General features: G+C 62.1%; 61 protein-coding genes and 1 pseudogene (2 of these 62 running past the window's edge). 20 read left to right on the forward strand and 42 right to left on the reverse strand.

The features are described 5' to 3' along the window. Both EN807_RS13140 and EN807_RS13145 read left to right on the forward strand, forming a co-directional pair. On the forward strand, positions 1-233 hold the 3' end of the coding sequence (locus EN807_RS13140; RefSeq protein WP_135935862.1) for a GntR family transcriptional regulator. Its footprint begins 445 nt before the window's first position; only the last 233 of its 678 coding nucleotides appear in the window; its start codon lies beyond the left edge, outside the window; its stop codon occupies positions 231-233. An 8-nt stretch (positions 234-241) separates the two neighbouring features. Continuing rightward, positions 242-1,366 (forward strand): Gfo/Idh/MocA family oxidoreductase, encoded by a 1,125-nt coding sequence (locus tag EN807_RS13145; RefSeq protein WP_135935203.1) that lies wholly within the window; start codon positions 242-244, stop codon positions 1,364-1,366. A 194-nt stretch (positions 1,367-1,560) separates the two neighbouring features. Here EN807_RS13145 and EN807_RS13150 read toward each other — a convergent pair whose 3' ends face one another. The 7 genes from EN807_RS13150 to EN807_RS13180 form a co-directional block, all read right to left on the reverse strand. Beyond that, positions 1,561-2,619 carry a 3-carboxy-cis,cis-muconate cycloisomerase gene (locus EN807_RS13150; protein ID WP_135935204.1) on the reverse strand — a complete coding sequence of 353 codons (1,059 nt, stop codon included), beginning with the start codon at positions 2,617-2,619 and terminating at the stop codon, positions 1,561-1,563. Next, positions 2,616-3,230 (reverse strand): protocatechuate 3,4-dioxygenase subunit alpha, encoded by a 615-nt coding sequence (gene pcaG, locus EN807_RS13155; RefSeq protein WP_135935205.1) that lies wholly within the window; start codon positions 3,228-3,230, stop codon positions 2,616-2,618. The genes EN807_RS13150 and pcaG overlap by 4 nt, the downstream gene beginning before the upstream one ends. Next, positions 3,230-3,988, reverse strand: a complete 759-nt coding sequence (pcaH, locus tag EN807_RS13160) for a protocatechuate 3,4-dioxygenase subunit beta (protein WP_135935206.1) — start codon at positions 3,986-3,988, stop codon at positions 3,230-3,232. Before pcaH ends, pcaG begins: the two co-directional genes overlap by 1 nt. A 2-nt stretch (positions 3,989-3,990) precedes the next feature. Further along, a complete protein-coding gene (gene pcaC / locus EN807_RS13165; protein WP_135935207.1) occupies positions 3,991-4,389 on the reverse strand; it encodes a 4-carboxymuconolactone decarboxylase in 399 nt (132 codons plus the stop codon). Further along, complete coding sequence (gene pcaD / locus EN807_RS13170) at positions 4,386-5,186, reverse strand: 3-oxoadipate enol-lactonase (RefSeq protein ID WP_135935863.1); 801 nt, start codon at positions 5,184-5,186, stop codon at positions 4,386-4,388. Before pcaD ends, pcaC begins: the two co-directional genes overlap by 4 nt. 5 nt (positions 5,187-5,191) lie before the next feature. After that, positions 5,192-7,084, reverse strand: coding sequence for a sugar phosphate isomerase/epimerase and 4-hydroxyphenylpyruvate domain-containing protein (locus tag EN807_RS13175; RefSeq protein WP_135935208.1), 1,893 nt, complete (start codon positions 7,082-7,084; stop codon positions 5,192-5,194). A gap of 85 nt (positions 7,085-7,169) precedes the next feature. Next, positions 7,170-7,856, reverse strand: coding sequence for a TetR/AcrR family transcriptional regulator (locus EN807_RS13180; RefSeq protein WP_135935209.1), 687 nt, complete (start codon positions 7,854-7,856; stop codon positions 7,170-7,172). A 102-nt stretch (positions 7,857-7,958) separates the two neighbouring features. Between EN807_RS13180 and EN807_RS13185 the strand changes: the two genes are divergently transcribed. From EN807_RS13185 to EN807_RS13210, 6 genes are all read left to right on the forward strand, one after another. Next, a complete protein-coding gene (locus EN807_RS13185; RefSeq protein ID WP_246684076.1) occupies positions 7,959-8,942 on the forward strand; it encodes a shikimate dehydrogenase in 984 nt (327 codons plus the stop codon). Between the two features lie 48 nt (positions 8,943-8,990). Beyond that, entirely contained in the window at positions 8,991-9,977 is a 987-nt protein-coding gene (dctP, locus tag EN807_RS13190) for a TRAP transporter substrate-binding protein DctP (RefSeq protein WP_135935210.1), read from the forward strand. 73 nt (positions 9,978-10,050) lie between these two features. Beyond that, positions 10,051-10,569 (forward strand): TRAP transporter small permease subunit, encoded by a 519-nt coding sequence (locus tag EN807_RS13195; protein WP_135935211.1) that lies wholly within the window; start codon positions 10,051-10,053, stop codon positions 10,567-10,569. Continuing rightward, complete coding sequence (locus EN807_RS13200; RefSeq protein WP_135935212.1) at positions 10,566-11,867, forward strand: TRAP transporter large permease; 1,302 nt, start codon at positions 10,566-10,568, stop codon at positions 11,865-11,867. The genes EN807_RS13195 and EN807_RS13200 overlap by 4 nt, the downstream gene beginning before the upstream one ends. Before the next feature lie 4 nt (positions 11,868-11,871). Beyond that, the gene (locus EN807_RS13205; protein WP_135935213.1) at positions 11,872-12,306 is read left to right on the forward strand and encodes a type II 3-dehydroquinate dehydratase; all 435 of its coding nucleotides are present in this window, start codon (positions 11,872-11,874) and stop codon (positions 12,304-12,306) included. A 9-nt stretch (positions 12,307-12,315) separates the two neighbouring features. Further along, positions 12,316-13,152: a 3-keto-5-aminohexanoate cleavage protein gene (locus EN807_RS13210; RefSeq protein ID WP_135935214.1), complete on the forward strand. Its 837-nt coding sequence runs from the start codon at positions 12,316-12,318 to the stop codon at positions 13,150-13,152. Between the two features lie 278 nt (positions 13,153-13,430). Here EN807_RS13210 and soxR read toward each other — a convergent pair whose 3' ends face one another. Then, complete coding sequence (gene soxR, locus EN807_RS13215) at positions 13,431-13,865, reverse strand: redox-sensitive transcriptional activator SoxR (RefSeq protein WP_135935215.1); 435 nt, start codon at positions 13,863-13,865, stop codon at positions 13,431-13,433. Between the two features lie 86 nt (positions 13,866-13,951). On the opposite strand from soxR, the gene EN807_RS13220 reads away from it, so the two are divergent. Together EN807_RS13220 and EN807_RS13225 are read left to right on the forward strand one after the other, a co-directional pair. Beyond that, positions 13,952-14,674: an SDR family oxidoreductase gene (locus EN807_RS13220; protein WP_135935216.1), complete on the forward strand. Its 723-nt coding sequence runs from the start codon at positions 13,952-13,954 to the stop codon at positions 14,672-14,674. Next, complete coding sequence (locus tag EN807_RS13225) at positions 14,671-15,705, forward strand: S-adenosylmethionine:tRNA ribosyltransferase-isomerase (protein ID WP_135935217.1); 1,035 nt, start codon at positions 14,671-14,673, stop codon at positions 15,703-15,705. The genes EN807_RS13220 and EN807_RS13225 overlap by 4 nt, the downstream gene beginning before the upstream one ends. 555 nt (positions 15,706-16,260) lie before the next feature. On the opposite strand, the gene EN807_RS13230 is transcribed toward EN807_RS13225, so the two are convergent. From EN807_RS13230 to EN807_RS13240, 3 genes are all read right to left on the reverse strand, one after another. After that, positions 16,261-16,845 carry an N-acetyltransferase gene (locus tag EN807_RS13230; protein ID WP_189522403.1) on the reverse strand — a complete coding sequence of 195 codons (585 nt, stop codon included), beginning with the start codon at positions 16,843-16,845 and terminating at the stop codon, positions 16,261-16,263. A 418-nt stretch (positions 16,846-17,263) separates the two neighbouring features. Then, positions 17,264-17,680: a GFA family protein gene (locus EN807_RS13235; protein ID WP_135935218.1), complete on the reverse strand. Its 417-nt coding sequence runs from the start codon at positions 17,678-17,680 to the stop codon at positions 17,264-17,266. A gap of 24 nt (positions 17,681-17,704) precedes the next feature. Further along, on the reverse strand, positions 17,705-18,181 hold the full coding sequence (locus EN807_RS13240) for an SRPBCC family protein (protein WP_135935219.1): 477 nt from the start codon (positions 18,179-18,181) through the stop codon (positions 17,705-17,707). 106 nt (positions 18,182-18,287) lie between these two features. Here EN807_RS13240 and folP point away from each other — a divergent pair, with 106 nt between their 5' ends. Next, the gene (gene folP, locus EN807_RS13245) at positions 18,288-19,121 is read left to right on the forward strand and encodes a dihydropteroate synthase (RefSeq protein ID WP_135935220.1); all 834 of its coding nucleotides are present in this window, start codon (positions 18,288-18,290) and stop codon (positions 19,119-19,121) included. Positions 19,122-19,130: 9 nt separating this feature from the next. Here the strand turns inward: folP and pqqE are convergent, their stop codons facing one another. The 9 genes from pqqE to EN807_RS13290 form a co-directional block, all read right to left on the reverse strand. Then, complete coding sequence (gene pqqE / locus EN807_RS13250; RefSeq protein ID WP_135935221.1) at positions 19,131-20,252, reverse strand: pyrroloquinoline quinone biosynthesis protein PqqE; 1,122 nt, start codon at positions 20,250-20,252, stop codon at positions 19,131-19,133. Next, complete coding sequence (gene pqqD / locus EN807_RS13255; RefSeq protein WP_127317119.1) at positions 20,249-20,545, reverse strand: pyrroloquinoline quinone biosynthesis peptide chaperone PqqD; 297 nt, start codon at positions 20,543-20,545, stop codon at positions 20,249-20,251. The genes pqqE and pqqD overlap by 4 nt, the downstream gene beginning before the upstream one ends. Beyond that, positions 20,542-21,318 (reverse strand): pyrroloquinoline-quinone synthase PqqC, encoded by a 777-nt coding sequence (gene pqqC / locus EN807_RS13260; RefSeq protein WP_127317118.1) that lies wholly within the window; start codon positions 21,316-21,318, stop codon positions 20,542-20,544. Before pqqC ends, pqqD begins: the two co-directional genes overlap by 4 nt. Next, positions 21,315-22,253, reverse strand: coding sequence for a pyrroloquinoline quinone biosynthesis protein PqqB (gene pqqB, locus EN807_RS13265; RefSeq protein ID WP_135935222.1), 939 nt, complete (start codon positions 22,251-22,253; stop codon positions 21,315-21,317). Before pqqB ends, pqqC begins: the two co-directional genes overlap by 4 nt. Before the next feature lie 153 nt (positions 22,254-22,406). Next, on the reverse strand, positions 22,407-22,502 hold the full coding sequence (locus EN807_RS13270; RefSeq protein ID WP_101954564.1) for a pyrroloquinoline quinone precursor peptide PqqA: 96 nt from the start codon (positions 22,500-22,502) through the stop codon (positions 22,407-22,409). A 167-nt stretch (positions 22,503-22,669) separates the two neighbouring features. Next, positions 22,670-23,227, reverse strand: a complete 558-nt coding sequence (locus EN807_RS13275; protein WP_135935223.1) for a PQQ-dependent catabolism-associated CXXCW motif protein — start codon at positions 23,225-23,227, stop codon at positions 22,670-22,672. 10 nt (positions 23,228-23,237) lie between these two features. Further along, positions 23,238-24,101 (reverse strand): quinoprotein dehydrogenase-associated putative ABC transporter substrate-binding protein, encoded by an 864-nt coding sequence (locus EN807_RS13280; protein ID WP_246684078.1) that lies wholly within the window; start codon positions 24,099-24,101, stop codon positions 23,238-23,240. A gap of 1 nt (position 24,102) precedes the next feature. Beyond that, on the reverse strand, positions 24,103-24,627 hold the full coding sequence (locus EN807_RS13285; RefSeq protein WP_135935225.1) for a c-type cytochrome, methanol metabolism-related: 525 nt from the start codon (positions 24,625-24,627) through the stop codon (positions 24,103-24,105). A gap of 180 nt (positions 24,628-24,807) precedes the next feature. After that, positions 24,808-26,706 (reverse strand): methanol/ethanol family PQQ-dependent dehydrogenase, encoded by a 1,899-nt coding sequence (locus EN807_RS13290; RefSeq protein WP_135935226.1) that lies wholly within the window; start codon positions 26,704-26,706, stop codon positions 24,808-24,810. A gap of 687 nt (positions 26,707-27,393) precedes the next feature. Between EN807_RS13290 and EN807_RS13295 the strand changes: the two genes are divergently transcribed. Then, a complete protein-coding gene (locus EN807_RS13295) occupies positions 27,394-27,747 on the forward strand; it encodes a hypothetical protein (RefSeq protein ID WP_135935227.1) in 354 nt (117 codons plus the stop codon). Between the two features lie 60 nt (positions 27,748-27,807). Here the strand turns inward: EN807_RS13295 and EN807_RS13300 are convergent, their stop codons facing one another. The 6 genes from EN807_RS13300 to EN807_RS13325 form a co-directional block, all read right to left on the reverse strand. Further along, entirely contained in the window at positions 27,808-28,665 is an 858-nt protein-coding gene (locus EN807_RS13300) for a quinoprotein dehydrogenase-associated SoxYZ-like carrier (protein ID WP_135935228.1), read from the reverse strand. 117 nt (positions 28,666-28,782) lie between these two features. Next, positions 28,783-29,751 carry a quinoprotein relay system zinc metallohydrolase 2 gene (locus EN807_RS13305; RefSeq protein ID WP_135935229.1) on the reverse strand — a complete coding sequence of 323 codons (969 nt, stop codon included), beginning with the start codon at positions 29,749-29,751 and terminating at the stop codon, positions 28,783-28,785. A gap of 34 nt (positions 29,752-29,785) precedes the next feature. Further along, positions 29,786-30,526, reverse strand: a complete 741-nt coding sequence (locus EN807_RS13310; protein ID WP_135935866.1) for an ATP-binding cassette domain-containing protein — start codon at positions 30,524-30,526, stop codon at positions 29,786-29,788. Next, positions 30,495-31,322 carry an ABC transporter permease gene (locus EN807_RS13315; RefSeq protein WP_135935230.1) on the reverse strand — a complete coding sequence of 276 codons (828 nt, stop codon included), beginning with the start codon at positions 31,320-31,322 and terminating at the stop codon, positions 30,495-30,497. Before EN807_RS13315 ends, EN807_RS13310 begins: the two co-directional genes overlap by 32 nt. After that, entirely contained in the window at positions 31,319-32,305 is a 987-nt protein-coding gene (locus tag EN807_RS13320; RefSeq protein WP_135935231.1) for an ABC transporter substrate-binding protein, read from the reverse strand. The genes EN807_RS13315 and EN807_RS13320 overlap by 4 nt, the downstream gene beginning before the upstream one ends. 39 nt (positions 32,306-32,344) lie before the next feature. Beyond that, positions 32,345-32,554 carry a hypothetical protein gene (locus EN807_RS13325; protein ID WP_135935232.1) on the reverse strand — a complete coding sequence of 70 codons (210 nt, stop codon included), beginning with the start codon at positions 32,552-32,554 and terminating at the stop codon, positions 32,345-32,347. Positions 32,555-33,094: 540 nt separating this feature from the next. Between EN807_RS13325 and EN807_RS13330 the strand changes: the two genes are divergently transcribed. Continuing rightward, complete coding sequence (locus EN807_RS13330; RefSeq protein WP_135935233.1) at positions 33,095-33,475, forward strand: cytochrome c family protein; 381 nt, start codon at positions 33,095-33,097, stop codon at positions 33,473-33,475. A gap of 106 nt (positions 33,476-33,581) precedes the next feature. Here the strand turns inward: EN807_RS13330 and gph are convergent, their stop codons facing one another. From gph to EN807_RS13380, 10 genes are all read right to left on the reverse strand, one after another. Further along, complete coding sequence (gph, locus tag EN807_RS13335) at positions 33,582-34,283, reverse strand: phosphoglycolate phosphatase (protein ID WP_135935234.1); 702 nt, start codon at positions 34,281-34,283, stop codon at positions 33,582-33,584. Next, positions 34,280-34,837 carry a thioredoxin family protein gene (locus EN807_RS13340; protein WP_135935235.1) on the reverse strand — a complete coding sequence of 186 codons (558 nt, stop codon included), beginning with the start codon at positions 34,835-34,837 and terminating at the stop codon, positions 34,280-34,282. Before EN807_RS13340 ends, gph begins: the two co-directional genes overlap by 4 nt. Before the next feature lie 21 nt (positions 34,838-34,858). Beyond that, the gene (rpe, locus tag EN807_RS13345) at positions 34,859-35,545 is read right to left on the reverse strand and encodes a ribulose-phosphate 3-epimerase (protein ID WP_135935236.1); all 687 of its coding nucleotides are present in this window, start codon (positions 35,543-35,545) and stop codon (positions 34,859-34,861) included. A 62-nt stretch (positions 35,546-35,607) separates the two neighbouring features. After that, a complete protein-coding gene (gene cbbX / locus EN807_RS13350) occupies positions 35,608-36,546 on the reverse strand; it encodes a CbbX protein (RefSeq protein ID WP_135935237.1) in 939 nt (312 codons plus the stop codon). Positions 36,547-36,554: 8 nt separating this feature from the next. Beyond that, positions 36,555-36,989, reverse strand: a complete 435-nt coding sequence (locus tag EN807_RS13355) for a ribulose bisphosphate carboxylase small subunit (protein ID WP_065010919.1) — start codon at positions 36,987-36,989, stop codon at positions 36,555-36,557. A gap of 18 nt (positions 36,990-37,007) precedes the next feature. Then, positions 37,008-38,486, reverse strand: a complete 1,479-nt coding sequence (locus tag EN807_RS13360; protein ID WP_189522463.1) for a ribulose-bisphosphate carboxylase large subunit — start codon at positions 38,484-38,486, stop codon at positions 37,008-37,010. A 36-nt stretch (positions 38,487-38,522) separates the two neighbouring features. Further along, positions 38,523-39,602, reverse strand: a complete 1,080-nt coding sequence (gene fba / locus EN807_RS13365) for a class II fructose-bisphosphate aldolase (RefSeq protein ID WP_135935239.1) — start codon at positions 39,600-39,602, stop codon at positions 38,523-38,525. Between the two features lie 12 nt (positions 39,603-39,614). Beyond that, positions 39,615-41,636 carry a transketolase gene (gene tkt / locus EN807_RS13370; RefSeq protein ID WP_135935240.1) on the reverse strand — a complete coding sequence of 674 codons (2,022 nt, stop codon included), beginning with the start codon at positions 41,634-41,636 and terminating at the stop codon, positions 39,615-39,617. A gap of 10 nt (positions 41,637-41,646) precedes the next feature. Beyond that, on the reverse strand, positions 41,647-42,519 hold the full coding sequence (locus tag EN807_RS13375; RefSeq protein WP_065010922.1) for a phosphoribulokinase: 873 nt from the start codon (positions 42,517-42,519) through the stop codon (positions 41,647-41,649). Between the two features lie 5 nt (positions 42,520-42,524). Next, positions 42,525-43,571 (reverse strand): class 1 fructose-bisphosphatase, encoded by a 1,047-nt coding sequence (locus tag EN807_RS13380; RefSeq protein WP_135935241.1) that lies wholly within the window; start codon positions 43,569-43,571, stop codon positions 42,525-42,527. 123 nt (positions 43,572-43,694) lie between these two features. Here EN807_RS13380 and EN807_RS13385 point away from each other — a divergent pair, with 123 nt between their 5' ends. From EN807_RS13385 to EN807_RS13395, 3 genes and pseudogenes are all read left to right on the forward strand, one after another. Then, complete coding sequence (locus EN807_RS13385; RefSeq protein ID WP_127313877.1) at positions 43,695-44,654, forward strand: LysR family transcriptional regulator; 960 nt, start codon at positions 43,695-43,697, stop codon at positions 44,652-44,654. A 39-nt stretch (positions 44,655-44,693) separates the two neighbouring features. Then, positions 44,694-44,780, forward strand: a pseudogene (locus tag EN807_RS36505) (short-chain dehydrogenase/reductase); the annotation flags it as partial. A 272-nt stretch (positions 44,781-45,052) separates the two neighbouring features. Then, positions 45,053-45,253, forward strand: coding sequence for a hypothetical protein (locus EN807_RS13395; RefSeq protein WP_135935242.1), 201 nt, complete (start codon positions 45,053-45,055; stop codon positions 45,251-45,253). Positions 45,254-45,280: 27 nt separating this feature from the next. On the opposite strand, the gene EN807_RS13400 is transcribed toward EN807_RS13395, so the two are convergent. The 6 genes from EN807_RS13400 to EN807_RS13425 form a co-directional block, all read right to left on the reverse strand. Continuing rightward, positions 45,281-45,910 (reverse strand): hypothetical protein, encoded by a 630-nt coding sequence (locus EN807_RS13400; protein WP_135935243.1) that lies wholly within the window; start codon positions 45,908-45,910, stop codon positions 45,281-45,283. Further along, positions 45,910-46,770, reverse strand: coding sequence for an ABC transporter permease (locus EN807_RS13405; RefSeq protein ID WP_189522464.1), 861 nt, complete (start codon positions 46,768-46,770; stop codon positions 45,910-45,912). The genes EN807_RS13400 and EN807_RS13405 overlap by 1 nt, the downstream gene beginning before the upstream one ends. Positions 46,771-46,781: 11 nt before the next feature. Next, complete coding sequence (locus tag EN807_RS13410) at positions 46,782-47,534, reverse strand: ATP-binding cassette domain-containing protein (RefSeq protein WP_348640237.1); 753 nt, start codon at positions 47,532-47,534, stop codon at positions 46,782-46,784. Positions 47,535-47,669: 135 nt separating this feature from the next. Further along, positions 47,670-48,230, reverse strand: a complete 561-nt coding sequence (locus EN807_RS13415) for a hypothetical protein (RefSeq protein WP_246684079.1) — start codon at positions 48,228-48,230, stop codon at positions 47,670-47,672. Beyond that, the gene (locus EN807_RS13420; RefSeq protein ID WP_189522465.1) at positions 48,203-49,129 is read right to left on the reverse strand and encodes a YVTN family beta-propeller repeat protein; all 927 of its coding nucleotides are present in this window, start codon (positions 49,127-49,129) and stop codon (positions 48,203-48,205) included. The genes EN807_RS13415 and EN807_RS13420 overlap by 28 nt, the downstream gene beginning before the upstream one ends. Positions 49,130-49,194: 65 nt before the next feature. After that, entirely contained in the window at positions 49,195-50,445 is a 1,251-nt protein-coding gene (locus tag EN807_RS13425) for an ABC transporter substrate-binding protein (RefSeq protein ID WP_135935247.1), read from the reverse strand. Between the two features lie 225 nt (positions 50,446-50,670). Here EN807_RS13425 and EN807_RS36510 point away from each other — a divergent pair, with 225 nt between their 5' ends. The 4 genes in view from EN807_RS36510 to EN807_RS13445 are tightly spaced (at most 3 nt apart) and all read left to right on the forward strand, a layout consistent with a single transcriptional unit that may run on beyond the window. Then, positions 50,671-52,512 (forward strand): (5-formylfuran-3-yl)methyl phosphate synthase, encoded by a 1,842-nt coding sequence (locus EN807_RS36510; RefSeq protein WP_135935248.1) that lies wholly within the window; start codon positions 50,671-50,673, stop codon positions 52,510-52,512. Between the two features lie 3 nt (positions 52,513-52,515). Beyond that, positions 52,516-53,067: a flavoprotein gene (locus tag EN807_RS13435; protein WP_135935249.1), complete on the forward strand. Its 552-nt coding sequence runs from the start codon at positions 52,516-52,518 to the stop codon at positions 53,065-53,067. Beyond that, positions 53,060-54,454: a DUF6513 domain-containing protein gene (locus EN807_RS13440; RefSeq protein WP_135935250.1), complete on the forward strand. Its 1,395-nt coding sequence runs from the start codon at positions 53,060-53,062 to the stop codon at positions 54,452-54,454. The genes EN807_RS13435 and EN807_RS13440 overlap by 8 nt, the downstream gene beginning before the upstream one ends. 3 nt (positions 54,455-54,457) lie before the next feature. Next, positions 54,458-54,488 carry the 5' portion of a DUF447 domain-containing protein gene (locus EN807_RS13445; protein ID WP_135935251.1) on the forward strand. It continues 560 nt past the right edge of the window, so only the first 31 of its 591 coding nucleotides appear in the window; its start codon is at positions 54,458-54,460; its stop codon lies off the right edge, out of view.

Below are 54,488 nucleotides of genomic sequence, written 5' to 3' on the forward strand. Positions count from 1 at the left end.
ATTCGCTCTATCTCTACTACCGCAAGGCACTCGGCATCTGGATCTTGCGTGCAGAGGACCGCGTCGGGGTCGGCCAGGTGCCGGGATGGGCGCTGCCCGAATTCGGCCTCGCACCGGGCGCCGCCGCCGGCTTCATCGAGCGTACCGGCTGGATGCAGGACGGCGCCAGCGCGGAATTTTCCAGGACCTGGTTTGATCATGGCGTCGCGCGCTATGTCGCGCGGCTGCGATAGGAACTGAGATGGCGAAGCACATTTCCTACGGCATCATCGGCTGCGGCATGATGGGGCAGGAGCATCTTCGCAATATCGCGCTGCTGCCCGATGTCGGCGTCGCGGCGATCTTCGAGCCGGACGCGATGATGCGCGCACGCGCGGCCGGCTTTGCCCCGCAAGCGTCGATCGCCGGCTCGGTCGCGGAGGTGGCGGCCGATCCGCGCGTCGACTGCTTGCTGATCGCCAGTCCGAACTATGTGCATTTCGCGCAGCTCAAGGAAATCGCTGCTATCCGTGCGCTGCCCATCCTGGTCGAGAAGCCGCTTTTCACCGATCCGGTCGACGCAGCCGCGGTGAAGGCGTTCGCCGCGACCTACACCGCACCAGTCTGGGTCGCGATGGAATACCGCTATATGCCGCCGGTCGCTCGATTCATCGAGCAGGCGCAGAACGCCACCGGCGGCATCCGGATGCTGACAATCCGCGAACATCGCTACCCGTTCCTGGACAAGGTGGCCCACTGGAACCGCTTCAACCGTCGATCGGGAGGCACGTTCGTCGAAAAATGCTGCCATTTCTTCGATCTCATGCGGCTGATTCTGAAATCGGAACCGGTAAGGATCATGGCGTCGGCCGGACAGGAAGTGAACCATCTCAACCAACGTTATGATGGCGAAACACCCGATATCTGGGATTGCGGCTACGTGCTGGTCGATTTCGCCAGCGGCGCGCGCGCCATGCTGGAACTATGCATGTATGCAGAGGGCAGCCGCTATCAGGAGGAGATCAGCGCCGTCGGTGCGCGAGGTAAAGTCGAATGCCTGGTGCCGGGTCCCGGCCGCTTCTGGCCAGCTCATCTCGGCGCGGCGCCGACGCCGCAGTTGATCGTCAGCCCGCGCTTTCCGCGGGGACCGTACACCGTCGAGATCCCGGTCGACCCACAATTGTTGACGGCCGGCGATCACAACGGCTCGACTTTCTATCAGCATCAGCGGTTCTGCGCCGCCCTACGAGACGAAGGGCCGGTTGAGGTGACGTTGGATGATGGCTGGAAAGCTGTCGCCATGGGTATGGCCGCACAAGTGTCGGCAAGCCAGGGCACTGCCATTTCCAACCCGCTCGATGCCTGCGAGAGCGCTCAGTGTGGCTGATGGTAGCTCACGTGACCACTTGATCTTCTGACCAAGTGGTAGCGGAGACGGCTAAATCGCAGGATCCACGGCGTGAGCCGCCTAAAGCGCGTCGCGTTTGATCGGCCTCATGCGACGCGCTTTAGGTTGTTGTTTTTATGCATGTCGTTGTCGCAAAACCGCTGCACACTTTTGCGCGACATGCATTAGTGGGATCAGTCAACCTTGCCTCCGATTGCCGCTATGGTTCTGACCAGCCTGTCCGCGACACAGGTCGATGCTCCAGCCGCCATGAGCATCTGCGGCAGGATCAACCATTCCAGCGTCCAGGCTGCACCAGAGCGCTCTTGCTCATGGATCAGGGCATGATGCATTCCCGACAACTGGACTGCGTTGTAGCGGGCAAGCGTCACCAGCATCTCGGCGTCGATCGGATTGCGCTTGTGCGCCATGGCGGACGATGAACCGCCGCCCGCCCGTTGCAGCTCGCCGCCTGCCTGCGCCATCAGCGCGATATCCTGCCCGAACTTGCCGAGGCCGCCCGTCACAAGCGACAGCCAGTTGGCCAGCTCAGCGATGCGGTCGCGCTGGCTGTGCCATTGCGGCGCGTCGCCGAGGCTTAGCCGCCGGGCCAGCGCGGCACGGATGGCGGCGCCCTTGTCTGCGAACTTCTCGAGTGTCCCGACGGCGCCGCCGAACTGGATGACGAGAACCGATCCTCGCACCGATTGAAGCCGCTCGTGGTGGCGCACCAGCGGTTCGCGCCAGCTTGTGACGCGGTCGGCTACGGAAATCGGAATCGCTGCCTGCATTCGGGTTCGGGCCATCAGCGGGCGATCGCCAAACCGGTGGCCGAGATCGGCGAAGGCGATCACCAGGGCCGAAAGCCGTTCTTCCAACAGGTCGATACAGGCGCGAATTCTCAGGATCATGGCCGTGTCGATCACGTCCTGGCTAGTCGCACCGAAATGCACATGCTCCGAATGCGGCTCTCCCACAGCATGCCTGATCTGCCGCACGAACTCCGGCACCATGACACCGTCGCGCTTCGTTCCGTCCCTCAGGGCCTGGATTTCCGGCCGGAAATTGTCGAGGACGCGCCCGATTGCGCTTGCTGCAGCCGCCGGGACGATGCCGAGTGCAGCTTCTGCGTCGGCGAGCGCTTTCTCGAATTGCAGCATCGTCGCAAGTTCGGCCTCGACGCCGAGCAGCGTCGCCATCTTCTCATCGCCGAGAAGCCCGGACAGGAGGGGATTGTCGAATGCTGCGATCATATGTCGAAGAAGACCGTCTCGTTGATGCCCTGGAGATGAATGTCGAACTTATAGATGTCGCCATCGCGCGGCGCGACCAGCGTTGACACGCGCTCTCTTTGCTCAATGCGCATCAGGACGGGATCCTCGGCGTTGGCCGTTTCCTCGTCGCTGAAATACATGCGGGTGTGAAGGCCAATGTTGATTCCACGCGCGACGATCCAGACCGTCAAATGCGGCGCCATCTTGCGGCCGTCGAAAAAGGGCACGCGACCGGGTTTGATGGTCTCGAACATGCATTCGCCCGTCGTCATGTCGGTGGGCAGCCGGCCCCAGCCGGTAAAATTCGGGTCGGCGGAGCCGCGCAGATCCGAGGGCGAATTGTAGATGCCGGCGGCGTCCGCCTGCCAGATCTCCACAAGCGCGTCCTTCAGCGGCGAGCCGGCGCCGTCGATCACCCGGATGTTGACCCTGATGCGTTCACCCCTGGTCTTGTCGTTGACCATCGCGGTGCCAAGGTCGCGTTTATAGACGCCCGAGATACCGGCAAAGTTGGGCGTCAGCCCTATATGGACGTAGGGTCCCGCGGTCTGCGAGGCGCTTTCCTTCAGCCGACCGAGAGCCTGGACCATCAGTTGCCCTCGATGCGGTTTTCGAACAGCGTCGAGCGGCGGCCGCGCAGTACAATGTCGAATTTGTATGCCCGCGCATCCATCGGTATCGTTGCCTCCATGTCGAGCGCGGCGGTGAGGCCTTCAATAGCACGGCGGTCGTTGATGGTCCGCACGATCGGGCACCTCCAGATCATCGGGTCGCCCTCGAAATACATCTGGGTGATCAAGCGCTGCGCGAAGCCGTGCCCGAAAATCGAGAAATGGATGTGAGCTGGACGCCAGTCGTTGGGTCCGTTGGGCCAGGGATACGGCCCCGGCTGGATCGTGCGGAAACAATAGGAGCCATCCTCGCCGGTGATGGTGCGGCCGCAGCCGCCGAAGTTCGGATCGAGTGGCGCGAGATAAGTCTCCTTCTTGTGTCGATAGCGTCCGCCGGCGTTAGCCTGCCATACCTCCAGCAACGCACCGGCGACGCCGATGCCGCGCTCGTCGAGCAGGCGGCCATAGACGAGGATGCGCGGCCCGATCGCGCTTTCGCCCGGCCCGGCAAAATTGTGTATGAGGTCATTGTCCAGTTCACCGAGAATATTGTGGCCGAAGACCGGCCCCGTAAGCTCCGACAGGGTGTTGTCGAGGGAAAGAAGCGGCCGATGCGGCGAGCGCAGCACGGAAGTCTTGTAGGCTGGCGTGAAGGCCGGCGGATGCCAGTTGCGGTCGCGCTGAAAGAAGGCGCCGATTTCCGGCGTGCGGTTGGCGGGAAGGCGCGCGTTGGTCATGATTAGCCGGCTTGAGCGTCGATTTCGTCGAACGTCTTCCTGGCGATCTTCATCGCATGATTTGCCGTCGGTACCCCGGCATAGATTGCCACATGCAGCAGCGCCTCGCGTATGTCGTCGCGCGTCGCCCCGGTATTGACGCTGGCGCGGATATGCATCGCAACCTCTTCGTCCTGCTTCAGCGCGGCGAGCAACGCGATGGTGATCATGGAACGCTCGCGCTTGGTGATGTTCGGCCGCGACCAGACGTGGCTCCATGCAGCCTCCGTGATCAGTTCCTGGAAAGGAATGTCGAATTCGGTCTTGGCCACCTCTGCGCGGTCGACATGGGCGTCACCCAGCACCGAACGGCGCGTCGCCATCCCTTCGAGGTATCGGTCGCCGTGTTGTGGCTTGCTCATTTGCGCTCTCTTCGCAGGTCGTTCAGGAAGCCACGGATCAACCCGGCGAGCCTTTCCGGCTGCTCGACGCATGGGATGTGGCCCGCACCGGCGATGACCTCGAACCGTGCGGCGGGGATTGAGCGGGCCAGCGATTCCACCAGTTCAGGCGGCGTCGATCCGTCTTGATCGCCGACAATGCAGAGTGTCGGCACTTTGATCGCGGCGGTCGTCGCGGTGAAATCGGCGTCGCGGATAGCCGCGCAGGCAGCAGCGTAGCCGGCCGGATCCTGGCGCGTCAGCATCGTTTTGTAACCCGCCAGTTCCTCGCCGCGATTCTTATGGAAATCCGGCGTGAACCATTTTTGCATCACGTCGTCGGCAAAGCTGGCGATGCCCTCCGACAGGGCCGCGTTGATGCGCCCGTTCCACATCTCGGGCGTACCGATTTTCGCTGCCGTATCGCAAAGGATCAACCCCTCGATCAAATCCGATCGCGTCTTGTAAAGGCATTGCGCAATGACGCCGCCGATCGAAAGCCCGCAGATCACCGCGCGCTTTACGCCAAGATGGTCGAGCAGCCCTGCAAGGTCCGTCGCATGGGTCTCGATTGTTTGCGGCGCGCCACCGAGTTCGCTCAGGCCGTGTCCGCGCTTGTCAAACGCAACGAACGTGCAGTCGTCGGCGAGCCTTCGCTCGACCTCGTTCCAGATGCGCATATCGGTGCCGAGCGAGTTCGCGAAGACGACCGTCGGCCTGCCAGCTGCGGGACGATGCCGGTAATGGATCGTCGCGCCATTAATGCGAGCAAAGTTCATACCCGTCATACCTTTGGCATTCCTTTGGGCCGCATCAGCCGTTTTTGCGCGGCAATGCGGAATGGTGCGTTCGGCGCACCATATCCTGCATACGCGCCGCGCCGTTCAACGAACTCGATAATGAACCCCTCTCCGAATGTCGGTGCATAGAGCTGGAAAAATTCGCCGTTGTCGTCGCGGTCATAAAGGATATTGGCTGAGCGCAACCGATCGGCGACCTCCGGATCCAAACCGAAGCGCGCTTCTACGTCGTCGTAGTAGTTCATCGATATCTGAAGTGGTTCGAAGCCGTTGGCCTGCAGCTTCGCCGCCGTCGCAAAGATGTCATCCGTCGCGAGTGCCAGATGCTGGACGCCGGAACCAAAGGTTTCTGCGATGAAATGGCCAGCCAGCGTGCGGTGACTCTCGGCGCCGTTCAGCGTGAGGCGGAAGCGCTTGTCCAGACCTTCGATGACCTGGCTACGTACGAGGCCGGCCGGATCGACGATGTCGACCATGGGGGTCTTGGTCGTCCTGAAGATCGAGACATAGAACAGCAGCCAGCTCGGCATCTCCTCCTGTGCCATGGTCTGCCCGACATGATCGATACGGGTGAGGCCGACGCCATTGCCGGAACTTGCCGGCATGACCGGCGTGAACTCTATGTCCCAGACCTTCGCCAGGTCGGTCTTGGCATCGAGGAAGTAGATCAGTCCGCCGCCGACGCCGCGGATCGCCGGGATCGACAACTCGCCGGGCCCGACCCGCTGGTGAAAGATCTCCGCGCCCAGTGCCTCGGCGCGCGCGACCGTGGCGGCGGCGTCCTCGACCTTCAGGCCCATCGCATATGCCGACGTGCCATGGACAACAAAGGAAGAATGGGCAAAGCCCTGCCGCTCGGTATTGATGACAATATTGATCTCGCCCTGGCGGTAGAGCGTGACGTCCTTCGAGACGTGCCGACCGGCCTCGACAAAGCCGAGCATGCGCAACAGCGATCCAAGCTGTCCAGCGTCCTCGCGATCGGCCGCGAACTCGATGAACTCGACCCCTCCAACCGCAATGCGGTCGGGCATGGGCGGGATCGCCATGTCAAGTGCCGGTTCTTCACGCCGCACCTGATCCAACAACCAAACGAGCGAACGCCGCCCGTCGACGGAGATCGCCTTTGCCGACCCGCCACGGAACTGGTCGTTGAAAATCTCGAGCGACAGATAGCCGTCATACCCGGTTGCCGCGACCGCCTGCATGAACTGTCGCACCGGCAGATCGCCTTCGCCTGGCATGTTGCGGAAGTGCCGGCTCCAATAGAGCAAGTCCATTTCGATCAGAGGCGCGTCGGCGAGTTGGACAATGAAGATCTTGTCCGCGGGTATCGAACGGATGGAGCCGAGTTCAATCCTGCGGGCCAGCGTGTGGAAGGAATCGAGAACCAGCCCGACGTTCGGATGGTCAGTCCTGCGCACGATTTCCCACGCATCGCGATGATCGTTGACGTGACGCCCCCAGGCCAATGCCTCGTAGCCGACGCGCAGACCGCGCTTGGCGGCGCGCTCGCCAAGCTCGTGAAAATCCATGGCCGCCCGGTCGATCCCGCCAAGAGAGGCCGGCGACACCGACGAGCATACCAGCATCAGGTCGGTGCCGAGTTCCTGCATGACGTCGAACTTGCGCTCGGCACGTTCAAAGGCGCGGTTGCGCTGGGGCTCCGGCAAACCCTCGAAGTCCCTGAACGGCTGGAAAAGCGTTATGGTCAGACCTGCGTCACCAGCCATTCGGCCGACGTCGCGCGGTGAGCCGTCAAAGGCGAGGAAATCATTCTCGAAGATTTCAACACCGTCGAAGCCCGCGGCGGAAATTGCCGCGAATTTCTCCGCCAGGTCACCGGCGATCGACACCGTCGCGATCGAAGTCTTCAAACGCGCCTCCTCCCTGGTTTGTGGTGAACGAACCAGTTCGTACATAACTAAGGCAACGCTGGCAGCACCGCAAGTTTCGGCGTTCTCAGCGTTCTGCGGGAGCTTCGTCCTTGGCGACAAAACGCAACAGCATCTCCACGCTGTTGCGTTTGAGCCGCTCGAGTTGTGCCGGCGCGCCGAAGTCGCGTCCAAAGATCATCGAAAAGGTGGTGCGATTGGAAACGTTGAAGAAGCACAGCGCGCTTACCTGCCAATGGAGTTCGACCGCGTCGAGTCCCGGCCGGAAGACCCCCTCTTCGACACCGCGCGAATAGATGCGAGAGATATGGTCGATCGCAGTCACGTTCAGTTCGCGGATCGCATCCGATTGTTCGAGGTACTGGCCATGATGGATGTTCTCGATCATCACCATGCGGATGAATTCCTCGTGTCGGTGATGGTGGTCGAACGTGAACTCCACTAGGCGTGCCAGTGCCGCCACGGGGGGCAGACCTTCGATATTAAGTTGAGCCTCGCCCTCGCGTACCTGGCGATACGCGTTCTCGAGCGCGCGCAGGTAGAGACCTTCCTTATCGCCGAAGTAGTAGTAGATCATGCGTTTGCTGAAGCGCGTGCGCGCTGCAATCTCGTCTATGCGCGCGCCCGACAAGCCGTTCAGGGCAAACTCCTTGGAGGCGATCTCCAGGATGTTGCGGCGCGTGCCCTCAGGGTCCTGGATACGCGTCGTGCTCGCGTCCGGCTTTGGCTTTCGTTCTTTCTTGATAACGGCCATGCAGTTTGAGTTCCCGCCCCGGCGCAGCCGGCAATTGACTAAACTAACCAGTTAGTACATCATTCGCAAATCGCGACGGACTCATTTACCGGCGCGTTTGGCGTGAACACAAGGGCGATCCAGGAATTGCCGCATTTGGGCTGGGAGGCGGCCCGCCACAGGGAGGAATTTCGGGAGATGGGCGACAGCCTTGTCGACCTCCTTTGCCGTCTTGCGGACGAGCATAAGGGCGCCGCCAGCGGCGACAGCGAAAAGGTCGTGATTGGCCTCGTCGGACGCGGCATTCAGTCCTCGCGCACTCCCGGCATGCACGAGCGTGAAGCCCGGCGCCTCGGCATCGGCTATTCGTACCTTTTGCTCGATTTCGACCGGCTCGGATTTCCGGACGCGGCGATCGGCGACTTGATCGCGGCGGCGGAAATTGCAGGCTTTCACGGCCTCAACGTCACTCATCCGTTTAAACAGGCTGTTATGCCCGTCCTGGATGCGCTGTCGCCGGCAGCGCGCGCGATAGGCGCGGTGAATACGGTCGTCTTCGCTGGCGGAGGCAAGGAAGGCCACAACACCGACAGCTGGGGTTTCGCGGAGAGTTTTCGCGAGGCGATGACAGGCGCATCGATGGGCTGCGTCGCAATGTTCGGCGCCGGCGGAGCGGGCGCCGCAGTCGCAAACGCGCTGATGGAAATGGGCGTTGGCCGGCTGTTCGTCCTCGACAGCCAACCCAGCCGCGCCTCGGATCTTGCGTCGCGCATGGGCGCCTTGTTCGGCGGTCGCGTCGAGACGTGGCCGGACCCGGCCGCAGCCGTGCGCATGGCAAACGGCATCGTCAACACGACCCCGGTGGGCATGGCGAAATACCCCGGAACACCGTTCGACACGGCTCTTCTGACAGCCGAAAAATGGGTCGCCGACATAATCTACTTTCCGACCGAAACAGGGTTGTTGGTCGCGGCCCGTACGATCGGCTGCAGAACGCTGCCGGGCATCGGCATGGCGATCTATCAGGCCGTCCGCGCGTTCGAACTCTTCACCGGGCGCAAGGCCGACCGCCGCGCCATGGCAGATCATTTCGAGGCCGCCGCATGAAGGCAATGACGCTTATAACCATATGAAGACCATAGGGAGGAAATCGACATGAAAGCTGAAATGAACCGACGCCTGTTTATGGTCGCCGCCGGCGCACTCGCCGCCGGGACCGCCGTTCCCGCCTTCGCGCAGGACAAACCGAAGCTGCGTTTCTCGGCCGTGTTCTCGGAACAGGACATCCGGGCCGAGATGATGAAAATGTTCGCCGACGCCATCAAGGACGACTTTGCCTTCGAGGGTTATTACGGCGGCAACCTGTTCAAGCAGGGCACCGAACTTGTCGCCATCCAGCGCGGCAATCTTGAGATGGGCAACGTTGCCCCGCAGGACATCTCCAAGCAGATTCCGGCGTGGTCTATCGTCACCGCCGGCTACCTGTTCCGTGACGCCGCGCACCTGAAGGCGTTCTTTGCCAGCGATGCCGGGGCGGAGCTGAAGAGGATGACCGAGGACCAGCTCGGTGTGAGGGTGCTCGGCCCCACCTATTTCGGCCTACGCCAGGTCGGTCTGAAGCCGGACAAGGAAATCAAGACACCCGCCGACATGGCCGGCATCAAGCTGCGTATGCCGGGCGGCGACGCCTGGCAATTCCTCGGCCAGGCGCTCGGCGCGAACCCTACGCCAATGGCATATGCCGAGGTCTATACCGGCCTGCAGACAGGCGCAATCGACGGGCAGGACAACCCGTTGCCCAACGTCGAAAACATGAAGTTCTACGAGGTCATGTCGCAGATCGTACTTACCTCGCACCTTGTCGGTTTCGACCTTCTCAGCATCTCGAAAAAGGTGTGGGACGAGATGGGGGCCGAGAAGCAGGCAAAGGTCCAGGCCGCGGCGGACAAGGCGATCGACTTCTCGACAGAGAAACACCTGACGCGCGAGAAGGAACTCGTTGAAACATTCAAGGGCAAGGGCCTGAAGATCTACGAGCCCGATGTCGCAGCATTCCGCAAGCATGTGCAGGAGCAATATCTTGCCTCCGACCTGGCCAAGGAATGGCCTGCCGGGATGGTCGACAAGATCAACGCGCTTTGACGCGACGAACTCGCCGGCCGGTCCGCTTGCGACCGGCTGGCCCGTTTGGCCAGACGCCCGTCAGGGAGGCATCATGAACCCGGGATTGAGAAAGGTCGGCGGCTGGCTCTACCGGCGCGCCGAGAACGCCATCGCCATCGCAATCGGCGCCATGTTCGCCGCGTTTCTGCTCCAGGTTGCTTTTCGCTACCTTCTCAACTGGCCGACCGGCTGGAGTAACGAGCTCACCGTCGTACTCTGGATCTGGGTTGTGCTGTTCGGCGCAGCGTTCGTCGTTCGTGAAGAAGAGGAAATCCGTTTTGATCTCCTCTACGCCACAGTCGGTCCGGACATTAGGCGGGTAATGACGCTTGTCTTCGCAATCGCTCTCGTGGCGCTCTATGTCTGGTCCTTTCCAGCCGTCTTCGACTACGTGACCTTCATGAAGGTCGAGAGCACCGCCTACCTCAAGATACGCTTCGACTGGTTGTTCTCGATCTATCTCGTCTTCGTGGTCGCCGTGATCGCCCGCTACCTATGGCTCGCGTGGCGTGCTCTCCGCGGCGAAGCACCGGCGGAATTTGACCCCACGAAAGCGAGCTCCGGCGTATGAATCTCGCGAGTCCCTTTTCGCTGTCAGTCGTTGCGATCACAGCGCTGGCCTTGCTTGGCCTGCCGATCGGTCACTCGATGATCGCCGGGTCGATCCTCTATCTCTGGCTTGCAGGGCTCGACATGGGCACCTCCGCCGAGCAGCTCCTCAACGGGCTCTACACAAGCTACATTCTGCTTGCCGTACCGATGTTCATTCTCGCCGCGGAGTTAATGAACGCCGGGACAATGACCGACCGGCTGCTGCAATTCTGCAACGCCGTCGTCGGCCGTTTCCGCGGCGGCCTGGCGCAAGTCAACGTGCTGCAGTCGATCATCTTCGCCGGCATGTCCGGCTCGGCCATCGCCGACGCCGCGGGCACCGGCAAGATGATGCAGAAACTGATGACTAAGGATGGCAAGTACCCGGCGAGCTATGCCGCGGCGCTGACAGCCGTCACCTCCGTCATCGGCCCGATCATTCCTCCGTCAATTCCGCTGGTTATCTATGCTCTAATCTCGGATGCATCCATCGGCTACCTCTTCATTGCGGGTATCGTGCCGGGCCTTCTTCTCGCCCTGTCGCAGATGATCATCGTCGCCATCCACGCGCGCCGGATGAACTTTCCGGTCGAGAAGCCGGTGCCGCTCAGGGAATTTCCGGGGATCACCTTGCGCGCATTTCCGGCGCTGATGCTGCCGGTCGTTCTGCTGGTCGGCATAAGGGGCGGCGTGATGACCCCGACCGAGGCCGCGGCGGTCGCCGCCGGCTACGCGCTGCTCATCTCGGTCGCGATCTATCGCAGCGTGACGCCGGGTCAGCTCTACCATGCGCTTCTCAACAGCGCCCGCACCACGGCCTCAATCGGCATGCTCATCGCCGGCGCCCTGGTGTTCAACTACGTTGTTACGGTTGAGAACATTCCGCAGTCCCTGTCGGTGATCTTGCAGTCCTGGGATCTTTCGCCGATGGGTTTCCTGATCCTGGTCAACATCCTGCTGCTGATCCTGGGCTGCGTGCTGGAGGGCACGACTATCCTGCTGGTAATCGTGCCGGTGCTGATTCCGACGGCGAAGGCGCTCGGCGTCGACATGGTGCATTTCGGCGTGATGGTCGTCGTCAACATCATGCTCGGGCTCGTCACCCCGCCCTACGGGTTGCTGCTGTTCATCATGACCCGCATCGCAGAAGTGCCGCTGCGCGACCTGGTGCACGACGTAATGCCGTTTCTCTACGCCATGATCGCTGCCCTGATGCTGATCACCTTCTTCCCATCGCTGGTGTTGTGGCTGCCGCGCCTGCTGGGCTATCAAGGATAGGACCATGACCAAGCCAATCTTCGTTCTCAACGGCCCAAATCTCAACCGGCTCGGCATGCGCGAGCCGGAGATCTATGGGAGGACGACACTCGCAGAAATCGAGGGGATGTGCCGTGACGCCGCCGGCGACCATCCGATCCGTTTTCACCAGTCGAACATTGAGGGCGAAATCGTCAACTGGATCCATGAGGCGATCGACGAAGGCGCGGGCATTCTGATCAATCCCGCGGGTTTGAGCTTCATTTCGATCCCAGTGCTTGATGCGCTCAAAATGTTTCCGGGCCCGATCGTCGAACTGCATATCTCGAACATCCATCGCCGCGAGGAGATCTATCATCGGTCGCTGATATCGAAGGTCGCCACCGGCGTGATCGCGGGGCTCGGCGCCGAGGGGTATCCGCTCGCGATCCGCTGGCTCATGGACCAGGTCGACCGATAGTGTATCGCCATGCCTGAACCCTGTATCATCGCTGTTGCGATCACCGGCTCACTGCCGCGCAAGGAAGACAATCCTGCGGTGCCAATCAGCGTGGCCGAACAGATCGAGTCGACCCAGGAAGCCTTTGAAGCAGGTGCGTCGCTGGTGCACATCCACGTGCGCAATGACGATCAGAGTTCATCGTCTGAACCAACGCGCTTCGCTGCCGTTCAGGAGGGGGTGCGTAGGCACTGCCCCGGCATGATCGTCCAGTTCTCGACCGGCGGGCGCGGTCGCGATCCTACCGCGCGTGGCTCGGCGCTATATCTGAAGCCGGACATGGCCTCGCTTTCGACCGGTTCGGTCAACTTCCCATCCATAGTCTACGAGAACCATCCCGCCCTGATCGGTGATCTCGCAACCGCGATGAAGGCAAATGGCGTGCTGCCGGAGATCGAGATCTTCGACCTGTCGCACCTTCACACTGCCAGGCGGCTGGCCGACGGCGGACTTATAGGTGAACGCCCGCACATCCAGTTTGTCATGGGCGTGCAAAACGCACTGCCTGCGGAGGAGAGATTGCTCGACGTGCTCCTCAGGGAAGCGAAACTCCTGTTTCCGCAATCCACCTGGACAGCGGCCGGAATTGGCCGCAACCAGACGATCGTAATGCAATGGGCGTTGGCGCGCGGAGCAGACGCAGTGCGTACCGGACTTGAGGATAATATCAGGATCACTAGGGAACGCCTGGCGCGCAGCAACGCGGAGCTCGTCGAACTCGCGGCGGCCTCAGTCGAGAGGCTTGGCCGGCGAGTGGCCACCGTCAACGAGGCGCGCCAAACGCTTGGTGTGGCGTTAGGATCGTAATTCCTGGCTGCAACTTCTCGCCGCTTTTTTACGGTGACAGTGCACCATTTTCTTTTCCCCACCTGCCGCGTTTCCCGATTTCACGGCTTTTCCGGTTTGCTCGGCAATCCGGTCCAGAAGTGCTTCGCTGCCCACCGGCCGCCCAGATGGCGACATCGGCTGCGCGGCAACGCAAGTCGAGCCATGCGTTCAATCTACACACAGCGACAGCCGAGCAAGCATGGCAAAAAGTGCACTGTCACCGTAATGCTAATGCACCGTAATGCCGTAATGGCAACTCACCCCAGCCAATACCTCGGCCCCGGCCCCTTGCGACCTGCCATATCGGCAGGGTTCGCAAGGCTACACCGGTCGATCGACAGGCAGCCGCAACCGATGCACTCGGTAAGCCCAGACCTCAGGCGCTGCAACTCGGCGATGCGCTGGTCGATGCGCTTGGTCCACTGACCCGACAACCGCGACCAATCCCGACGCGACGGCACGCGATCGGCTGGCAACTTGGCGAGCTCGGCGCCGATCTCCTCAAGCGTCAGCCCAATTCGCTGCGCAAAGACGATGAAGGCGATCCGGCGCAGCACGGAGCGCGGATAGCGTCTGTGTCCCGAGCCGGCCCGCTCGGACGCGATCAGCCCGCGCTCCTCGTAGAAACGCAACGCCGATGAGGCGACGCCGCTGCGCCGCGACAAGTCGGTGATGGTCAGCATGGATTCCATGCAAGAACGAAAGCACAATTCCCGCTTGACTTCAAGTTAACTTGAACTTGTAGCAACGGGCAGTACAGATCGAAGGAGCACCGGCAATGCAGACGAATATCGATCTTCAGGGACTTCGCGTGGCGGTCACGGGCGGCACGTCCGGCCTCGGACTGGCGCTTGTGCGGCAGCTTGCCGAGCAAGGTGCGTCCGTCGCCTTCGTCGCCCGCACCACCGCGGACGTCGAACGCATCGCCGACGAGACCGGCGCGCACGGGATTGTCGGCGACATCGGCAACAAGGAGGACATCTACCCGATCGCGTTGCAAGTCACCGCCAGCCTCGGCGGGCTCGACGTCCTGATCAACAATGCGTCGAGCCTCGGACCTGTTCCTCTGGCGCTTCTTGCCGATACCGAGTGCGAGGAGTTGGAAAAAGCGCTCGCGGTCAATCTCGTCGGCGCGTTCCGGCTAACGAAAGCCCTGTTCGGTGCGCTTGCCGCGTCCGCACGCGAGGGCCGTGGCGCGCTGGTGATCAACATCTCCAGCGACGCAGCGGTGAACGCCTATCCCGGCTGGGGCGCATATGGCGCGAGCAAGGCTGCTCTTGCCCATCTCACGGCGATTTGGGACGAGGAGGCGAAAGCCGACGGCATCCGGCTCCTCGCGCTCGACCCTGGCGATATGGACACCCCGCTGCACGCGCTGGCGCTTCCTGACGCCGATCCGTCGACATTGAAGCGCCCCGAGCTGGCTGCTGCCGAGATCATCGGAAAGATGCTCGACGCGTTGCCGGTCCGCTCTACGCTTCTCGCCGGGGCACATACATGATTGCCGCCGACCGTCCCGATCGGCGCTTCGCAAGACTGTTCGTCGTCGAGGCCGATGGCACGATGCGCGACCTGCCGCGCGCTGTGCTCGCGACGCTATTCGATCCCGGCGATCTGGTCGTCGCCAATGACGCCGCGACCTTGCCTGCCAGCTTGCACGGCATGCATGTCCCCAGCGACGAAGCGATCGAGATCCGCCTGGCAGGCTGGCTGTCACTTCCCGATCCAATCCGCTTCGTGGCGATTGCCTTCGGCACGGGCGATCGTCGCACGCGCACGGAAGACCGGCTGCCGCCGCCTCCGCTGTCACCAAGCGATCGCCTCCAGCTCGGCCCGCTTGAAGCCGTCGTAGAGCGCCTTCTCGACCATCCTCGCCTTGTCGAGCTGCGCTTCCCAGGCAACCGCGCAGCGGTGCTTGCAGGCCTGGCGCGGCACGGCCGGCCGATCCAATACGCGCATGTTCCCGAACCGCTGGCCCTGTGGGATGTCTGGACGAAGATTGCCGCCGGGCCGGTCGCGTTCGAGGTGCCATCGGCAGGCTTTGCGCTCGACTGGCTCGCGCTCCAAGCCTGGCGTCGGCGCGACGTCGGCTTCGCAACACTCACGCATGCCGCGGGCGTTTCTTCCACCGGCGATCCCGCGCTCGACCTGCGCCTCCCTTTCGACGAGCCGTACCGCATCTCAGAGCACACCGCGACGCAGGTCGCGCGGGCGAAGCTCGGCGGCAACCGCATCATCGCGATCGGCACGAGCGTGGTGCGCGCGCTTGAGGCAGCCGCCAATCCCGACGGCAATGTGCGTGCCGGAATTGGCATTGCGACAGGGCGCATCGCGCGGGGCACGCGGCTTCACGTGGTTGACGCGATTCTCACAGGCGTCCACCAGCCCGGCGAAAGCCATTTCGAGCTCCTGCGTGCCTTTGCCGACGATGCTCTGCTCGCCAAGGCCTCCGCAGCCTTCACCGCGTACCGATACCGCACGCATGAATTCGGCGATTCCATGCTGCTCAATCGCCAACCGCAGCATCTATAGCGCGAACAGGACCGGGCCGCTTCCTCCCTCACATGCGTCCATCACGGTCATGGAAGGTTGGCCCATCGCCTCCACGGTGGCACGCCTGGACGCTGCATTCGGCGAGGCGCACTTCGATCTAGAGATGAGCGGTTGCCTGCTGGCTAGGTTCCGACACAACTTTCACCCGCACTAGCCTGACGACTGGATCTCACGGCTCGCCCAGCACATCGGCAGCCCAGGCCCGCTCAAAGCTGGCTTCAGCCTCGTGCTGGACGTTCCGAACGCTGGCGATATCAGCGGCTTCGTATTCGCAGATCATGCGCAGCCGGTCAGATGACAGTAACTACGGATCCAGCGGACATCGCAGAGGTCGAGGCACGGCGCCATCCGCGCCTCCACCGCATTACGGTGACAGTGCACCATTTCTTTTTCCCCGCCTGGCCGCGTTTTCCCGATTCACCGGTTTTCCGGTTTGCTCGGCAATCCGGTCCGGAGTGCTTCGCTGCCCACCGGCCGCACACAGCGACAGCCGAGCAAACATAGCAAAAGTGCACTGTCACGGTAATGACAGGCTCAACGCGGTCGCCGCAGCATCGGGACGAGCGTCGGCGATGAACCTACCTGGATCGCGCCGAGCGGTTCGAAGCCATAGCGCCGGTAGAACGGAATGTTGCGCGGGTTCGAGGATTCCAGATAGGCGGGCGCGTGATCGCGATCGCACTGCGCGAGCGCGTACGCCATTAAGGCGTCGCCGTGACCTAAGCCCTGATGCGCCGGGTCGACGCCGATCACGGGCAAGTACCAATGCGGTTCGGTCGGATGGTACTTGGCCATCTGCTCGAATATAGCGGCGACTTCAGGGGCAAGAGAGGGCGCAACCGTGCTCTCGAGCACGGCGCCAAGCTCTTCCTCGTCTGGATCCACCCCGGGCGGCAGCCACAGCGCCGTCCCGGCGTAGCCATCGGTGCAAAAGGCGCTTCCGTTTGAGAATGCCCTGACCCCGAACGCGCGGACCAGTCGCGGCATGGCCGCAAGGTACTGGTGTGCATGCGGCCAGGTCCATCGCGCCATGGGATCCTCTGCAAACGCCAGCACGATCGTTCCGACCGCCGGATCTTCATCGGCCGCGGCCATAACTCTCACAGTCGGCGATTTCACGCTGCCCTCCAAGTGACGGAATTACGGTGACAGTGCACCATTTCTGTTTTCCCGCTTGCCGCGTTTTCCCGATTTCACGGCTTTCTGGTTTGCTCCGGCAATCCGGTCCGGAAGTGCTTCGCTGCCCACCGGCTGCCCAGACACCGACATCGACGGCGCGGCATGCAAGTCGAGCCACGCGTTCAATCTACACACAGCGGCAGCCGAGCAAACATAGCAAAAAGAATTGCGGTGACAGTGCACTATTTTCGTTTCTGCCTGCCGTGCCTTCCCGATTTTCCACATATCTTGTCGTGCTTGGCTGTGCCACAGCCAAGCACGACAAAAAGCGCAGGCGAACCGACGTCAGCCGCCCGCGGTGGGCGTAGATGATCCGCATCCCGAAGGTAGGAGCGCGTCGGCTATGACGCCGGGCCGGTTAGCCTGGCGGCATCTTTTCGAACGTCTTCAGCGCGGGATCAATCTTGTCCCAGGGGAGGGCGCGGCTACCGTAGGTCACAACGGTCGGATTGAACCGGCTCGGATCGTCGAGACTTCCGGCATAAACCGCGATCGGCTCCGGCATGGCGGCGAATGTCAGGTAGACCGGCGTTCCGCAGACCGGGCAGAACGAATGGATGTTATCGTTGCCGCTGTCACCCGCAATGCGCCAGTCCGTCGCCGTGCCGGTGATCTTCACATCTGCCCGCGACGGAAACGTCAGATAGGATTGGTGACCGGTGCCGCTTCTTTTCTGGCAATCGCGGCATTGGCAGTGGTTTTCGAAGATCGGGGCTGCCTTTGCCTCGTAGCGGACCGCGCCGCACGCGCATCCGCCGGTGTAGAGAGTGCTCATCTGCTCGGCTCCTAGTTCCCGGGATCAGGCCGCCCGTTCGGACGCGCGCGGCTTGGCGAAGACATCGATCGCCTGACCCGTTTCGAGGAAGGATTTCAGGCTGGAGAGGACGATCGGCCAACCGCGCTTGATGCCGTTCGCCATCCCGCTGCCGGCTTCGAGGTCGTCATGGGTGACGGTCAGCCGGACCATGGCCTCGTATTCCACGAGCTCGAAGGTCACCCGGCTGTAGCTCGCCGGATCAGACGCCTGCGAAGCGTTTGCCCAGGTGATGACGAGACGGGTCGGCGGGGAAACCTCGACGACCGTGCCGACGAGTTCGACAGTCCGTTCATCATTGGCGCGGATATGTTCCCATCTTGAACCCGGCTTCCAGTCAGAGACGTTCTCGTGGCCCCAGTAGTGCCGTGCGATGTCCGGTTTCGTTATTGCCCCGAACACCTTTTCCGGTGTCGAGACAATATAGGTCGTGTAAGTAAAGCTGATCGTTTCCTTGGTCATTGCCAGGCTCCTTTTTGTTTCGCGAGCATAGGTAGATGGGGAAACCGGACTCGTGTGAGTGACAATCGTGTCGCGAATGGCTTCTAATATGCCGGAAGGTTGATGCATGACGCGCTGGCACCTTGCTCATGGACGGCATCTCGACATTGGCGCGGAATCGTTGCTGATGGGGATTTTGAACATTACGCCGGACAGTTTTTCCGACGGGGGGGAATTCGATCGGCCGGAGCCGGCGCTCCAGCAGGCGCGGCGCATGATCGGCGAGGGCGCGGCGATCATCGATGTCGGCGGCGAGTCCACCCGGCCCGGAGCCGGCGCCGTTTCGGCGCGCGAGGAACAATCGCGCATCCTCCCGGTCATCGAGGCGCTGTCGTCCGACGGCGGCACCCTCGTTTCGGTCGACACCTATCGGGCCGAGACGGCGCGTCTGGCGGTAGCGGCGGGCGCACATATCGTCAACGACGTGCTTGGGCTGCAGCGCGAGCCCGACATCGCGCATGTCGCGGCGGAAACCGGCGCCGGCCTCGTCATAATGCACACCGGGCGCGGCCGCGAAAAACTGGCGGATGTGATCGCCGACCAGTTCCTGTTTCTGAACAGATCGCTGGAGATCGCGCGCGACGCCGGGATCCCGGACGACCGGATCGTGCTGGACCCGGGTTTCGCCTTCGCCAAGGACGGAGAGGAAAACCTTGAGCTTATGGCTCGCTTCGGTGAATTGCACGCTCTCGGTTTTCCATTGCTGGTCGGCACGTCACGCAAGCGTCTTGCCCGTCACCTGGTCGGCGGAAGCGACGAGGGGCGAGACATCGGCACAGCGGCGACCAGCGTCATCCTGCGGCTGAAGGGCGCTTCGATCTTTCGCGTGCACAATGTCGCGGTCAATCGCGATGCACTGGCTTTCGCCGACGCGATGCGCGAGCGCGAGACGGTGGCATAGAAGAGCGCGTCAGGCGGGCTCGGTGACGACGCCGATCCGCCGGTAGACGAATTGTTCGTCGTTCGAAGGAACTGCCGCAGCACGCTGGGCTTCGTCGATCAGCATTGCCATGCGCGCATGGATCGGCGATTTCGCGCAAGCCGGGTCCGTTGCGGCGGCGTCGCCGGCGATCGCCATCGCCTGGCAGCGGCAGCCGCCCCAGTCGATCTCACGCCGCTCGCAGCTGCGGCAGGGCTGCTGCATCCAGTCGGTGCCGCGAAAGGCGTTGAATGCCGGCGAATCGGTCCAGATCTCGGCCAAGCTGCGCGGTCCGAAACGCTCAAAACTGAGCGACGGGATGGTCTGTGCGGCATGGCATGGCAGCACGGTGCCGTCCGGCGCCACCATGAAGGCGTCGCGCGCCCAGCCGCCCATGCACGGCTTGGGATAGATGGCGAAATAATCCGGCGTGACGAAATCGATGTTCATAATGCCGGTGAGCCGTTCGCGCGCCGCCGCGACGATCTCCGCCTGACGGTCGACCGCAGCACGCTCTGGCATCAGTTGATCGCGATTGGTCAGCGCCCAGCCGGCATACTGCACGTTGGCGATCTCGAGCCGCTCCGCGCCCAGCGAGAGGGCCAGATCGATGAATTCCGGCACCTCCTCGATGTTGTGGCGATGGATCGGCGCGTTGATGGTAAGCGGCAGGCCGGCTGCGCGCGCGCGGCGTGCCGTCTCCAGCTTCTTTTCGTGGCCGCCTTTGTGGTTGCCGATGCGGTCGGTGGTCGCCGGCCGTGCGCCTTGAAAGCTCAGCTGCAGATGGTCGAGCCCGGCTTCGGCAAACGCTTCCATGCGGCCCTCGGCAATGCCGACGCCGGCAGTGATCAGGTTGGTGTAGACGCCGCGCGCCGAAAGCCCGGCGATCAATTGCTCGAGGTCGCGGCGCAGCGTCGGTTCGCCGCCGGACAGATGGACTTGCAGAACGCCGAGATCGGCGGCCTGCGAGAACAGGTCGAGCCACGTCTGTGTATCGAGTTCGCGATTGGCCTTCAGCAATTCGAGCGGATTGGAGCAATAGGGGCATTGCAGCGGGCAGCGATGCGTCAGTTCCGCCAGCATGCCGATCGGCGGGAGAAGGGGCTCGCTCATAGCTTCACCAGCAGCTTGTCCGACCATTCCTGCAGGAAAGCGACGACGTCGGTCGCCACGGCCTCCTGTTCGGCGTCATAATCTGCGGCAAGGCCGGCAATGATGTGGCCGATCGTGGACCGTCCATCGCAGCGGCGCAATATATCGAGGCTGATGTCGTTCGGCCAGAATACTTTTTCGGGCGAAAGCACGGCGAACGCCTGGCGCACGGGGTCGTACTGTATGCGCACGTGCTTCGGCAGCGACGGCACCGACTGCGGCGACACCATGGCTCTTTCGCGCAGCGCCATCATCGGGCTGCCTCCGGACGGAAGCCGCCGGGCGGACGGAAGGCGCCGGGCGGTATGTTTCCCGGCTCGGCATAAGCGTGTTGAAGCGCGTCGAGCATGGCCCACAGTATATCGCATTTGAACACCAGCGCATCGATCGCCTGCTGCTGGCGCTCCGCCGTGTCGGCATGGCCGAGCACGTAGGCGAGGGCGAAGTCGGCGTCGCGCGAGGCCTGTTCGGGCCGTCGGCTGAAATAGGCCAGCGTATCCTCGGTGATGTAATCGTATTTGGCCAGCATCGCCGGCACCCGCTCGCCGATGATGAGCGGCGAGAACATCTCGGTCAGCGACGACGCGACCGCCTCGAACAGCGTCCGGTTCGTGCAAAAGGAGAGGTAAGCGCCAACCGCGAAACGTGTCGCCGGCAGCGCCAGCCTTTCGCTCTTCACCGCATCGGCGTCGAGGCCGAGCGAGGTCGCCAGATGCAGCCAGCGCGCGATACCGCCGCTCCAGCCGTCCTCGCCGTCATGGTCCTCGATGCGTTTGCGCCAGGCGGCGCGAAATGCCGGATCTTCGGCATGCGCCAGGATCATGGCATCCTTGCGCGGGATGACAGCCTGGTAGCAATAGCGGTTCAGCGCCCAGGCCTGCATCTCGGTCCGCGACAGCGCACCGCTGGTCATCCTGTGATGGAAAGGATGGCGGTTATGATAGCGCTCGGCACCGACCTGCCGCAGCACGGCTTCGAGCTCGCTGGAGGACAGGCCGTTCCTGGCCGCGGCGTGGAAATCACTCAAAATTCCATCTCCATCCCGTCGCGGGCGACTTCCCAGCCGGCCGCTTCGACCGCTGCGTGTTCGGTGGAATTCTCGTCCAGAACGGGGTTGGTGTTGTTGATGTGGACGAAGACACGGCGGCCGATCCTTACATCGGCCAAGCCGGCGATCGAACCCGCGTCTCCCGACATTGCCAGATGCCCCATGCGCGCCCCGGTTTTTTGGCCGACGCCGGCAGCGATCATCTCGTCGTCCGTGTAGACCGTGCCGTCGAACAGGAGGCAGGCGGCATCGGCTAGACGTGTGCGCAGGGTCGCATCGATGCGCGCGCAGCCCGGTATATAGAAGACGGAGACGCGACTGCCGGCGCCCGCGATACGGACGCCGATCGTGTCGCCGGACTCGGAGCTGAAATTGGCATCCGGCTGGCTTCTTTCCTCGAGATAGAGCGCTATCTTTCCGGGCACGGGAAAGCTCTCGACAATCACGCCGGTGTCGTTGCCGTCTGCATCGCAGATCGCCAGTTCTTCCGCCGGCGGCAAGATGCGTCGCGGCACGAGCGCCGGATCGAGAACATTGAAAATCGAATTCGCCTCCAGCGTCGCCAGAACCTGTGTCGTTGAATAGATGGCGAAAGGCTGCCGCTCACGCAGGCTGAGCAGGCCGGCGACATGGTCGACATCGGCATTGGTCAGCACCACCGCACGAATTGGTGTCGAACGCAGCGGCGCATCGTGCGCGGGCTGCAATTCAGGCGTTTGCGCAATCTGCTGGCGAATATCGGGCGAGGCGTTGAAGAGCACCCAGCCGGCTCCATCCACTGACGCGGCGATGCTTGATTGGGTTCGAGAATGCACGCCGGCCATCCCGGTGCGAGCCGCGCGGCTCAGGCGATAGTTGCAATTCCATTGCGGAAAGCCGCCGCCTGCCGCCGAGCCGATGATTTTCAAGCGCATTGCAATGCCCGCTCTGCGGCTCATTCAACCAGCAGCAAGTTTTCGACCGCGAATGGCTTCGCGCCCGTATTGAACGCGTCAAAGCCTTTCACGAAGACCTCGCGCGGCAAGGCAGTGCGTGCCCCCGTTGCCAGGGACACGCACCTCTGCGGCCTACTTCTTGGGAGGAATTTCAGCAGGCAGATACCGCGAAATTTCGAAGCCCGCAGCAACCTGGCACATGGTCGGTTTCGTCCAGCTCTTCTTCATGGCATTTCTCCTCTTCTACCAGCCCGAAAGGGCCGATTCTTTTCTCAGTCAACCATTGCTGGGCACCATTGCAATGGCTCGTCCATCAGCTCTCAAAATGGACAAATGAAACGGTAGGTTCTGAAAACTCGAAAAACAAGACGATCGAAAATAACAATGCCTATGCTTCAATTGCTGATCACGTAAGGCTTCTTCTCCTCAAGCGGAAGGTTTGCACGTTCCCATCCATCGGCGCCGGGCGGATACCAGATTACCGAACTGTAGTCCCATTCGACGGCCCGTTTCGCGGCATTCCAGGACATCCAGCAATTCGTCATGCAGTAGAACAGAATAGCGCGCGACTTGTCGGCACCGGCTTCGGCCGCGAGGCCTTGGCGAAAATAGTTGGCGGTTTCCTCCGAGATAGCGCCGTAACCGACATTGGCCAGCCAGGTGCTGCCCGGGATGTCGTTTCTGATCGTGTCTCTCCAAATCGTTCCTGCCGGCAAATTAGCCGGCTTCGGCGTGTTCGGCATGACGTCGAAGAACACCGCCTTCTTCTCCCGCCACAGCGCCTCCGCCTCTGCCGTCGTCACCACGCTTGCGCCCCGCAGCGTCTGCGGCACCGGCGCCCGATAATCGTTCATCCGGTAGCCGCCGGGCTCGGCGACATCGCCAGCCCACATCGGTGGGGTCAGACCCAGAAGGCCCGCAGCGACCAGCAAAATCGTCTCCTTTCCCTTCATACCGGTTTCGTCATTGCGTAATCGGATTATCGTGTTCGTCGATCAGCGGCACATTGTAGTCCAGCAGGATCCTGTTGATCTCCGCCTGGTTTTCCCTGATCACCCGGTTGAGCGTCCGCTTCCATTCCTGGTCGGATGGACGCACGCCCATGGTGATGCGGTAGGACATGCGCGAGCCGGTTTTTTCCTTCACCAGCGGAACGATCGTGAGATCGGCGCCGAGTTCCTTGGCAAAGTAGCCTGCCATCGGTCCCCACATGACAGCCGCATCGATCTTGCCGGCGAGCATGTCCTTGATCATGACCTCTCCCATGGAAGCGGTGAGGCGCGTATCCACCGCCAGCGGATAGATCTTTGCCGTTCGCAAGAGCTTGTTGGCGGCCATGTTGGCAGTCGGCGGCGTGCTTTCGACGACACCGATCTTCTTGCCGGTGAGTTTCGGATCCTCGATCGTCTCGACGCCTTCCATGCCGTTGCCCTTCGGGTGCACCAGCACATAGGAGGAGCGATAGTAGGCGTTGGTGTTCTGCACCAGTTCATCGCCCTGAGCGTAACCCATGATGATGTCGCATCGGTTGGCCGCCAGCGTGTTGCGCACGAAGCCGGCGACAACAGGAAACCATGTATAGGCGACGGACTTGCGGCCGGTTTTCGCGGCAACCAGTTCGGCCAGCCTGTTTTCGAAGCCTTCGCCGCTCTCGTCGGTGAAAGGCATGTTTGAAGGATCGGCGCAGACGCGCAGAATGTCGGGGTCGACCAGTTCTCCCGCGGCACCAAGGCCGGCGTCCTGCGCCTGAACGTTCGAAGGCAGCAAGGCGAGTGCGCCGAGCATCGGCAGGACAAAACGCAGCTTCAACGCATCACGGCCAATCATATCATCCACCCATACAGGATGCTTCGGCATCCTTCGCTGCCTGTGGCTTGTCTGATTTCTTCGGCGGCCTGCCGCGGGGCGCCGCACCGTCGGCGCGGGCACGCAGATAGACGTAGAGATCATCCATGTAGCAATAGACGTTCTTGTTGTCGCCAAAAGCGGGCATGACGTTCTCCTTGCCGCCGCCGACATTCTTGCGGCCTTCGGCGACGATCGAGAGGAACGTTGCGTAATCCATGGTTTTCAGGCTGTTGACCAGGGCCGGGGCATAGCTCGAACCTGTGCCGTCCGGTCCGTGACAAACATGGCAATCGGAGTGATACCGGCGGTAACCGCTGAACGTATACCAATCGACGGTTCCGTTTTCGATCTTGTAGGTCGGATTACCCTCCGCATCCAAATACTTGCCGTCCTCTTCCGTCACCGCCTTGGCTTTTTCCGCGCTGTCCGAGGCCTGCGCGAGACTTGAACTTGCCAGCGGCAGCAGAGCCAGAGCGAGAGCGGAAATGACAATGCGAACGGACATTCAGACTCTTCCTTCATTTCGCCTGCACACGGTCTTGCTGTCGTGAAGCGGCATTGATCGATGTTTTGGGTGCGCGGCAAAATTGAGAGCCCGGTCCTGGCTTCCCGGTGATCCGGGCTCTCGCTTTTCAAGCCTTGGTCTTTTTCACAAGACCCGCGGCGTGCCTAAGGTTCCCGTGTATCAGTCCGGGAGACCGAAGACGGTGAGCTGGCCGCCCAGCGTCGTGTAGTCGGCAAGTGCTGCGTAGCCACCGACCGCTCCCAGACCAGCAGTTCCAACGACCGCGGTCTCGTCGCCTTGCTCACGGCCCTGATCGACGGCGCCGTGCCAGGCAGCGGCGTTATCGGGGGAAAGCAGTCCACCTGCCAGACCGATACCGGCCCATCCGCCGACGCCGGACAGAACGGCGATGTACTGCTTGCCGCCATGCTCGTAGGCCGTGACGTTGCCGATGATGCCGGACGGGGTCTTGAACTTGTAGAGTTCATTACCGTCATGATCGACCGCCTTGATGTAGCCCTCGAGCGTGCCGTAGAAGACGACATCGCCGTTGGTTGCCAGCGCGCCCGACCATACCGAGAACTTCTCGGGCTTCGACCAGACGATCTCGCCCTTGGCAGCATCCCAGGCAATGAAGTTGCCCATGTGGTCGGCTCCAGGGGGAGGATACATCGACACGGTGGCGCCCACGTAAGGCTGGCCGGCAGTGTAGCTCACCTTGTAAGGCTCATAGTCCATGCAGACATGGTTTGTCGGCACGTAGAACAGGCCGGTCTTCGGCGAATAGGCCGCCGGTTGCTGGTCCTTGGTTCCAAGCGCCGCCGGGCAGATGCCCGTCGTGTTGGTGTCTTCGCCGTTCTGCTGGGTCGAATATTTGGCCACGACCTGCGGGCGGCCATACTGGTCGCTGCTGGGGTCCATGTTGACTTCCGTCGCCCAGTTCACTGCCGGATCGTATTTCTTGGCGACGAGAAGTTCGCCATTGGCGCGATCCATGGTGTAGGCAAAGCCGTTGCGGTCGAAATGCACCAGCACGTCGCGCTTGGCACCGTTGACCTCCATGCCGTCGACGAGAATCATCTCGTTGATGCCGTCAAAGTCCCACTCGTCATGCGGGGTCATCTGGTAGAGCCATTTGGCAACACCAGTATCCGCATCGCGAGCCATGATCGTCATCGACCAGCGATTGTCGCCTGGGCGCTGGACCGGGTTCCATGTCGAGGGGTTGCCGGTACCATAGTAAACCAGGTTCAGCTTGGGATCATAGGAATACCATCCCCATGTCGTGCCGCCGCCTGTCTTCCACTGTTCGCCTTCCCAGGTGTTCGTGCCGGAATCCTTTCCGACAGGTTTGCCGAGATGGGTGGTCTTTTCGGGATCGATCAGGGTGTCTGCGTCCGGACCTTCCGAATAGGCCTTCCAGGCGAGCTTGCCGTCTGCCAAATTGTAGGCGGCCAGCCAGCCGCGAACGCCGAATTCAGCGCCGGAGACGCCGACGAGCACCTTGTCCTTGACGACCACGGGCGCTGACGTACCGGATTCGCCCTTTCCGCCGTCGGTCTGCTCGCCGTTCTTGACCGACCAGACAACCTTGCCGGTCTTGGCATCGAGCGCCACTACGGTGGTGTCGGCCTGGTTGAGAATGATCTTGCCGTCGCCATAGGCGACGCCACGATTGACGGTGTCGCAGCACATGATCCCAATGACATTGGGGTCTTGCTTGGGCTCGTATTTCCAGAGGATCTTTCCGTCATTGTTGAGATCGAGAGCATAGACGGTGTTCGGGAACGGCGCGTGGACATACATCACGTCGCCGATGATCAACGGCCCGCCTTCATGGCCGCGCAACACGCCAGTGGAGAAGCTCCACTTGACCTGCAGGTTCTTCACATTGTCCTTGGTGATCTGGTTAAGTTTGGAAAAGCGGGTGTTGGCGTAGTCACCCGTCTGCATCACCCAGTCCTTGGGGTTTTCGGCCATTTTTATCAGTTCTTCATTGGCCGATGTCATGTGGACCGCGCCGAACGACATGAGCGCCGCGGTCGTTAGTAGGTAGGCAGTTTTCGCAAGTACACGCATCAAAGTCCTCCCAGGGTTCACAATGACGAATCGTCCGTCGAGCCCACGAGGGCTTGCCCAAGCGATTCATGTGGGGGAAGTATTTCCGGCAGCGTGTCACGACCTAAGCCGAATGAGCAGAGGGCACCGTTACTGCCCATCCCACTTGGCCTACGAAAGACTGTCGCCGCTCCCTAATGACGGTGACGCCCTTGAAGCCGGAAACAGGATGAAGCTATGTCATCCCCAGGCGGAAGGCAAGAAAAATCACTTCCGGCTATGTTGCACTGCAATATAGAGAAATAGATATGAAAAAATCCATACAGAAAGCTATTGATCGACTGTGGACGAGGCTGGATTTATATAAGTTCCCCAATTCTGCGTATTTTTTTGGCGGAATGTATTGATTTTTATTTATGAATATTCATTGGCTCGTGTGACGTTAAGTATGCGCCCGTCGCTCTGGGTGCCGATAGTGAGGGAGACATGAAATGAAGGTCAGCACCACGATTCACAGCGGATGATCGTGCTGCCTGGGAGGCCTTTTGTCGGCCGGCACGGCCTTGCTCCTTTGGTACTATATGGCCAGCATGAGAACTTGACGGGGGTGATGGCACGAGGCCAACTGGTGCGGTGATCCTGTCTCGATCCATGGGCTCGACCCATCGGGCTCGATCTATCACGTCCGGGCCAATCGGAGGGTTCCCCATGAACAGATATGTCGGCTTGTCCACCTTGCCGCTGTTGCTTGCATCAGCTCTGGCCTTCGCCAATCCGGCCGGTGCCGCCGGAGATTATCCAACGACGACAGTTGTCGACTATGTGCTCGGCTGCATGCAGTCGAATGGCCGGACACGCCAGGCGCTGGAGAGCTGTTCCTGCTCGATCGACGTCATCGCCTCGATCCTTCCGTTCGAGGATTATGAAAGGGCCGAGACCTTCAAGAGCATGTCCCTGACGACAGGGGAGCGTTCGGGACTGTTTCGCGAAAGCGCGCCGGCGAAAGCCGCAGGCACGGAACTGAAGCGCGCGCAGGCGGAAGCCGACGTGCGCTGCTTTTAGAGCTTGCCCCGGTAAGAGCGCCGACGGCGGGAGACAACCGCTGTATGCGGTTTCGAGGCTTCAGAGTCCCGTAGCCTCCAATGGCCATTGATTGCGAAATACCTTGCCGTCTGTATCGATCGCTTCGACCTGAATGTCGCCACTGCCGTGCGCCGTGAAATCGAACCGGAAATTGGGGTCTTCCGAAATCGATATTCCGCCTTCCATCGAGAGGATCGGCCGGTCTGCTTGCGAGATCGACAACTTCTGAACGAAATGCGCGGGGATGAAGTACTGGGTCAACGGGTTCCGCTGCAGGCCCGAATTGTTCGGGTGGCGGATCATCAGCTGCAATTCCTGCGCCTTTGTCATCGTCTCTTGCGGCGGGAACTGGCGTAGCTTCATCTGCCCCATCGTCGCCATCGCCTCATCCTGGTTCTTGACCGCTGGGGCGGAGCATCCGCCTGACGCCTTGACGAAGGTCTGAGCCATGTGGAGTTCGCCGCCCTGGGTTTCTACAATGGCACGCAAATAGGAATAATCGTTGACGCGCACGCGCGTCGACAGATGCGTCACGCCGGCGTCCTTGCCGATCTGGAACGTCGCCGCCACCGGTGCCGGATTGACGTCGATGATCAAGGTGACGGATTTGATGCCGTCGGGCGTCTTGGCCGGGTCGATATAGATGTCGACGGGCACGATGGCGGCATCCTGCGCCCGCTTCGGCGCCTCGACCCTGACGACGCCGGTATCGATCAGAACTGCCCGATCGCCGAACACGTCGCCTTTCAAATCCTGCCAGATCCTGTCCGAAGACGCGGCTGTTTGCTGCGCGTGGGCGGCTCCGGAGGAGCCAAAGAGCGTGCCGAGGATGATCGCGGCAAAGATGGCTGCGAGCGGCAAGGCGAGCTGCCGGCTCCGGTAAGAGTGGTTCTGCATTTCGATGCCTCCACCAATGTCAGAGAGGTGGTGCCCAGGCCGATGTCGAGGATAAGCCTTTGACGATGCGTTAGCAAATCGATCCACTTCATCCCGTCCAACGCTTGTCGGTGTGATCTATTCCCATTCGAGTTCGGCAAAGGCGGCCGTTGCATTGCGCTCGTTGTAGTCGTCGAACATATGCCAATTGCCCCGTTCGCTTGCGCCGGCGGTCTTGACTGCCTCGCTGAGCGGCGTCCCGTCGACGATCGCCTTGCGAATATCGCGCGCCAGAACTTCGAAATAGCGCTGCTCCGCCGTCAGCGCCTCCGGCCAGTCGGCCGGCACCGGGCCATGACCCGGAACGGCGCGCACGGCGCCGATCGCGGCGAGCGCATCCATCTGGCGAAGCCAACCGAGCAGCGATCCGTCGAGCGTCGGCAAGGAACCTATGAAAACGAGATCGCCGGCAAACAGCGTGCGGGTCGCGCTGTCGAAGACGGTCAGGTCGTTGTCGGTGTGAGCCGCTTTCCATGCCTGCAATTCGAGCACGCGTCCACCGAGGTCGAGCTGCAGGCGATCATCGACCAGCATCGTCGGCGGTATGATCTCGATCCCTGTCATGAGCGCGTCGCCGATCTGTTCGCGGAAGCTTTGCAGGTAGAACGCGCCGCGTGCCTCGAGCGCGCGCGGCAGATTGCGATGGCCGACGATGGTCGCGCCGATCTCCCGGAATGCCGCATTGCCGAAGATGTGGTCGGGGTGCATGTGGGTGTTGATCAGGTAGCGAACCGGCCTGGCGGTGATTTTGCCGATCGCGGCGATGAAGGCGTTCGCCTCGATCAGGCTGCCGCCGCTGTCGATAACGGCAACAGCGTCGGTGCCGACGACGACGCCCAGGTTTGAGATCGCGCCCTGGTTGGCGGCGCTCATCAATTCATCGACGCCCCGGAAAGCGAAGACGCCGTCGGTGATTTTCCTGAGCTTGAATTCAAGGCCGGCCGCGGCGAGAGCGGCCCGCCCGAGGCAACAGGGCAGCATCGCGGCGCTGACGGCGGTGCAGGCGAAGGCGTTCACAAGCTTGCGTCTTGTCCTATCGATCGGCATGGCTTCCCCGATATTAATTCGAGCCGTAAGGCGATCAGGCCACGCCTGGGAATTTTTGATGGAACGACCGCAAGAGGTCGCTCATCACCTGTGAATTGCGATATTGCCGCGGCAGCTTTACGTCGAACATGCCGAGCACATGGGCCGGCCGCTGCGCGAGAACGATTATGCGATCCGACAGCATCAGCGCCTCGCGCAGATTGTGGGTTACCATCAGGGCCGTCGTAGGCCGCGCTGACCAGACGGTCAAAAGCAGGTGCCGAAGCCGCTCGGCAGTCCGTTCGTCGAGCGAGGCAAAGGGTTCGTCCAGGAAAAGCACCGCCGGTTCGGTGGCGAAGGCCCTGGCAAGTGCTGCCCTGCGCGCGAGCCCGAGCGAAAGCTCGGCCGGATAGAGCGATCGCATGCCGGCGAGGCCGAGCGTGTCGAACAGCCCGTCGAGATTTTTCGTTCTCAGGCTTTTCGGCAGCGCCAGCCTGACATTCTGCTCCACCGTTCGCCACGGCAGCAAGATTGGCTCCTGGAATACGGCGGCGATCCGGTTGGAGCCGCCTTCAGGCAGTTGGAATGAGCCGGAAAAGTCCTTGTCCAATCCAAGCAGGATGCGCAGCGTCGTGGTCTTGCCGCAACCCGACGGTCCCAGCAAGCAGGCGAATTCGCCTTGCCGGACCTCGAAGGAAAGGTCCTGGAGCGCCGTGATCGAGACGCCTTGCGCGGACCTGAAGGTCTTTTCGGCGATGTCGACTCTAAGCGGGACGACGGCGCCAACGGGTTGCATGTCGTTCAACGGGCTGCACCAGAAGGAGTTCGATGACAAGCATCACCGCCACGAAAGCCAGCGTGTAGGCAAGGATGGCGGCGACGTCGAAGAGCTGGAAGTAAAGATAGATCTGGAAGCCGACGCCGTTGGAGCGGCCGAGCAGTTCGACCACCAGGACAATCTTCCAGATGAGAGCGATGCCGGATCGTGAGGCGGCGGCAAGATAGGGCTGCAGTTGCGGCAGCAGGACGTGGCGGACACGGTCGAGAAGACCGAAGCGGTAGACGGCGGCCATTTCGGCGTAACTCGGATCAAGCGCTCTGGCGCCTTCGCGCATCGTCACCACGACATTGGGGATCTTGTTGACGGCAACCGCGCCAATCGCCGCCGCTTCGTTGAGGCCGAACCAGATGTAGGCGAGCACGATGACCACCAGCGCGGGAATGTTGAGGAACAGAACCACCCAGGGACTGAAGAACCGGTCTGCGCTGCGGTGGCTGCCGAGGAGAACGCCGATGACCGAGCCAACAACCATCGCGACGACATATGCCGCGGCAACCCGGCCGAGTGTCGCGCCGAGATGGTAGAAAAGGTCGCCGTTCGCCGCCTCTGCGAGCAGCACCTGCCAGACCTGTCCCGGACCTGGAAAGGCACGGCTCGGCCAGGCATTTGCCGCAAGACCCCACAGCAGGCAAAGCCCGAGCAGAGAGACCGCGACCGTCAGCACAGGCGTCAGCGCCGTTGCAAGGCTGGATTGGCTGGAGATGTCGGCCACGGCGCCCGGCGAGCGATCGCCGGTATCAGGTTCGCTCATTGCGGGAGCTCCTGCCAGAACGTGCCTGGCGCCATCTCCGGCGCGCGGCCGACCAGCTTTTCGCCGCCGATCTCGGCAAGCACGCGGTAGAGCTTGCCGGCGTCGGCCGCATCCTCGGCGACGGGGCGTCTGGGAATGCCCTCGCGATAGCGGTCACGCAGGTTGGCCAATTCCTTGCCCTGTGCGCGGATAATCGGCGCAAGGCGCAGCCACTCATCGTCGGATCTGGCCAGCAAGTCCTTGGACTGCGCCGAAGCCTTGACGAAGCCCCGGACGGCGGCCGGATTTTCGTTCGCCCATTTGTCATGAAAGACATAGCCGAGCGCCGACACGGCGCCCGAGGCCCCGAGCGCTTTCGCCGCATCATCGGCGCCGATCAGCCGACGAAAGCCGTTGGCCTCGAGGCGGGCGCAAAAATGCCAGAAATTGAGCACCGCATCGAGTTCGCCTTGCATCGCCTTTTCCGAAATCAGCGGCGGCGCGCCAAAGACGATGTCGCTGGTTGCCGGCAGGTCGAGGCCGTGATCGCGTCTGGCCAGCGCCTGGATCAGCAGCCAGCTTTTATCGAGAGGCCCGCCGGCGACGCCGATCTTTTTTCCCTTGAGATCGATGATCGTGCGGATCGGCGCCCCCTCCTTCACCATGATTGCCCCGACGGCGGTCGAATAGGGGACCAATGTGAGGTCGACGCCTTCCGAGCGTTGGCGCGAGACCCACAGCCAGTCGGAGACGATGCTGTCGATCGCGCCGGCCAGCATGGCGACGTTGGTTGCATCCTCGCCGGCGAAATCGATGATCTCCAGATCGATGCCGTTGGCTGCGTCGAACTTGTGTTGCTTCATGGTGTCAAGCGCCCAGCTAACGGTGCCGAACTTCAGCACGCCGATGCGAACCTTGCTCGTGGCGAAGGAGGGTTTTGAGACAAGCGCTGCGGCCGTTCCAAGAGCTGCCAGACGGAGCGTTCCTCGACGCGAAATCATGATGATGTCTCCTCCCGGGGCCGTAACAGGCCGGGGCGCCGATCAGATCGCACGGTCCTTGTTCGGGAAAGCGCATTTCCAGCGCTTGATCTTGAGGGTCGGGTGTTCCTGCGACCATTTCGCGATTTCGCTGGGCGCCAGCATCATGCATTGGAACAGAGAGCCACGACTCTCGAAATAGAGATGCTCGTCTCGGCAATTGCCCGGATTGGTAATCAGGCAAACCGTCAATATGAGGTCGACCATATCCATTCAGCACCTCTTGCGCGCTTTAAAGACGCCCGCTTCGGCGAGATCCGGCCCGATCTGCGAGCCTGGACAAGTTCGCCATCTGCCGGAGTTCCGAGGTGCCCATGGAAAACCGGAATGGTTTGAGGCTACGCGTTCGCCCGATGGCCGTCAACAAAGTCGAATGGATAGGGCGCCGGAGCCGAGCTCCTCTGAATTCGGGAAGGACGCCGGCGATACCTGAAAACACAAAACCCGCCTCGGCGGGCGGGCGTTGGCGCAAATCAGCACCATGGCCAAATCAATCGCGAGCTCGCGACCAGGCAATCGCTTCCGGTTTTGCGCTGCCTTCATCTCCCGTGCCGGGCACTTCTCGCCGTGCCTGCGGTTCACTGGACCTCTGTATGGTTGACATCGCTCATCTGCCGGGTAGCTTCCAAGATGCAGGCGTCGCAACTCCACAGGGGAGAAGCTTTCGCTCTGCCATAAACGACGCATGCCGATGATCAAACAAAGGCATGCGCAAATCGTCCAGGGCACCTTGACGATCAATGAGGAAATGCCATGCGTGCAATCGCGTTTTTCGCCGTCGCCTCCGTTGCGACGTTTATCACGAGCCAATCTCAGGCACAGGATGCCGCCGCGGGTGAGAAGGTCTTCGCCAAATGCAAGGCCTGCCACGTCGTCGACGAGGACAAGAACAAGATCGGTCCGTCGTTGAGCGGCGTTATCGGCCGGTCGGCCGGCACGCATCCGGGGTTCAAATACTCCAAGCCCATGACCGAGGCGGGTAAATCCGGCGTCAAATGGGATGACGCCACGCTGACGGCCTACCTTCGCGACCCGAAGGCCATGATCAAAGGTACGAAGATGGCGTTTCCCGGCCTCAAGAAGGACGAAGACCTCGCCAACGTCATCGCCTATCTGAAACAATTCTCCAAATAACCCGGTTCTTCCGCATGAAGTAACCCTGTTCTTCCCCGGAAATAACGCGACTTCGCCGGCCGTTCGAAACTGCGTCGGCTGGCGCCCGCCTGGTGGTTGGCGCCGGTCAGGCGGCGTCTTGCAGCCTGCGCATCGCGGAAGGCAGGTCGAACAGGTTGTCGCAAACGAGATCGGCGCCAAGCTCTTCAACCGGAATTTGGGTGTAGCCGCCACGCAGCAGAATGATGGGCATGCCGGCGGCGCGCGCGGCAGCCACGTCGGCGCCGCTGTCTCCGACCATCAGCGCGTCACGAGGTTCGACCTGAAGCTGGTCGAGCGCCAGCAGCAGAGCGTCGGGCGCCGGTTTCAGGTATGTCACCGCGTCTCCGCCAACGATCGCGCCAAGGTGTTCCGTCAGCCCAAAATGCAGCAGGATTTCGCGAGCCGCCAACTGCGGCTTGTTGGTCACCACACCCATGGCTATTCCGCTCAAGTGGAAGTGGGTGAGAACCTCCCTGACGCCAGGCATCAGCGTCGTCAGGCCGGTGAGATGTCTGCGGTAGATCGGCGCCATGACGCGGTTGGCCACGTCAAGCGCGCTACCGAGGAGCGGCGTACCGGAAGCGGTGAAGGCTCGCTCGACCAGCTTCCTGACGCCGCCGCCGATCATGGCCTTAACCTGTTCCAGGCGCAGCGGCGGCAGATCGCGGCCGGCCAGCAACTCGTTGACTGCGGCCGTTATATCAGGCGCCGAATCGACCAGCGTGCCGTCGAGGTCGAACAGGATCGCTTTCGACGATCGAAACCGCCTACCCATGCCGACGTTCATGCGGCGTCCTTCCACTTGATCGAGCAGCCGATCGAAGCGATCTGGTCGAGCGGCCCGTCGCCGGTTCGGGCAATTTGCTTCATCGCCTCGAACAGGTCGCGTCTCAGCCCGGGCGGTCCGGCGTCGCGTCGCGCCGCGTCCAGCCGGCCGCGATATTGCAGCGTCAACTCGCTGTTGAGCCCGAAGAAATCCGGAGTGCAAACGGCTCCATAGGCACGCGCCACGGTCTGGCGCTCGTCGTGGAGGTAGGGGAAAGTTAAGCCGTTCGTCCTGGCGAAGAGCTTCATGTTGTCAAAGGAATCATCCGGATAGGCGTCGGCATCGTTGGAATTGATCGCGACAAAGCCGATGCCTTCGGGCTTGAGATCGTTGGCATCGCGGACGATGCGTGAAATCACCGCCTTCACATAAGGGCAGTGGTTGCAGATGAAGGCTACGACCAGCCCGTTCGGGCCGGCGTGGCTGAAGATCGAGTGCGATTTGCCGTCGATGCCGGGCAAAACGGCATCGATGGCTTGCCAGCCGAAATCGCAGACAGGTGGGATCGCCCCCATGTTGCCCTCCGATGAAATGGTTTACGCGGCTTTCCGGATCGCACCGTCGGCTGCCTGTTTGATGGCGCCGATATTGGCGCGATAGGCAGCCTCGGTGCCACCCTTGAAAATGGCCGAGCCGGCAACCAGCACATTGGCGCCGGCCGCGGTGACCAGGGGCGCGGTTTCGGGCGTGACGCCGCCGTCGATCTCGATGTCGATCGGGCGGTTGCCGATCAGTGCCTTGATCCGCCTGACCTTGTCGACGACCGCCGGAATGAAAGCCTGGCCGCCGAAACCCGGATTGACTGTCATCAGAAGCACCAGATCGAGCCGGTCGAGCACATATTCGATGACACTTTCCGGCGTCGACGGGTTCAGCGATACGCCGGCCTTCTTGCCGAGATTCCTGATCGCCTGCAGCGAACGATCGAGATGCGGCCCGGCCTCGGCATGCACCGTGATGATGTCGCAGCCGGCATCGGCGAAGGCGGCGAGATAGGCATCGGCCGGCGCGATCATCAGATGGCAGTCGAAGATCTTGTCCGTTCGGTCGCGGATCGCCTTGATCACCGGCGGGCCGAAGGTGATGTTGGGCACGAAATGGCCGTCCATCACGTCGAGATGGATCCAGTCGGCACCCGCCCGGACGACCGTTTCGACCTCGTCGCCGAGCCGCGAGAAATCCGCAGAAAGCACCGAGGGCGCGATGATTGTCTTAGTACCCATGGTCGTCGGCTCCCATTCTGTCTACCGTTTCCGGTCGCTGCACACCAACCGGCGTCATGTTGTCAGCGCGCCTTCGTCTCCGGTTCGCCTTCGAGCTTACCTTCCGCGAACACGCGGCTGCCGCGAATATCGGATTCTTCAATGGTGATAAGGTCGGTTTTCGTCAACGCCCGCTCGCGCGACGCGAAAAGCCGGTTGGCCTGGCGAAGCCGCGCCCGGTCGAGCCCATTGCGGACCGAGCGGGCGTTGGAGAAATGCGGCAGCCGCATGCGGATCGGGAGATACTCTTCGAGCGCCTTGGCCGCCGCCTCGCTGAGACGATAATTCTGTTCCGCCAGCATGATCTCGGCGATCGATTTGAGTTCGCTGACGCCGTAGTCGGGAAAATCGAGGTGGTGGGCGATGCGCGAGCGCATGCCGGGATTGCTGTCGAAGAAGCGGTCCATCTTGTTCTTGTAACCGGCAAGAATCACGACCAGATCGTCACGGTTGTTTTCCATGCATTGCAGCAGGATTTCGATCGATTCCTGGCCGTAGTCGCGTTCGTTCTCGGGCTTGTAGAGATAGTAGGCCTCGTCGATGAAAAGCACCCCGCCCATGGCGCGCTTGATCACTTCGCGGGTTTTGGGCGCGGTGTGGCCGACATACTGGCCGACGAGATCGTCTCGCGTCACCGCGACCATATGGCCTTCGCGGACATAGCCGAGACGATGCAGGATTTCGGCCATCCTGAGCGCCACGGTGGTCTTTCCGGTGCCGGGATTTCCGGTAAAGTTCATGTGCAGCGTCGGCGCGCCCGAGGTCAGGCCGAACTTGCGGCGAAGCCGGTCGACCAGGAGCAGCGCCGCGATTTCGCGGATGCGGGTCTTGATGGGCCTCAGGCCAACGAGCTCGCGGTCGAGCTTGTCCATCACCTCGTCGATGTTAGACGCCTCGAACTCGGCCTGCAGATCAACCGATTCGTCCTGCGCGGCAGCGCCCTTTGCTATCGCGTCCAGCATGGTTTCGGCTAGCTCCGCTCGCCTTCGGGCCTGTCGGTCGCATAAGGCACGATCGAATAACCCTGGCTGCGGCCGTCGCGCTCCTGGCGCAGCAGCCGGAACCCGGGTTCGTTGGGCGGCCGGTTGACGATGAACGACATGCGTGGCGCTTCCCAGCCCTTGGTCGAATCGAAGGCGGTGACCCGGACATACATGTTGGGCATGGCTTTCCGGCAGCTGTTGACTTCAAGCAGGATGCCCGCCGGGTCCTTCAGGTCGAACATCGGGTTGCCGTACATTTCCCAATAGGTGTTTCGAGGATGCGGATCGTCCGTGTACTCGACGCTGACCGCCCAGTGGTTTTTCAGCGCGTATTTGATCTGCGCCGAAATCTGCTCATCGGTCAGGTCGGGCAGGAACGAAAACTGTCCCTGCGTGACCTTGTTTCCCGGATTGGTCATCATGGCGACGGTTCCTTTCGTCTAGAAGCTGGGCGTTGCGGTTGGCACGAAGTCGGCCGTGTCGGTCGATTCGTAGTTGAAGGTGACGTCCTTCCAGGTCTCCAGAGCCGCCTTCAGCGGCGTGCACCATCTGGCCGCCTGTTCGAGGATTTTGGTCCCTTCGCGCAGATAGTCGCGGCCCTCGTTGCGGGCGAGGATCATCGCCTCCAACGCGACGCGATTGGCCGTCGCGCCGGCCTGGATGCCGTCCGGATGGCCGATCGTGCCGCCGCCGAACTGCAGGATGACGTCCTCGCCGAGATAATGGATCAGCTGGTGCATCTGGCCGGCATGGATGCCGCCCGAGGCAACGGGCATCACCTTGTTGAGCGAGGCCCACTCCTGATCGAAGAACAGTCCGGTTTCGAGGTTCTGCGGTGTGCGCTCCTCGCGCAGCGTGTCATAAAAACCCTTGATCATCAGCGGGTCGCCTTCCAGCTTGCCGACCACGGTGCCGGCATGGATGTGATCGACGCCGGCCATCCGCATCCATTTGCAGATGACGCGAAAATTCATGCCGTGGTTCTTCTGGCGCGAATAGGTCGAGTTGCCGGCGCGGTGCAGGTGCAGGATCATGTCGTTGCGGCGTGCCCATTTGGCCATCGACTGGATCGCCGTGTAGCCAATGACGAGGTCGATCATGATGATGCAGGAGCCAAGCTGTTTTGCGAATTCGGCGCGCTCGTACATCTCCTCCATCGTGCCGGCGGTGACGTTGAGATAATGGCCCTTGACTTCGCCGGTAGCGGCTGACGCCTTGTTCACAGCCTCCATGCAGTAGAGGAAGCGGTCGCGCCAGTGCATGAAGGGCTGCGAGTTGATGTTCTCGTCGTCCTTGACGAAGTCGAGGCCACCCTTCAGCGCCTCGTAGACGACGCGGCCGTAGTTGCGGCCTGACAGGCCAAGCTTCGGCTTCGTCGTCGCGCCGAGCAGCGGCCGGCCGAACTTGTCGAGCCGCTCGCGTTCCACCACGATGCCGGTCGCCGGGCCTTGGAAGGTTTTGAGGTAAGCCACCGGGATGCGCATGTCCTCGAGCCGCAAGGCCTTGACTGCCTTGAAGCCGAACACGTTGCCGATGATCGATGCAGTCAGGTTGGCGATTGAGCCCGGCTCGAACAGGTCGAGATCGTAGGCGATGTAGGCGAAGTACTGTTGCTCGGTCTTGGTGCCGGGACCTGTGTTCGGCACCGGCTCGGATCTGAACGCTTTGGCGCGGTAGAGCTCGCAGGCGGTCAGCCTGTCGGTCCACACCACAGTCCATGTCGCGGTAGAGGATTCACCGGCGACGGCGGCGGCCGCCTCCTCGTGGTCGACGCCGGGCTGCGGCGTGATCCGAAACATGGCGATCAGGTCGGTTTCCTTGGGCCGGTACTCCGGCTCCCAGTAACCCATCTTCTTGTAGGGTATGACGCCCGACTTGTAGCGTTCCTTGTCTTCCTTGAGGGTGCCTGCTGACGGCATGTCGATCTTGTTCATAACAGGTCTCCTGTTTGCCGCTCAGGCGGCTTTCGCGGTTGCGATTTGCGGGTCGAGCTTTCCCGCGGCGTAACGTTTGGCCATCTCGTCCATGGCGATAACCCTGATCTTCGAGGCGTTGCCCGCGGTGCCGAAGCGTTCGAAGCGATCGCGGCAAAGATCGCGCAAGGCGTCCATGGCGGGTTTCAGGAATTTGCGCGGATCGAATTCGCGCGGGTCCTCCGTCGCGACGCGGCGGAACTGCCCGGCCATGGCCATGCGGCAATCGGTGTCGATGTTGACCTTGCGCACGCCGTAGCGGATGCCGCGCTCGATCTCCTCGACCGGGACGCCAAAGGTCTGGGGCATCTCGCCGCCATATTTGTTGATGATGTCCTGCAAATCCTGCGGCACGGAGGACGAGCCATGCATGACCAGATGCGTGTTGGGCAGCTTTTCGTGGATCGCCTCGATCACCTGCATGGCGAGGATGCCGCCGTCGGGCTTGCGGCTGAACTTGTAAGCGCCGTGCGAGGTGCCGCAGGCGATCGCCAGCGCGTCGACCTGGGTGGTGGTGACGAAGTCGACCGCCTGATCGGGATCGGTCAAAAGCTGGTCGTGGGAAAGCGCACCTTCGGCGCCATGGCCATCCTCGGCCTCGCCCTGGCCGGTTTCCAGCGAGCCGAGCACGCCGAGCTCGCCTTCGACGGAAGCGCCGACCCAATGCGCCATGCGTGCGACACGTTCGGTGATGGCGACGTTGTAATCGTAGCTCGCCGGCGTCTTGGCGTCCGCCATCAGCGAGCCGTCCATCATCACCGAGGTGAAGCCGTGGCGGATCGCCGAAAGGCAGGTGGCTTCGTTGTTGCCGTGATCCTGATGGATGCAGAGCGGAATGGCCGGATGCATTTCGGTCAGCGCCTCCATCATCTTGGCCAGCATGATGTCGTTGGCATAGGAGCGGGCGCCGCGCGAGGCCTGGATGATGACCGGTGCGTCGCAGGCCTTGGCGGCCTCCATGATGGCAAGGCCCTGTTCCATGTTGTTGATGTTGAATGCCGGCACGCCGTAACCATGCTCGGCGGCATGGTCGAGAAGCTGGCGAAGGGTGATGCGGGCCATTGTCGGGTCCTCCTAGATGATGAGCTTCAGCGCCGCTGCGGCGACGGCTTCGGGCGTGATGTCGAAATGCCGGTAGAGATCCGGGGCAGGGGCGCTGGCGCCGAAACCGGTCATGCCGACGAAAGCGCCGGTGTCGCCGATCCAGCGATCCCAGCCGAGCCGCGCCGCGGCTTCGATGGCAATGCGCGGCGCCGAGCCGAGGACGGCCTTGCGGTAGTTCGCATCCTGTTCCTCGAAGAGCTCCCAGCATGGCATCGAGACGACCGCAGCGGCGATGCCGTGTTCGGTTTCCAGCCGTTCGGCGGCGGCAACGGCAATCTCGACCTCCGAGCCGGTGGCGATCAGCGTCACCGCGCGGTGCTCGGCTGGCTCGCGCAGGATGTAGGCGCCGTGGCTCGACCGGTTCTCGTCGCTGTGTGGCTCGTCACTGTGTGCTTGGCGCAGCATCGGCAGGTTCTGGCGCGAGAGCACCAGCACGCTCGGCCGGTTCTTGCTCTTCAGCGCCAGTTCCCAGCACTCCGCCGTTTCGATGATGTCGGCCGGCCGGAAGACGTTGAGGTTCGGCGTCGCCCGCAGCATCGCCAGGTGCTCGACCGGCTGGTGGGTCGGGCCGTCCTCGCCGAGCCCGATGGAATCATGCGTCATCACATAGATAACTCGCTGGCCCATGAGCGCCGAAAGCCGCATCGCGCCGCGCGCATAGTCGGCGAAACACAGGAACGTGCCGCCATAAGGCACGAAGCCGCCATGCAGCGCGATTCCGTTCATGGCCGCGGCCATGCCGTGCTCACGGATGCCGTAGTGAATGTAACGGCCAGCATAGTCATCCGGGGCTATGCGATCCATGCCCTTGGTGATCGTCAGGTTCGAATGCGTCAGATCGGCGGAGCCGCCGACTGTCAGGTCGGTCGCGGCGTTGATTGCGCCGAGCGCCATTTCGGAGGCTTTCCGCGTTGCAACCTTGGTCGCCTTCTCGACATGCTCCTTGCGGAAAGCGCCGAGCGCTTCGAAGACCGCGTCGGGCAGGTTGCCGGCGACCGCGCTCTCGAAAGCCTGGCGCCGCGGCGAGGCGGCAAGCCGCTGCTCCCAGGTGCGCCGTGCCGCTTGCCCGCGCTCGGCAATCTCGCGCCAGGCGAAAAGGATGTCTTCCGGCACCTCGAATGGCGCGTAGGCCCAGCCGATGTTTTCGCGCGTGGCAGTGATCTCTGCATTGCCCAGCGGCGCGCCATGCGTCTTTTCCGAGCCGCCCAGATTGGGTGCGCCCTTGCCGATCACCGTGCGGCAGGCGATCAGCGACGGCCGATCCGACTGCTGCGCCGCTTCGATTGCCGCTCCAACAGCTTCCGTGTCGTGGCCGTCCACCGATTGGACATGCCATCCGGCGGCTTTGAACCGGGCCGCCTGGTCCATCGATGTCGACAGCGAAGTCGGTCCGTCGATCGAAATCGAATTGTCGTCCCAGAAGACGATCAGCCGGGAGAGCTTCAGGTGACCGGCAAGGTCGATCGCCTCATGGCTGATGCCTTCCTGCAGGCAGCCGTCGCCAGCGATCACATAGGTGAAATGGTCGACGAGATCGGCGTCGTGGCGGGCGGCAAGCATGCGTTCGGCCAGCGCCATGCCGACGGCGGTCGAGATGCCTTGTCCAAGCGGACCGGTGGTCGTCTCGATGCCAAGCGCATGGCCATATTCCGGATGTCCGGCGGTACGGCTGCCCAGCTGGCGAAACCGCTGCAATTCCTCGATCGGCATGTCGTCGTAGCCGAGCAGGAAATGCAGCGCATATTGCAGCATCGAGCCGTGCCCGGCCGAAAGCACGAAGCGGTCGCGATCGGGCCAGTTGGGCGCCGACGGATCGATATTGATGAAGCGGCTGAACAGTACCGTCGCGACATCGGCCATGCCCATCGGCATGCCGGGATGACCGGAATTGGCCTTTTGGACGCTGTCCATCGCCAGTGCCCGAATGGCGTTCGCCATGTCGCGCTCCGAGGCGGCTGCGACGGGCTTCAATGCTGCTGCTTGGCTGTTCATGGCGTCCTCCTCACGACACACGGTTCTTGCGTTCGATCAATTGTAGGATGAGCGGCGTCAGGATCAGCTGCATGGCAAGGTCGAGCTTGTTGCCTGGCACCACTATGGAATTCGGCCGCGACATGAACGAGTCGTGGATCATCGAAAGCAGGTAGGGGAAATCGATGCCGCGGGGGTTGGCGAAGCGGATGACCAGCATTGATTCGTCGGGCGTCGGAATCCAGCGCGCGATGAATGGGTTGGACGTGTCGACGATCGGCACGCGCTGGAAGTTGATGGCGGTCTGCGAGAACTGCGGGACGATGTAGCGAACATAGTCCGGCATGCGGCGCAGGATCACGTCCATCACCGCCTCGGTGGAATAGCCGCGCGTTGCCCGGTCGCGATGGATCTTCTGGATCCATTCGAGATTTATGACCGGCACCACACCGATCTTGAGGTCAGCGTGCCTGGCCAGGTTGATCTTGTCGGTGACGACGCAGCCATGCAGGCCCTCGTAGAAGAGCAGATCGCTCGGCGGGAATTCGCGCCATTCGGTAAATTGTCCCGGCGGCGTGCCGTACTGCTTCTCCTCGTCCTCGTCATGGATGTAGGTGCGGGTCTTTCCGGTTCCCCGGCGGCCATATTCCTCAAACACCTCTTCGAGGATTCCGAGTTCGTTGGCCGCGGCATTGAAGTGGGTGAAGTTCGGATTGCCCGCCTTCTCCTCCTCGGCCACCTTCACCTTCATCGTGGCACGGTCGTAGCGATGGAAAGCGTCGCCCTCGATGAAGGCGGCCTCGATATTCTCGCGCCGGAAGATCAGATCGAAGATGCGCTTGACCGAGGTGGTGCCTGCGCCCGACGACCCGGTGATGGTGATGATGGGGTGCTTTGCCGACATGGTGCTCAGGCCCTGAACAGGCCGCGGCGGCTGAACAGCGGCGCACGCTCGCCGATGGCGCTGGGCTCGGTGTGATAGCGGGTGATGCGCGCGACTTCCCGCGCCGATCCGAACACCACGGGCACGCGCTGGTGCAGGCTCTCGGGTTCGATTTCGAGGATGCGGGTGATTGTATCGGTAGCGGCACCGGCCGCCTGTTCGATGAGATAGGCGATCGGGTTGGCCTCATAGACGAGGCGCAGCCGTCCCTGGCGGTAACCCTTGCGCTTGTCGCCTGGATACAGGAATACGCCGCCTCGCATCAATATGCGATAGCAGTCGGCGACCAGGGAGGCGATCCAGCGCATGTTGAACTCCTTCTCTCGTGGGCCTTCGGTGCCTTCGAGGCAGTCGTCAATGTAGAGCCGCACTGCCTCGTCCCAATGCCGGTAGTTGGCGGCGTTGATGGCGAACTCCTGGGTGCGCTGCGGGATGATCCGGCTCTCGTAGGCCTGGACGAAGGTGCCGAGCCTGGTCGAGAGGACGAAGACATGCGTACCGCTGCCGAGCGACAGAACCAGCGCCAGCTGCGGCCCGTAGATGAAGAAACCGGCACCCAGCTGGTTCACGCCTGCCTGCAAAAAAGAGGCGGCCGGATTTTCGTCCGGCGCGCCAGTTGCAGGGAGGAGCGAGAAAATTGTTCCGATCGACACGTTGGTGTCGATATTGGAGGAGCCGTCGAGCGGGTCGATGGCGATGGCGAGAGGCGCTTGCCTGTCGAGCAGGACCGGCTGCTCCAGTTCCTCGGAGGCGTAGAGCGCGACGGGAGCGTGGCGCATGGCGTCGAGGAAGATGTCGTCGGCGAAGATGTCGAGATCCTTCTGGATGTCGCCATCGGCATTGGCGCCGCGGGTTCCGGCAAAGGCGGTGCCGAGCACCCCTTGATTGATGGTGTCGCGGATATTGGTAGCGGCCTGCGTCAGATGACGGACGGTCGCCACCACCGCGGAGCGCAGCTCGTCCGGCGGGCCGAGATAGGAATTCAGAAAAGCATCGAGCGTTGCCGCTGGCATCGTAACCTCCCGATCCAGCCGCCTCTCCTCGGGTCGGCCGAACAGGAGAATGAGAACAAACGCCACCGGATAAGTAAAATTCAATAACTTTACTCTTGTGCTAAAAAAATTTTAGTATGTCGCATGAGAAACCTCACGCTCAAGCAATTCAAGACCGTTCAGGCAATCATCAGCCACGGAAAAATCGTCAGCGCGGCCAAGGCGTTAGGCCTGTCTCCTCCAGCGCTGACAATCCAGTTGCGGCAGGTCGAGGAGGAGTTCCAACTGGCCTTGTTCGATAGGACGTCGGACGGCATGCGTCCCACTGCCGCAGGTCTGGCCTTCGTCGAGACGGCGCAGGCGATCGAAGAGCGGCTTCGCCTGCTCGAAGACAGGATGGATGCGATCAAGGGGGTGCGCATCGGCAGCTTGAGGCTGGGCGTCGTTTCCACCGCCAAATATTTCGCGCCGCGGCTCATGGCCGGTTTCATGAAGGAACATCCCGACATCGACATGCGGCTTGCCATCGGCAACCGCGCCGAAACGATCGACAGTCTGAAGAACCACGACATCGACATCGCGCTGATGGGACGCCCGGCGAAGGAAGTCCCGGTCCGTGCCTCGGTCTTCGGCGATCACCCGCTGGTCATCATCGCGCCGCCCGACCACCCGCTGGCCTCGGCACGCGAGATATCCAAGGAGCGGATCGCCGAGGAGCATTTCCTCATCCGCGAGCCCGGCTCCGGCACGCGCATCTCGCTGGAGATATTCCTGAGCGACGTGCCCGGCCGCATCGACGATCTCGGCGTCGAGATGGACTCGAACGAGACGATCAAGCAGGCGGTGATGGCCGGGCTCGGCATCGCCTTCATCTCTGCCCACACCATCGCCGCCGAAACCGAAGCCGGCCGGCTGGTCATCCTCGACGTTGTCGGCATGCCGATCCGCCGGCAATGGTTTTCGGTGATGCGCAGCGATCACGCGATCTCGCCTGCCATGGCGACGTTCCACGACTTCCTGATGCGCAAAGGCGCGATGTACCTGCCCCTGTTCGGCAAGCTCTATCCGCACGAAGAACCGAACACTGGAGGTCGCGCGAGCTAGCGCGCGGCCCCAAGGCGCTTCTGCTAGCCTACAACTTGTTCGCGCCAGGTCAGGTTCCTGCGCCGTTTCGCCCCCGCATTCGCATTCGACAGGAGCCTGCGTAAGCAGAACGGGCTGCCGGTCTGACGACATCGACGACATGCCGTGAAGATCGGAATCATCGGCACTGGAAACATCGGTGAGGCACGAGGCAGCGCAAACCTGAAGCAATTGCTCTGGAGAACGCCCTGGCGAGCGTTGGCGTTAGATAAGCGATATGTTATGTTGCAGCGCGAAAGAGCGGGGGCCACGTCCTTTCACACCCGTAAGCGATCTGTATGTGCGACCCCTGCAGACTGGTCGGTATCTCGGAAACCTCCCGGGCATGGGGTTCGGGAATTCGATGGGGACAAGGGGCAATGCTTTACACGCTCGTTATGATGGTCTGCCTGACGGATTTGCCGCAGACCTGTGAACAACGCGAACAGATGGTGGACGGCCTGGCGATGAATCCCGGGACCGCCTTCATGCAGGCGCAGCCGCTGGTCGCCCAGTGGATCGAGACGCATCCCGGTTATTTCGTGCAGCGCTGGCGCGTGCTGCCCGGCCGGGGATCGTGAAATCCGCCGCGAAGATCGAATGAGGTTCTACTTCTTCGCGGCGAGCGTTTCCGAGACCGCCTTGGACAATTGATAAAGCCGCTGCTCGATGATCGTGGGCACTTCACAGACGTAAATCAGCGACTGTACCCGTTCATTGAAAATTCGCGTCGCGAATTTCTGCTGTTCGGTTCGCCGTTCGACCTCGTCGGGATCGGCATCGGGCTTTGCCTGCAAAGCATCGACGTCGGACGCTTCCTTGCGCAACGCGGCGGCCATTTCGAGCTGCTTGTGGGCGTAACGGGAAATGCCCGAGATCACTTGCGAACGCTCGGCGTCCATGTGATCGAACATGCCTTGCACCAGCATCGCCATTTTCGGAGCAAGCTGCTCGGTCGGCAAGGCGGCGGCGAAATCCTTGATCTTCTTTTGGGCTTCGGCAATCGGTATCCGCCGGGCTGCCACCTCCTCGACCAGAGCGGAGACGGCGGGGTCCTTCGACAAGTCCTTCGCCGCTGGAGGAAGTTCCGGCCCGTTCCAGATCTGGCCGAGCGAGAGTTGCGGCACCTTGCGCTGTATGCAGGGCCAATCCGGATCGGTGTTCGCCGCCTCGACGTTCACGCTCGGCGTGAGCATGGCAACCACAGCCAGGCTGCGAACAAGACTCATTCGCGCCATCAGGTGTTTCCTCCAGTGTCCTGTTTGCGGGTCATCAGGCCGCGCGAAGGGTCGTAGGCGATGATGGCGGCTGCAAGGAACAGAACAGTGCAACCGGCAACGACGCCCAGCGACAGCCAGTTAACCTGCCCGTAGAAGGCGAAGCGGATCAACTCGACCGCGTAAGTGAACGGGTTGGCGAGGCAGATTTTGTAGAGCAGCGGGCTCGCCTCCTGGATGCGCCACAATGGATAAAGCGCCGGAGAGGCGAAATAGCCGGGAAAGATGACGAAGTTCATGATGCCGGCGAAATTTTCGAGCTGCTTGATCATCGACGACAAAAGCATGCCGAGCGCGCAAAGCATCATGCCCGACAAGAACAACGCCGGCAGCACCATGAGATAGCCGATCGGCGGCGCCTTGACGCCCCAAAACCAGGCAACGATCAGGAACGCGTAGACCTGCGCAATCGATACGGAGACGCCGGCGAGCATCTTCGACACCAGCAGGAACCAGCGCGGGAAGGGGCTGACCAAAAGGGTGCGCATGTTGCCCATCTCGCGGTCATAAACCATCGACAGCGAAGACTGCATGCCTGAGAACAGCAGGATCATGCCGCACAAGCCCGGCGTGATGTAGACCTCGTAGAGCACGTAGGTCTTGTAGGGCGGGATGATTGATACGCCGAGCACCTGCCGGAATCCGGCGGCAAAAATGAACAGCCAGATAAGCGGCCGAACCAGCGAGGATATGAAGCGCTCGCGCTGGTGCAGGAAGCGCAGGCACTCCCGCAGGACGACGCCTTTGAGGCAAATGAGATAATGGCGCAGGCCGAATTTTTCGAACTTCACCGGGATGATGCCGGCGACTTTCTCGGGCATTGCGGGAGCGCTCATGGCGATATCTCCGCGATGCCGGCTGCCTCGATGCGGCTGAGCCTCGAAAAGGCGTCGCGGATCGAACCGGCGCCGCTCGTCCTGACGACATCGGCAACCTTGCCCTTGGCGACCAGTTCGCCCTGCCGCAGCACGACGACATGGTCGCCGTCTTTAACCTCGTCGATCAGATGCGTCGCCCACAGCACGCCAATGCCCTCGGTTTCGACGAGCTTGCGGATGGTGGCGAGAATGCCCGCACGCGACTGGATGTCGAGACCGACGGTCGCCTCGTCGAGCAGCAGCAGGGAAGGGCGGTGGAGCAGCGCCCTGGCGATCTCGATGCGCCGCATCTGGCCGCCGGAAAGACTGCGTGCCTTGTCATGCTGACGGCCCTGCATGTCGACCGTATCGAGCAACGCGGCAATGCGCTGCCGGGCCTCGCGTCCGCCGATGCCATGCAGCGCGGCGTGATAGGAGAGGTTCTGGTGGACGCTGAGATCGAGGTCGAGCGTGCGGGCCTGGAACACGATGCCGACACGCCTGAGTGCTTCGCCAGAAGCGCGGCTGACGTCATGACCGAAGATGCGGATCGATCCGCGGCGCGTGTCGTAAAGATGGCTGATCAGCGAGAACAGAGTTGTCTTGCCGGCGCCGTTGAGGCCGAGAAGGACGGTGAAGGTCGCCGGCGCGATCGAGAATGAGACGTCGTTGAGCGCCCGCTTCGGACCATAGGAATGGCTGACGCCGGCGACGTCGAGCGCCGCCACCTCATCTCCTGGTCCGCTTGTCCTCACATGCTGCACGCGGCTGGCTCCTTGTCGTCGACGATAGTCTAGCGCACCTAGCGCACCAGGAGTCTAGCGCACCGGTGCCGATCGCGAAGGTCCCGCTTTCCGGTGATCCTACTTGATCGTGATTGTGCCCTTCATGCCCCTGTCGGCGAGGTCGGGCACCGACCATGTGTAGATGCCGGGCCTCACGGTGGTGAACTGTACCTGGATGGTGCCATCGGCGTCGAATTCGAGCCATGCGGGTGCGCCGTTCATGTGCACCTCGAGGTCATTGATCACGATCTGGTTGTTCCACACATTGCGGAACAGGTCGGTATGGAATTTGTACTCCAGCCCGCCCGCCGCGGTGATCTTCCAGCGATAGCCCTGGCCGGCGATCAGCTGGAAGTCCTTCTGGTTAGCGGTGAACTGGTCTTCCTTGCTGCCGAGGATAAGTTCCGGCACGTCCTTGCTGGCCCGGGTTGCCTTCTCGGCTTCGGGGCTGGCGTCGGTTTTGGTGGCCGCACCGGCGGCTGCGTCGTCGTCATTGTCCTGCGCCCAGACCTGGCCCTGCGTGAGTGCCATGCCCATCAGCGCAGCGAACGTGACGGCCCGAAATTTCCGCATGATTTCCTGCCCTTCTGCTGTTTTTCTGTCTGTTTGATTCAATTGGGCGAGACGACGACGCCCCATGGCAGCGCGCCGACGGTCACCGACTGCACCGGCTCGTCGGTCTCCACGTCGATGAAGGTGATGTCGTTCGACACGCCGTTGGTCGAGATGATGGTTTTCTGGTCCGGAGTGAAAGCGAGCTGCCAGACGCGTTGGCCGACCAGCACGTATTTCTCGACCTCGTATGTCTGCGTGTTGATCACCGCGACGCGGTTGGCCGGTCCGAGCGCCACATAGGCTTTCTTGCCGTCGGCGGTGATGCGCACACCGACCGGCTGGATCGATTCGGCCCTCAGGCCGGCAATCTCGAAGGTGATCTTCTGGACAACTTCGCGCGTTTGATTGTCGATCACCGAAACAGTGCCGCCGATCTCGGCACTCACCCAGGCCTGCTTGCCGTCGGGGGTGAACTCGACGAAGCGCGGACGCGCATCCACCAGCACGTTGTCGGTGATCTCGTGGGTCGACGTATCGATGAAATGCGCCATGTTTGTCGTTTCCGACGTATTAATCATGATCTTTCCGTCCGGGCTGACGCCCATGCCTTCCGGTTCGACACCGACCGGAATTTCAGCCAGCACCTTCTTATTCTCGATGTCGATGACGGTGACGAGATTGTCGTCCTCATTGGCGACATAAAGCGTCTTGCCGTCAGGCGAGAGCACGAAGAGCTCCGGGTCGGGCCCGGAGGGCAAGGTATCGACGATCTCCAGGGACGCCGTGTCGATCACCTCGATCGAATCGTCGTCGCTGGCGCAGAGATAAATGTGCTTGCCGTCATGCGAAATGGTGATGCCGCGCGGACGTTGCCCGACATTGACGGTCTTCACCACCTGCATCGTGCCGGTGTCGACGACGGACATCGTGTTGTCCTTCTCGTTGGAAACATAGGCCATGTAGGCCGACGCCGGGCCGGTCATGAAGCCGGTCGCGAGAATGGCAAGTGCGCAAGCTCGTCTCTGCACTGAATTCCTCCCAACTGGTTCTACTTAAGCACGCATTTTGTTTCGGGTTCATCGACCCCGAGCGTATCGAGCTCGGACATCTGGTGCAAAAAACCCTCCTGCGGCGATGTCGAGACGACCGATCGGCCGTCGCCGAGGAAGATCGGCTGCCGCAACTGCTGGTTCCACTTACGGAAGGTCAGTTTCTGCCCCTTGAACGCGGCGATCGAAAAATCGTCGGAGCGGATGAAGTCGGCCATCTTGCGCGGGTCGGCACCCTGCGTGCGGGTCGCCGCCTCGCCGAGGATGCGCACCGCGGTCCATGCCGCCATATCCTTCGACATCATGCGGCGGCCGTTTGCCTTGGCGAAGCGGTTCTGGATCTGGGTGCCGCCCCATTGCTCGCTGGCCGGATGCCAGGCCGACGGGGTGAGGCCGGCGGTGCCGGCGACCGGCCGCGGAGTCCAGGTGCGGAACGGAACATAGGTGCCGAACACCTCGCTTTCGTCGGCGACCAGCAACACATCGTGCTCCGGCAGATCCTGGGTGAAGACAGGCATCTGCCGCTGGATTTGGACGACGCCGGAATCGGTCCGCCGTGCCGTTCCGGTATCCTCGAACAGCTTTTCGCCGACGATCTCGCCGCCGAAGCGCGTCGCCGCCCGGCGCAGGGCCTCGGCAAAAAGCTGGTCGCGCTGGTGCGAGCCGTAGATCAGCACCCAGCGCCGCCATTGCTTCCAGATCAGATATTGCGCCAGCCCGTCGGCCAGCATGCTGCGCGTCGGGATGGTGTGGAAGATGTTGGCGCGGCATTCCTCCTCGCGAAGACTGTCGTCGGTGGCGCCGGCATTGAAGATCAGAATGCCGTTGTCGCGGGCAACATCGGCGATCGACAGCAATTGTTTGACCGAGAGGTCTGCGATCACGTAGCGGTCGCCTTTGGCGATCATTTCCTGGAAGGCTGCAACGACATCCGCGTCCGGATTTACCTCGATCACGTCGAGGCTGAATTTCTGGCCGAGGAAGCTGCCGGTCGTGTTGTTGTCGGCAATCGCGACATTGCCGCCGGCAACGCCTTCATCGCGGGGCGGGACGTCGAGCACCGACAAAGTGAGCTGCGGCGCATAGGCGCGTAAATAGCCTATCTTGATTTCGGTCAGCTTTTTTTCCGGCTTGGCCGTTGCGGCCGGTTGCTTGCCCGTCGCTTCCTGGGCCAGCGCGCCCGGAACGTTGACGGTCAGGGAAAAAAAGCACAAAAAGGCCGCGAGAGTGCCCGGCACCGCGCTCGTCATCGATAAAATTACCCGTTCTTGCGCTAAAGTCCGATTGTTGTCGGACCGGCGCGAAGTCAAGGTGCCCGTGATGAGCTTAGCTGACCCGCAAATTTTATCAAACCCTGAAAGTGGACTTCCCGCGTCTGCTTTAGTGGCATGCCTGCTCGCCGGAACCGCAACTGAGCGGATTTCGGTATCCGGACCCGAGAGCGTCCTGTCCCTCATGCCGGAGAAAGTCTTCCAATGACCAGAATGCTGGCCAGTGTCACCGGCGCCGACGAGGCGGAGATCGCGCTTTCGGGTGGCGTCGACATCGTCGACCTGAAGGATCCGAAGGCGGGGGCGCTTGGCGCGGTATGCACGCAAACCATCCGCCGGGCGATTTCATTCATCGCCGGCCGGGCGCCGGTCAGCGCGGTCTGCGGCGACCTGCCGATGGAACCGGAGACGATCCGCGGCAAGGCCGAAGAGATCGTCGCGACCGGCGTCGATTATGTCAAGATAGGCTTTTTCCCGTCGGAAAATGTCTCCGCCTGCGCGGCGGCGCTCGAGCCGCTCGCCGCGCGAACGAAACTGATCGCCGTGCTTTTCGCCGACCTGGCGCCGGATTTCGAGCTTCTGCCGATGCTTGCCAAACATCGCTTCCATGGCGCCATGGTCGACACTGCGATCAAGGCAAACGGGCGGCTGCTCGACCATCTGCCGCCCGAGCGTATCCCGGGTTTCATCGATCGAGCCAAATCGCTCGGTCTGATTGTTGGCCTGAGCGGATCGCTGGAAACCCCTGATATCCCCCGCCTGCTGCCCTTCGCTCCCGATTTTCTCGGCTTTCGCGGGGCACTGTGCGGCCACTCCGGCCGCGTGGGTTCGATCAGTGCCGAGGCCGTTGCGCAGATCCGCGAGTTGGTCCCGGAAGAATCCCGGGCCGGCGGCCCGTCGAGCGTCGACTACCGCCTGCTGGCGGCGAGGGGCTATTCGCCGGGCACCGACACGACGCTGGGCACCGACAAGATCTTCGTGCGGGATTTTGTCCTGCCGGTTCAGATCGGCGCTTACAGCTTCGAGCATGGCCATACACAGAAGGTGCGTTTCGACGTGACCGCCGACGTGCTGCAAGTCACCGACCATCCCGAAGACATGCGCCATGTGTTCTCCTACGACATTATCATGGACGGCATTCGCACCATCGTCGCGCGGGGCCACGTCCAGCTTAGCGAGGCCTTGGCCGAGCAGGTGGCGACCTACATTCTGGAGAACCCGCGTGTCGTGCGCGTCACGGTAAGGGTGGAAAAAATCGAACTCGGCCCAGGCGGCGTCGGCGTCGAGATCGAACGCAAGCGCCAAGCGGCAGGCCGCGGCGTCGCCTCCGGCCCTGCCGGCCGAAAAGGTCAAATCGCTGCTTCCCAGGCGCGACAAGAAAGGCCTGAGGCCATCAGGCGAGCCGCCGTCAAGCCGTCCGTCGTCAAGCTTGGCGGCAGCACGGTCCATGCGGCGGAAATGGAAAGCTGGATCGCGGCGCTGGCGGGTTCCAAGCTGCCTGTCGTCATCGTGCCCGGCGGCGGCCTCTTCGCCGACCAGGTGCGTGAGACGCAGTTCCGCATGGATTTTTCCGATACCGCTGCCCACGCCATGGCGATCCTCGCCATGGAGCAGTTCGGCCAGGTCATACTCGACCGTGACGAAAGGCTGGCGCCGGCACGGTCGCTGGAAGAAATGGTGCGAGCGTTGGATGAAGGGAGGGTACCGGTGTGGCTGCCGTCGTCATTGGCCCTGTCGGCGCCGGACATTCCGGCGTCCTGGGACATTACCTCCGATTCCCTTGCCGCCTGGCTTGTCGGCAAGCTCGGCGCGAATACGCTGCTGCTCATCAAGCAGACCGGCGCCTTCTTCGGCAGCGACACGATCGACGGCCTGGCAGTCAGAGGCATCGTCGATGCCGGCTTCACCGCTATGCTGCCCGACGGTGTCGATTTCCATCTCGCCGGTCCGAAAGATGCAGCCGAAGCCGGGGCGCTGCTCGCGTCGGGCAATCTGCCCGGGATCCGGATCGCGGCTCCGATCCGGTCGGCAAGAAAAGCAGGGTAGGCGATGGCGACGCTGCATACGCCGCGCTGGGCATGGGTTTTGACCGGTTCCGGTCATTTTTTTACGGAGAGCTTCGCACTCATTCACCAGATAGAGCATTGCGATGTCTTTGTGTCGAAAGCCGCCAACGAAGTGCTGCGCATGTACAAGCTCAAGCTCGATTTCCCCGAGACGACGCGCGTGCTGCACGACAAGACGGCGAGCGCGATCCCGGTCGGCGAATTCTATCACGGTGTCTATCACACGGTGGTGGTGGCGCCGGCCAGTTCCAACACGGTTGCCAAATGCGTGCACGGCATTTCCGACACGCTCGCCACCAACGTCTTTGCCCAGGCCGGAAAATGCCGGGTGCCGGCCATCGTCTTTGCGTGCGACACCGCGCCGGAACTCGAAACCATGGCGCCGCATGGGCTTGTCAAGGTCTATCCGCGCAGGATCGACCTGGAGAATACCAACCAGCTGAAGAGCTTCGAGCGGACCCAAGTGGTCGAGTCGCTTGCCGATCTCGAAGCTTCGGTCAGACGGCGCCACGCCGAACTCGCAAGCCATGGCTGAGCGGCTGGTCTTTCTTACCGGCCACCTGGCCAAGGTCCGGCTGGAAAGGCTGCTGGCCGGACTGGGCGAAACCGAATTTGCGTGGGAGATCATCGACATCGGCGTCAAGGTCGCCGCGCTGATGAGCGAAGACATCATCAAGCGGCGGCTCAGCCTGACAGGCGGCGGCGACCGCGTCATCCTGCCCGGCCGCTATCGCGGCGACCTCGAGCATCTGTCGAACCATTTCGGCGTGCCCTTTGTACGCGGTCCCGACGAGATCGCCGATCTGCAGGCCTTTCTCGGCCGGGCGGGCGAGCCGCCTGACCTTTCTTGTCACGACATGCGCATCTTCGCCGAAATCGTCGACGCGCCGATGCTGTCGGTCGAGGCGCTGGTGGCGAGGGCACGGACGCTGGCTGCGGCCGGTGCCAACGTCATCGATCTCGGCTGCCTGCCGGAAACGCCGTTTCCATTACTGGAAGAGGCCGTGATCGGGCTGAAGGCACAGGGATTTCTGGTCAGTGTCGATTCGGCCAGAACGGACGAACTGTCGATCGGCGCACGCGCCGGTGCGGACTATCTTCTCAGCCTCGATGAGAACACGCTGCCGTTGGCCTTCGATTGCAAGGCCGTACCAGTGCTGATTCCGTCCACCCCCGGCGATTTGGATTCGCTCGGCCGGGCCATCGAAGCGGCGCAAAAGGCCGGCATCGCCTTCATCGCCGATCCCGTGCTCGACCCGATCCATTTCGGCTTTGCGGCCTCACTTGCGCGCTTCATCGAGGCGCGGCGGCGCTGGCCCGACATCGAACTGCTGATGGGCACCGGCAATCTCACCGAATTGACCGACGCCGACAGTTCCGGCGTTACCGCGGTTCTGGCCGGGCTCTGCTCGGAACTTCAGATCCGAAACGTGCTTGCCGTGCATGTCAGCCCGCACACGCTGCGAACGATCGAGGAGCACGATGTTGCCCGCCGCATCCTGTTTGCGGCAAAGAACGACGGAGCGCTGCCGCGGAGTTACCATCCAGGGCTGCTGCAGGTTCACGACCGCAAGCCGTTTACGGCCTCGACCGAGGATATCGCAGCACTCGCAGCGGAGGTGCGCGACAACAACTTCCGCATCATGACCGCCGAGGACGGCATTCATGTTTTCAACGGCAAGGGGCATGCAGTTTCCAGGGATGCGTTCGAACTCTTTGCCGGGCTTGGCGTTGAGGCAGATGGCGCGCACGCGTTCTATCTCGGCGCGGAACTGATGAAGGCCGAGATCGCGTGGCGCCTCGGCAAGCGTTATGTGCAGGACGAGCCGCTCGCATGGGGCGTTGCCGCGCCGGCTCCCGAAACCGACCGCAGCCGTCTTGCGGAAGCGGGCCACACGCTTCGCGCGAAGAAAGAGCGCTAAACCATGCCCTACATTCGCGAATCGATTATCACCA

The organism is Mesorhizobium sp. M5C.F.Ca.ET.164.01.1.1 (genome assembly GCF_004792125.1).
In the GTDB taxonomy this organism is placed as follows: Bacteria; Pseudomonadota; Alphaproteobacteria; order Rhizobiales; family Rhizobiaceae; genus Mesorhizobium; species Mesorhizobium wenxiniae.

Bases quoted from the DNA above. Each gene is read 5' to 3' on its own strand.
- EN807_RS13145 (WP_135935203.1), top strand. From the start codon at position 242: ATGGCGAAGCACATTTCCTACGGCATCATCGGCTGCGGCATGATGGGG.
- EN807_RS13150 (WP_135935204.1), bottom strand. From the start codon at position 2,619: ATGATCGCAGCATTCGACAATCCCCTCCTGTCCGGGCTTCTCGGCGAT.
- pcaG (WP_135935205.1), bottom strand. From the start codon at position 3,230: ATGGTCCAGGCTCTCGGTCGGCTGAAGGAAAGCGCCTCGCAGACCGCG.
- pcaH (WP_135935206.1), bottom strand. From the start codon at position 3,988: ATGACCAACGCGCGCCTTCCCGCCAACCGCACGCCGGAAATCGGCGCC.
- pcaC (WP_135935207.1), bottom strand. From the start codon at position 4,389: ATGAGCAAGCCACAACACGGCGACCGATACCTCGAAGGGATGGCGACG.
- pcaD (WP_135935863.1), bottom strand. From the start codon at position 5,186: ATGAACTTTGCTCGCATTAATGGCGCGACGATCCATTACCGGCATCGT.
- EN807_RS13180 (WP_135935209.1), bottom strand. From the start codon at position 7,856: ATGGCCGTTATCAAGAAAGAACGAAAGCCAAAGCCGGACGCGAGCACG.
- dctP (WP_135935210.1), top strand. From the start codon at position 8,991: ATGAAAGCTGAAATGAACCGACGCCTGTTTATGGTCGCCGCCGGCGCA.
- EN807_RS13195 (WP_135935211.1), top strand. From the start codon at position 10,051: ATGAACCCGGGATTGAGAAAGGTCGGCGGCTGGCTCTACCGGCGCGCC.
- EN807_RS13200 (WP_135935212.1), top strand. From the start codon at position 10,566: ATGAATCTCGCGAGTCCCTTTTCGCTGTCAGTCGTTGCGATCACAGCG.
- EN807_RS13205 (WP_135935213.1), top strand. From the start codon at position 11,872: ATGACCAAGCCAATCTTCGTTCTCAACGGCCCAAATCTCAACCGGCTC.
- EN807_RS13210 (WP_135935214.1), top strand. From the start codon at position 12,316: ATGCCTGAACCCTGTATCATCGCTGTTGCGATCACCGGCTCACTGCCG.
- soxR (WP_135935215.1), bottom strand. From the start codon at position 13,865: ATGGAATCCATGCTGACCATCACCGACTTGTCGCGGCGCAGCGGCGTC.
- EN807_RS13220 (WP_135935216.1), top strand. From the start codon at position 13,952: ATGCAGACGAATATCGATCTTCAGGGACTTCGCGTGGCGGTCACGGGC.
- EN807_RS13225 (WP_135935217.1), top strand. From the start codon at position 14,671: ATGATTGCCGCCGACCGTCCCGATCGGCGCTTCGCAAGACTGTTCGTC.
- EN807_RS13235 (WP_135935218.1), bottom strand. From the start codon at position 17,680: ATGAGCACTCTCTACACCGGCGGATGCGCGTGCGGCGCGGTCCGCTAC.
- EN807_RS13240 (WP_135935219.1), bottom strand. From the start codon at position 18,181: ATGACCAAGGAAACGATCAGCTTTACTTACACGACCTATATTGTCTCG.
- folP (WP_135935220.1), top strand. From the start codon at position 18,288: ATGACGCGCTGGCACCTTGCTCATGGACGGCATCTCGACATTGGCGCG.
- pqqE (WP_135935221.1), bottom strand. From the start codon at position 20,252: ATGAGCGAGCCCCTTCTCCCGCCGATCGGCATGCTGGCGGAACTGACG.
- pqqD (WP_127317119.1), bottom strand. From the start codon at position 20,545: ATGATGGCGCTGCGCGAAAGAGCCATGGTGTCGCCGCAGTCGGTGCCG.
- pqqB (WP_135935222.1), bottom strand. From the start codon at position 22,253: ATGCGCTTGAAAATCATCGGCTCGGCGGCAGGCGGCGGCTTTCCGCAA.
- EN807_RS13270 (WP_101954564.1), bottom strand. From the start codon at position 22,502: ATGAAGAAGAGCTGGACGAAACCGACCATGTGCCAGGTTGCTGCGGGC.
- EN807_RS13275 (WP_135935223.1), bottom strand. From the start codon at position 23,227: ATGAAGGGAAAGGAGACGATTTTGCTGGTCGCTGCGGGCCTTCTGGGT.
- EN807_RS13280 (WP_246684078.1), bottom strand. From the start codon at position 24,101: ATGATTGGCCGTGATGCGTTGAAGCTGCGTTTTGTCCTGCCGATGCTC.
- EN807_RS13285 (WP_135935225.1), bottom strand. From the start codon at position 24,627: ATGTCCGTTCGCATTGTCATTTCCGCTCTCGCTCTGGCTCTGCTGCCG.
- EN807_RS13290 (WP_135935226.1), bottom strand. From the start codon at position 26,706: ATGCGTGTACTTGCGAAAACTGCCTACCTACTAACGACCGCGGCGCTC.
- EN807_RS13295 (WP_135935227.1), top strand. From the start codon at position 27,394: ATGAACAGATATGTCGGCTTGTCCACCTTGCCGCTGTTGCTTGCATCA.
- EN807_RS13300 (WP_135935228.1), bottom strand. From the start codon at position 28,665: ATGCAGAACCACTCTTACCGGAGCCGGCAGCTCGCCTTGCCGCTCGCA.
- EN807_RS13305 (WP_135935229.1), bottom strand. From the start codon at position 29,751: ATGCCGATCGATAGGACAAGACGCAAGCTTGTGAACGCCTTCGCCTGC.
- EN807_RS13310 (WP_135935866.1), bottom strand. From the start codon at position 30,526: ATGCAACCCGTTGGCGCCGTCGTCCCGCTTAGAGTCGACATCGCCGAA.
- EN807_RS13315 (WP_135935230.1), bottom strand. From the start codon at position 31,322: ATGAGCGAACCTGATACCGGCGATCGCTCGCCGGGCGCCGTGGCCGAC.
- EN807_RS13325 (WP_135935232.1), bottom strand. From the start codon at position 32,554: ATGGATATGGTCGACCTCATATTGACGGTTTGCCTGATTACCAATCCG.
- EN807_RS13330 (WP_135935233.1), top strand. From the start codon at position 33,095: ATGCGTGCAATCGCGTTTTTCGCCGTCGCCTCCGTTGCGACGTTTATC.
- gph (WP_135935234.1), bottom strand. From the start codon at position 34,283: ATGAACGTCGGCATGGGTAGGCGGTTTCGATCGTCGAAAGCGATCCTG.
- EN807_RS13340 (WP_135935235.1), bottom strand. From the start codon at position 34,837: ATGGGGGCGATCCCACCTGTCTGCGATTTCGGCTGGCAAGCCATCGAT.
- rpe (WP_135935236.1), bottom strand. From the start codon at position 35,545: ATGGGTACTAAGACAATCATCGCGCCCTCGGTGCTTTCTGCGGATTTC.
- cbbX (WP_135935237.1), bottom strand. From the start codon at position 36,546: ATGCTGGACGCGATAGCAAAGGGCGCTGCCGCGCAGGACGAATCGGTT.
- EN807_RS13355 (WP_065010919.1), bottom strand. From the start codon at position 36,989: ATGATGACCAATCCGGGAAACAAGGTCACGCAGGGACAGTTTTCGTTC.
- EN807_RS13360 (WP_189522463.1), bottom strand. From the start codon at position 38,486: ATGCCGTCAGCAGGCACCCTCAAGGAAGACAAGGAACGCTACAAGTCG.
- fba (WP_135935239.1), bottom strand. From the start codon at position 39,602: ATGGCCCGCATCACCCTTCGCCAGCTTCTCGACCATGCCGCCGAGCAT.
- tkt (WP_135935240.1), bottom strand. From the start codon at position 41,636: ATGAACAGCCAAGCAGCAGCATTGAAGCCCGTCGCAGCCGCCTCGGAG.
- EN807_RS13375 (WP_065010922.1), bottom strand. From the start codon at position 42,519: ATGTCGGCAAAGCACCCCATCATCACCATCACCGGGTCGTCGGGCGCA.
- EN807_RS13380 (WP_135935241.1), bottom strand. From the start codon at position 43,571: ATGCCAGCGGCAACGCTCGATGCTTTTCTGAATTCCTATCTCGGCCCG.
- EN807_RS13385 (WP_127313877.1), top strand. From the start codon at position 43,695: ATGAGAAACCTCACGCTCAAGCAATTCAAGACCGTTCAGGCAATCATC.
- EN807_RS13395 (WP_135935242.1), top strand. From the start codon at position 45,053: ATGCTTTACACGCTCGTTATGATGGTCTGCCTGACGGATTTGCCGCAG.
- EN807_RS13400 (WP_135935243.1), bottom strand. From the start codon at position 45,910: ATGGCGCGAATGAGTCTTGTTCGCAGCCTGGCTGTGGTTGCCATGCTC.
- EN807_RS13405 (WP_189522464.1), bottom strand. From the start codon at position 46,770: ATGCCCGAGAAAGTCGCCGGCATCATCCCGGTGAAGTTCGAAAAATTC.
- EN807_RS13415 (WP_246684079.1), bottom strand. From the start codon at position 48,230: ATGGGGCGTCGTCGTCTCGCCCAATTGAATCAAACAGACAGAAAAACA.
- EN807_RS13420 (WP_189522465.1), bottom strand. From the start codon at position 49,129: ATGACCGGCCCGGCGTCGGCCTACATGGCCTATGTTTCCAACGAGAAG.
- EN807_RS13425 (WP_135935247.1), bottom strand. From the start codon at position 50,445: ATGACGAGCGCGGTGCCGGGCACTCTCGCGGCCTTTTTGTGCTTTTTT.
- EN807_RS36510 (WP_135935248.1), top strand. From the start codon at position 50,671: ATGACCAGAATGCTGGCCAGTGTCACCGGCGCCGACGAGGCGGAGATC.
- EN807_RS13435 (WP_135935249.1), top strand. From the start codon at position 52,516: ATGGCGACGCTGCATACGCCGCGCTGGGCATGGGTTTTGACCGGTTCC.
- EN807_RS13440 (WP_135935250.1), top strand. From the start codon at position 53,060: ATGGCTGAGCGGCTGGTCTTTCTTACCGGCCACCTGGCCAAGGTCCGG.